The sequence below is a fragment of the Asticcacaulis sp. genome, from assembly GCF_047605585.1.
Classification (GTDB): domain Bacteria; phylum Pseudomonadota; class Alphaproteobacteria; order Caulobacterales; family Caulobacteraceae; genus Asticcacaulis.
Map to the genome: position 1 here is coordinate 856,057 of NZ_JASGFK010000001.1, position 57,671 is coordinate 913,727.

General features: G+C 61.0%; 52 protein-coding genes and 1 riboswitch (1 of these 53 running past the window's edge). Of the genes, 18 read left to right on the plus strand and 34 right to left on the minus strand.

Annotated features, from left to right (window positions below):
- Positions 1–118: 118 nt before the first annotated feature.
- Entirely contained in the window at positions 119–856 is a 738-nt protein-coding gene (locus QM647_RS04040) for a TerC family protein (RefSeq protein ID WP_414994187.1), read from the plus strand.
- A gap of 4 nt (positions 857–860) precedes the next feature.
- Here QM647_RS04040 and QM647_RS04045 read toward each other — a convergent pair whose 3' ends face one another.
- Together QM647_RS04045 and QM647_RS04050 are read right to left on the minus strand one after the other, a co-directional pair.
- The gene (locus tag QM647_RS04045) at positions 861–1,499 is read right to left on the minus strand and encodes an SdpI family protein (RefSeq protein WP_414994188.1); all 639 of its coding nucleotides are present in this window, start codon (positions 1,497–1,499) and stop codon (positions 861–863) included.
- Positions 1,486–1,794, minus strand: a complete 309-nt coding sequence (locus QM647_RS04050) for an autorepressor SdpR family transcription factor (protein WP_414994189.1) — start codon at positions 1,792–1,794, stop codon at positions 1,486–1,488. Before QM647_RS04050 ends, QM647_RS04045 begins: the two co-directional genes overlap by 14 nt.
- Before the next feature lie 126 nt (positions 1,795–1,920).
- Between QM647_RS04050 and QM647_RS04055 the strand changes: the two genes are divergently transcribed.
- Positions 1,921–2,526: a hypothetical protein gene (locus QM647_RS04055; RefSeq protein ID WP_414994190.1), complete on the plus strand. Its 606-nt coding sequence runs from the start codon at positions 1,921–1,923 to the stop codon at positions 2,524–2,526.
- Positions 2,527–2,577: 51 nt separating this feature from the next.
- On the opposite strand, the gene QM647_RS04060 is transcribed toward QM647_RS04055, so the two are convergent.
- Positions 2,578–3,150, minus strand: a complete 573-nt coding sequence (locus QM647_RS04060) for an ActR/PrrA/RegA family redox response regulator transcription factor (RefSeq protein WP_414994191.1) — start codon at positions 3,148–3,150, stop codon at positions 2,578–2,580.
- Positions 3,151–3,162: 12 nt separating this feature from the next.
- The gene (locus tag QM647_RS04065) at positions 3,163–4,602 is read right to left on the minus strand and encodes an ActS/PrrB/RegB family redox-sensitive histidine kinase (RefSeq protein ID WP_414994192.1); all 1,440 of its coding nucleotides are present in this window, start codon (positions 4,600–4,602) and stop codon (positions 3,163–3,165) included.
- Here QM647_RS04065 and QM647_RS04070 point away from each other — a divergent pair.
- The 3 genes from QM647_RS04070 to QM647_RS04080 all read left to right on the plus strand — a co-directional run bounded on the left by QM647_RS04070 (position 4,577) and on the right by QM647_RS04080 (position 7,340).
- Entirely contained in the window at positions 4,577–5,206 is a 630-nt protein-coding gene (locus QM647_RS04070) for an SCO family protein (protein ID WP_414994193.1), read from the plus strand. The genes QM647_RS04065 and QM647_RS04070 overlap by 26 nt on opposite strands.
- A gap of 150 nt (positions 5,207–5,356) precedes the next feature.
- A complete protein-coding gene (locus tag QM647_RS04075; protein ID WP_414994563.1) occupies positions 5,357–6,607 on the plus strand; it encodes a polyhydroxyalkanoate depolymerase in 1,251 nt (416 codons plus the stop codon).
- Positions 6,591–7,340 (plus strand): M48 family metallopeptidase, encoded by a 750-nt coding sequence (locus QM647_RS04080; protein ID WP_414994194.1) that lies wholly within the window; start codon positions 6,591–6,593, stop codon positions 7,338–7,340. The genes QM647_RS04075 and QM647_RS04080 overlap by 17 nt, the downstream gene beginning before the upstream one ends.
- A 57-nt stretch (positions 7,341–7,397) precedes the next feature.
- On the opposite strand, the gene QM647_RS04085 is transcribed toward QM647_RS04080, so the two are convergent.
- Positions 7,398–9,485, minus strand: a complete 2,088-nt coding sequence (locus tag QM647_RS04085; protein ID WP_414994195.1) for a transglycosylase domain-containing protein — start codon at positions 9,483–9,485, stop codon at positions 7,398–7,400.
- Positions 9,486–9,666: 181 nt separating this feature from the next.
- On the minus strand, positions 9,667–10,992 hold the full coding sequence (locus tag QM647_RS04090) for a voltage-gated chloride channel family protein (RefSeq protein WP_414994196.1): 1,326 nt from the start codon (positions 10,990–10,992) through the stop codon (positions 9,667–9,669).
- Between the two features lie 23 nt (positions 10,993–11,015).
- Positions 11,016–11,094, minus strand: a riboswitch (Fluoride riboswitch).
- Between the two features lie 97 nt (positions 11,095–11,191).
- Between QM647_RS04090 and QM647_RS04095 the strand changes: the two genes are divergently transcribed.
- Positions 11,192–12,754, plus strand: a complete 1,563-nt coding sequence (locus tag QM647_RS04095; RefSeq protein WP_414994197.1) for a RecQ family ATP-dependent DNA helicase — start codon at positions 11,192–11,194, stop codon at positions 12,752–12,754.
- Here QM647_RS04095 and QM647_RS04100 read toward each other — a convergent pair whose 3' ends face one another.
- The 14 genes from QM647_RS04100 to QM647_RS04165 form a co-directional block, all read right to left on the minus strand.
- A complete protein-coding gene (locus QM647_RS04100; RefSeq protein ID WP_414994198.1) occupies positions 12,755–13,585 on the minus strand; it encodes a hypothetical protein in 831 nt (276 codons plus the stop codon). It lies immediately after the preceding gene.
- Positions 13,582–14,124: a PadR family transcriptional regulator gene (locus QM647_RS04105; protein WP_414994199.1), complete on the minus strand. Its 543-nt coding sequence runs from the start codon at positions 14,122–14,124 to the stop codon at positions 13,582–13,584. The genes QM647_RS04100 and QM647_RS04105 overlap by 4 nt, the downstream gene beginning before the upstream one ends.
- 58 nt (positions 14,125–14,182) lie before the next feature.
- Positions 14,183–14,608, minus strand: coding sequence for a diacylglycerol kinase family protein (locus QM647_RS04110; RefSeq protein WP_414994200.1), 426 nt, complete (start codon positions 14,606–14,608; stop codon positions 14,183–14,185).
- The gene (locus QM647_RS04115; RefSeq protein WP_414994201.1) at positions 14,605–14,904 is read right to left on the minus strand and encodes a type II toxin-antitoxin system RelE/ParE family toxin; all 300 of its coding nucleotides are present in this window, start codon (positions 14,902–14,904) and stop codon (positions 14,605–14,607) included. Before QM647_RS04115 ends, QM647_RS04110 begins: the two co-directional genes overlap by 4 nt.
- Positions 14,901–15,167, minus strand: a complete 267-nt coding sequence (locus tag QM647_RS04120; RefSeq protein WP_414994202.1) for a type II toxin-antitoxin system ParD family antitoxin — start codon at positions 15,165–15,167, stop codon at positions 14,901–14,903. Before QM647_RS04120 ends, QM647_RS04115 begins: the two co-directional genes overlap by 4 nt.
- A gap of 89 nt (positions 15,168–15,256) precedes the next feature.
- Positions 15,257–17,695, minus strand: a complete 2,439-nt coding sequence (gene gyrB / locus QM647_RS04125) for a DNA topoisomerase (ATP-hydrolyzing) subunit B (protein ID WP_414994203.1) — start codon at positions 17,693–17,695, stop codon at positions 15,257–15,259.
- Between the two features lie 13 nt (positions 17,696–17,708).
- The gene (locus QM647_RS04130; protein ID WP_414994204.1) at positions 17,709–18,914 is read right to left on the minus strand and encodes a DNA replication/repair protein RecF; all 1,206 of its coding nucleotides are present in this window, start codon (positions 18,912–18,914) and stop codon (positions 17,709–17,711) included.
- Positions 18,915–18,923: 9 nt separating this feature from the next.
- A complete protein-coding gene (gene dnaN / locus QM647_RS04135) occupies positions 18,924–20,045 on the minus strand; it encodes a DNA polymerase III subunit beta (RefSeq protein WP_414994205.1) in 1,122 nt (373 codons plus the stop codon).
- A gap of 233 nt (positions 20,046–20,278) precedes the next feature.
- Positions 20,279–21,694, minus strand: coding sequence for a chromosomal replication initiator protein DnaA (dnaA, locus tag QM647_RS04140; protein WP_414994206.1), 1,416 nt, complete (start codon positions 21,692–21,694; stop codon positions 20,279–20,281).
- An 865-nt stretch (positions 21,695–22,559) separates the two neighbouring features.
- Complete coding sequence (gene rpsT, locus QM647_RS04145) at positions 22,560–22,829, minus strand: 30S ribosomal protein S20 (protein WP_414994207.1); 270 nt, start codon at positions 22,827–22,829, stop codon at positions 22,560–22,562.
- A gap of 165 nt (positions 22,830–22,994) precedes the next feature.
- Positions 22,995–23,876 carry a bifunctional DNA-formamidopyrimidine glycosylase/DNA-(apurinic or apyrimidinic site) lyase gene (mutM, locus tag QM647_RS04150; RefSeq protein ID WP_414994208.1) on the minus strand — a complete coding sequence of 294 codons (882 nt, stop codon included), beginning with the start codon at positions 23,874–23,876 and terminating at the stop codon, positions 22,995–22,997.
- A gap of 176 nt (positions 23,877–24,052) precedes the next feature.
- Positions 24,053–24,961 (minus strand): aldo/keto reductase, encoded by a 909-nt coding sequence (locus tag QM647_RS04155; RefSeq protein WP_414994209.1) that lies wholly within the window; start codon positions 24,959–24,961, stop codon positions 24,053–24,055.
- 234 nt (positions 24,962–25,195) lie between these two features.
- Positions 25,196–25,816, minus strand: a complete 621-nt coding sequence (locus tag QM647_RS04160) for a carbonic anhydrase (protein ID WP_414994210.1) — start codon at positions 25,814–25,816, stop codon at positions 25,196–25,198.
- 94 nt (positions 25,817–25,910) lie between these two features.
- The gene (locus QM647_RS04165) at positions 25,911–26,144 is read right to left on the minus strand and encodes a hypothetical protein (RefSeq protein WP_414994211.1); all 234 of its coding nucleotides are present in this window, start codon (positions 26,142–26,144) and stop codon (positions 25,911–25,913) included.
- Between the two features lie 160 nt (positions 26,145–26,304).
- Here QM647_RS04165 and QM647_RS04170 point away from each other — a divergent pair, with 160 nt between their 5' ends.
- On the plus strand, positions 26,305–27,951 hold the full coding sequence (locus tag QM647_RS04170) for an MFS transporter (protein WP_414994212.1): 1,647 nt from the start codon (positions 26,305–26,307) through the stop codon (positions 27,949–27,951).
- A gap of 47 nt (positions 27,952–27,998) precedes the next feature.
- On the opposite strand, the gene QM647_RS04175 is transcribed toward QM647_RS04170, so the two are convergent.
- From QM647_RS04175 to QM647_RS04185, 3 genes are all read right to left on the minus strand, one after another.
- A complete protein-coding gene (locus tag QM647_RS04175) occupies positions 27,999–29,546 on the minus strand; it encodes a CocE/NonD family hydrolase (RefSeq protein ID WP_414994213.1) in 1,548 nt (515 codons plus the stop codon).
- Between the two features lie 167 nt (positions 29,547–29,713).
- Positions 29,714–31,810 (minus strand): penicillin-binding protein 1C, encoded by a 2,097-nt coding sequence (gene pbpC, locus QM647_RS04180; protein ID WP_414994214.1) that lies wholly within the window; start codon positions 31,808–31,810, stop codon positions 29,714–29,716.
- A gap of 162 nt (positions 31,811–31,972) precedes the next feature.
- Entirely contained in the window at positions 31,973–36,961 is a 4,989-nt protein-coding gene (locus QM647_RS04185) for an alpha-2-macroglobulin family protein (RefSeq protein WP_414994215.1), read from the minus strand.
- Positions 36,962–37,167: 206 nt separating this feature from the next.
- Between QM647_RS04185 and QM647_RS04190 the strand changes: the two genes are divergently transcribed.
- The 3 genes from QM647_RS04190 (at position 37,168) to ubiB (ending at position 40,123) form a co-directional block, all read left to right on the plus strand.
- On the plus strand, positions 37,168–37,671 hold the full coding sequence (locus QM647_RS04190; protein ID WP_414994216.1) for a response regulator: 504 nt from the start codon (positions 37,168–37,170) through the stop codon (positions 37,669–37,671).
- A gap of 149 nt (positions 37,672–37,820) precedes the next feature.
- The gene (locus tag QM647_RS04195) at positions 37,821–38,609 is read left to right on the plus strand and encodes a class I SAM-dependent methyltransferase (RefSeq protein ID WP_414994217.1); all 789 of its coding nucleotides are present in this window, start codon (positions 37,821–37,823) and stop codon (positions 38,607–38,609) included.
- A gap of 2 nt (positions 38,610–38,611) precedes the next feature.
- On the plus strand, positions 38,612–40,123 hold the full coding sequence (ubiB, locus tag QM647_RS04200) for a 2-polyprenylphenol 6-hydroxylase (protein ID WP_414994218.1): 1,512 nt from the start codon (positions 38,612–38,614) through the stop codon (positions 40,121–40,123).
- Here the strand turns inward: ubiB and QM647_RS04205 are convergent, their stop codons facing one another.
- Positions 40,124–40,732, minus strand: coding sequence for a hypothetical protein (locus QM647_RS04205; RefSeq protein ID WP_414994219.1), 609 nt, complete (start codon positions 40,730–40,732; stop codon positions 40,124–40,126).
- A 70-nt stretch (positions 40,733–40,802) separates the two neighbouring features.
- On the opposite strand from QM647_RS04205, the gene coaBC reads away from it, so the two are divergent.
- The 5 genes from coaBC (at position 40,803) to QM647_RS04230 (ending at position 45,625) form a co-directional block, all read left to right on the plus strand.
- Entirely contained in the window at positions 40,803–42,008 is a 1,206-nt protein-coding gene (coaBC, locus tag QM647_RS04210; RefSeq protein ID WP_414994220.1) for a bifunctional phosphopantothenoylcysteine decarboxylase/phosphopantothenate--cysteine ligase CoaBC, read from the plus strand.
- A 97-nt stretch (positions 42,009–42,105) separates the two neighbouring features.
- Positions 42,106–43,995 (plus strand): acyltransferase family protein, encoded by a 1,890-nt coding sequence (locus QM647_RS04215; RefSeq protein ID WP_414994221.1) that lies wholly within the window; start codon positions 42,106–42,108, stop codon positions 43,993–43,995.
- A 106-nt stretch (positions 43,996–44,101) separates the two neighbouring features.
- A complete protein-coding gene (dut, locus tag QM647_RS04220) occupies positions 44,102–44,584 on the plus strand; it encodes a dUTP diphosphatase (protein ID WP_414994222.1) in 483 nt (160 codons plus the stop codon).
- A 220-nt stretch (positions 44,585–44,804) separates the two neighbouring features.
- The gene (locus QM647_RS04225; RefSeq protein ID WP_414994223.1) at positions 44,805–45,161 is read left to right on the plus strand and encodes a hypothetical protein; all 357 of its coding nucleotides are present in this window, start codon (positions 44,805–44,807) and stop codon (positions 45,159–45,161) included.
- A 125-nt stretch (positions 45,162–45,286) separates the two neighbouring features.
- Positions 45,287–45,625: a hypothetical protein gene (locus QM647_RS04230; RefSeq protein ID WP_414994224.1), complete on the plus strand. Its 339-nt coding sequence runs from the start codon at positions 45,287–45,289 to the stop codon at positions 45,623–45,625.
- A 115-nt stretch (positions 45,626–45,740) separates the two neighbouring features.
- Here QM647_RS04230 and dapB read toward each other — a convergent pair whose 3' ends face one another.
- The 6 genes from dapB to QM647_RS04260 all read right to left on the minus strand — a co-directional run bounded on the left by dapB (position 45,741) and on the right by QM647_RS04260 (position 51,623).
- Positions 45,741–46,490, minus strand: coding sequence for a 4-hydroxy-tetrahydrodipicolinate reductase (gene dapB, locus QM647_RS04235; RefSeq protein ID WP_414994225.1), 750 nt, complete (start codon positions 46,488–46,490; stop codon positions 45,741–45,743).
- Positions 46,491–46,587: 97 nt separating this feature from the next.
- The gene (locus QM647_RS04240; RefSeq protein WP_414994226.1) at positions 46,588–47,208 is read right to left on the minus strand and encodes a class I SAM-dependent methyltransferase; all 621 of its coding nucleotides are present in this window, start codon (positions 47,206–47,208) and stop codon (positions 46,588–46,590) included.
- A gap of 173 nt (positions 47,209–47,381) precedes the next feature.
- Positions 47,382–48,566 (minus strand): molecular chaperone DnaJ, encoded by a 1,185-nt coding sequence (gene dnaJ, locus QM647_RS04245; protein ID WP_414994227.1) that lies wholly within the window; start codon positions 48,564–48,566, stop codon positions 47,382–47,384.
- Positions 48,567–48,768: 202 nt separating this feature from the next.
- The gene (gene dnaK / locus QM647_RS04250) at positions 48,769–50,673 is read right to left on the minus strand and encodes a molecular chaperone DnaK (RefSeq protein WP_414994228.1); all 1,905 of its coding nucleotides are present in this window, start codon (positions 50,671–50,673) and stop codon (positions 48,769–48,771) included.
- Positions 50,674–50,995: 322 nt separating this feature from the next.
- Positions 50,996–51,205: a hypothetical protein gene (locus tag QM647_RS04255; protein ID WP_414994229.1), complete on the minus strand. Its 210-nt coding sequence runs from the start codon at positions 51,203–51,205 to the stop codon at positions 50,996–50,998.
- 79 nt (positions 51,206–51,284) lie between these two features.
- A complete protein-coding gene (locus QM647_RS04260; RefSeq protein WP_414994230.1) occupies positions 51,285–51,623 on the minus strand; it encodes a DUF2147 domain-containing protein in 339 nt (112 codons plus the stop codon).
- Positions 51,624–51,904: 281 nt separating this feature from the next.
- Here QM647_RS04260 and QM647_RS04265 point away from each other — a divergent pair, with 281 nt between their 5' ends.
- Positions 51,905–53,209: an OmpP1/FadL family transporter gene (locus QM647_RS04265; RefSeq protein WP_414994231.1), complete on the plus strand. Its 1,305-nt coding sequence runs from the start codon at positions 51,905–51,907 to the stop codon at positions 53,207–53,209.
- Positions 53,210–53,264: 55 nt separating this feature from the next.
- On the opposite strand, the gene QM647_RS04270 is transcribed toward QM647_RS04265, so the two are convergent.
- From QM647_RS04270 to hrcA, 4 genes are all read right to left on the minus strand, one after another.
- The gene (locus QM647_RS04270) at positions 53,265–53,600 is read right to left on the minus strand and encodes a hypothetical protein (RefSeq protein ID WP_414994232.1); all 336 of its coding nucleotides are present in this window, start codon (positions 53,598–53,600) and stop codon (positions 53,265–53,267) included.
- A gap of 72 nt (positions 53,601–53,672) precedes the next feature.
- Positions 53,673–55,064: a M28 family metallopeptidase gene (locus tag QM647_RS04275; RefSeq protein WP_414994233.1), complete on the minus strand. Its 1,392-nt coding sequence runs from the start codon at positions 55,062–55,064 to the stop codon at positions 53,673–53,675.
- A 259-nt stretch (positions 55,065–55,323) separates the two neighbouring features.
- Complete coding sequence (grpE, locus tag QM647_RS04280) at positions 55,324–55,947, minus strand: nucleotide exchange factor GrpE (protein ID WP_414994234.1); 624 nt, start codon at positions 55,945–55,947, stop codon at positions 55,324–55,326.
- A 51-nt stretch (positions 55,948–55,998) separates the two neighbouring features.
- Positions 55,999–57,072, minus strand: a complete 1,074-nt coding sequence (gene hrcA, locus QM647_RS04285; RefSeq protein ID WP_414994564.1) for a heat-inducible transcriptional repressor HrcA — start codon at positions 57,070–57,072, stop codon at positions 55,999–56,001.
- A 125-nt stretch (positions 57,073–57,197) separates the two neighbouring features.
- On the opposite strand from hrcA, the gene QM647_RS04290 reads away from it, so the two are divergent.
- A complete protein-coding gene (locus tag QM647_RS04290; RefSeq protein ID WP_414994235.1) occupies positions 57,198–57,560 on the plus strand; it encodes a hypothetical protein in 363 nt (120 codons plus the stop codon).
- 96 nt (positions 57,561–57,656) lie between these two features.
- Positions 57,657–57,671, plus strand: the 5' portion of a protein-coding gene (gene rph / locus QM647_RS04295; RefSeq protein WP_414994565.1) for a ribonuclease PH. Its footprint extends 702 nt past the window's final position; 15 of the gene's 717 nt are visible here — the first part of the coding sequence; the start codon lies at positions 57,657–57,659; its stop codon lies beyond the right edge, outside the window.

Sequence of the window (57,671 nt, forward strand, 5' to 3'; positions counted from 1 at the left end):
TATGAGATCAAAGTTACGCGACGCACCGATTTGTAAGGGCCTGCGCCTTGAGATTCGGACTAATTCTTTTATTTATAATAGATAATAACACTGCCATCCGAACAAGAGACAAGACATCATGGCCGACCTGACCGCCCTCGCGACCGATCCTGCCGCCTGGGCAGCCCTTCTGACCCTCGTCGTCATGGAAGTGGTGCTGGGCATCGACAACCTGATCTTCATCTCCATCCTGACCAACAAGCTGCCCGAATCCATGCGCGCCCGGGCCCGCGCCGTCGGCCTGTCCGGCGCGCTGCTGATGCGGATCGCCCTGCTCTTCACACTGTCGCATCTGGCCGGCATGAAGGACCCGGTGATCTGGCTGTTCGGCCACGGCTTTTCGTGGCGCGATATCATCCTGCTCGGTGGCGGCCTGTTCCTGGTCTACAAGGCCACCAGCGAGATCAATCACTCGACCGAACACAAGGCTGAAGACGGTGACAAAAAGCCGCAGGGCAAGTCGCTCGGATTCGCGGCGGCCATCGCCCAGATCCTGATGCTCGATCTTGTCTTCTCTATCGATTCGATCCTGACCGCCGTCGGTATGACCGACCACCTGCCGATCATGATCATCGCCGTTCTCATCGCCGTCCTGCTGATGTTCGTGGCCTCCGGCCCGATCTCGGCCTTTATCAACCGTCACCCGTCCATCGTCATGCTGGCCCTGGGCTTCCTGCTGATGATCGGCACCGTCCTGATCGCCGAAGGCTTCGGCGTCCATGTTGAGAAGGGCTATATCTACGCCGCCATGGCCTTTGCCGGCTTTATCGAGGCGCTACAGATGTTCGCGCGCGGCCGGGCGAAAAAGACCCATTGACGGTTCAGCGGATGCCTTTCGCCACCAGGTATGAATAGGCGTAGCTGACAAAGCAGACGGTCAGTATGGCCGCAATCAGGATCGGCGACCGCCAGTCAACCGGTGCGAACAGCGCGCCCGCCACGGTTATCGCGCCGCCCAGCATAAACAAGGGACCGGCGAAACGATGGGTCTTGTCCCACACACGTTCGTCCGAAAGAGTCCACGGCGTGCGAATGCCCATCAGCCAGTTCTTACGCATCTTGGGCATGTAATTGCCGAGAATGACGAACAGCAGCCCGACACCGGAGAAGATAATCCGGATGCGGTCCATGACCAGACCCGCCGCGGAGAGGACCATCATGATCTGCAGGGCGGTCATCAAGGCAAACAGACTCATCGCGACAATGCCATACACCGCTTCGGAGCGTTTGACGGCAGGGGCGAGCGGCGGCAGGATCCACAGCATCAATACCATCGCCACCAGGCTGATGCCGGGGAATATCATCAGGGCCACGTCCCGTGACTGATAGCCATCCGCCTGACCATTCGCTCCGAAATGAACGGCCAGGGGCGTATTCACCAGATTGAAGTGCCCCCAAATGGCGAAGCCCGCCATGATCAGCAGCAAGGCAAGACCCAGTAATTTTTCAGTTTTCAGCATTGGAAATTCCTCCCTTGATATCCGCCGGCGCCGCCAGCCCGATCCGGAACGCATTCATCAGCGCGAAAATGGCCTCTTCGAGCACGGAGGTGTTCAGCCGATAGATCAGGGTCGTGCCCTGGCGCGTCACATCGACTAGTTCCGCGGCCTTCAGTACATTGAGGTGGCCAGAGAGGGTCGGCTTGGAAACCTGCACCCGATCGGCGATCTGGCCGGCGCTCATTTCCGATTGCCGCAGCATCTCCAGAATATGCCGGCGGGTTGGATCGGCCAGGGCTTTATAAACTTCGGACATAGCAAAACCTATTTTGTTATTTTGGCAAATACCAAATAAAAGCAAAACAGGCAAGCCGTACACGAAAAATTTGCCACAAAGGGGTATTAGGGTCTATCTTGCCTCCGGATCAAATCGTGAACACCCATGTCGCTTATCGCCTACCCCATCGCCGCCAGCGCCCATGACGCCCTCAGCCGCCTGAGGGCGGGCGAAACCTTGCGGGCCGTGCGCGAAAAAGAGGCGGAACTGGCGGCCAAGGCGCGCGTCGCCTTCGTTACCGAGACCGTGGGACCGGTTTATGAGACCCGCGAAGATGCCCTTGAAGCCTATGCCGGGCTGATTGAAGACGACCGCAAGGGCCGCCTCTTCATGCCGGACGCCACTGACCGGTTTTGCGTATTGGTCTGCCGTATCCGCGATCCGAAACGCGGCAAAAAGCCGATGCAGCCCGTCTTTGCCGAAGGAGAACGCTGGCCGAAACAGCGTGAGGCATCGGCGTCGGTCTGGCAACTTTCTTTAAGCTACTGGAAAATCATGACCGTGGCGCAGGCGAAGGCCGCCGGCATCCCGCCGATCGGCCAGGCCCGCCACCTGCGCAAGCGCGCCAATGGCCGCGATTTGACGCCGGAAGAGATCATGGCCCTGTCGCAAAGCCCGCTCACGGCGGCACGCCCGCAAAAGGCGCTCGATTTCGGCCTGTTCGATTTCCCCCTGCCGGAAAACCCGGCCATCATCATCGCGGATGAGTAGGTTTAAGGTTTAACCACGGGAAAACGCGCTGTGCCCATCCGTGGTTAAAACCTACTTGGGCGCCCGCTTGGCCAGGATGCGCTGCAAGGTGCGCCGGTGCATGTTCAGGCGGCGAGCGGTTTCCGAGACATTCTGGCCGCACAGGGCATAGACCCGCTGGATATGTTCCCAGCGCACCCGATCGGCCGACATCGGGTTTTCCGGCGGCGGCGGGGCGTGATCCTCGACCGCCAGCAGGGCCTTGACCACATCGTCGGCATCGGCCGGTTTCGACAGATAATCTATGGCGCCCGACTTCACCGCCGCCACCGCCGTGGCGATATTGCCGTAGCCGGTCAGCATGATGGCTCGCGCCTCTGGCCGCTTGCGGTGCAAAGCCTCGACGGCCTGCAGACCATTGCCATCCTCCAGCCGCATGTCCATCACCGCGAAGGCCGGCGGATTGGCGTCGATGATCTCCATCGCCTGGTGCACGCCCTCGGCCACCACCACCGTAAAGCCGCGCGCCTCCAGGGCCCGCGCCAGACGGGTACGGAACGGCGCATCGTCATCCATCAGCAGCAGGGTCTTGTCAGCCAGCGCGGCAATCGCGGTTTTCAGAACTTCGTGGGGATCGGCGTCCATAACGGTATACCTTTAAATATCCGGTGACAGGATATCGATTTGGTTGCGCTGCCACAAGGCCCGCACATAGGCACCGCCGATCTCGCGGTTGCCGAAAGTGACATTGGCGCCGGTATGTTCGAGCAGGGTCTTGGCGATAAAAAAGCCCAGCCCCATGCCGGAATGGCTTTGTTCGCCAAGCGTTTTGCCCGCCTTGACGCCCTCTTCGGCATCGTAGCGCGAGGAGATATAGGGCTCACCCAGCCGCGACAATATGTCCGGTGCAAATCCGGGTCCGTCGTCCGAAATCGTCAGCGCCACATAGCCGCGCGTCACTTCCGCGGCGATGCGCACCTCCGAGCGGGCGAAATCGACGGCGTTTTCGATAAAGGCCGAGAAAGCGTGCAGCCATTCCGGCCGCCGGTGGATCAGGATGCGATTATCGGCATCGTCGATGCCGCGCGCTTCGATCTCGATATGAATGGCCACCCGCGCGCTCTGATAGGGCTCGGCGGCGCTGGAGAGAAAGACCTTCAGCGGCACCTGATCATAAACGGCATCGCGCGTTTCGGGACGGGCGGAGAGCGCCTTGAGGATATCGCGGCAGCGCTGGCTCTGCGACACCAGCAATTCGGCATCCTCATAAAGCGGGTTGTCCGGCTTCAGGCCGTGCAGCATTTCGCGCGCCACCACCTGAATGGTGCCGAGCGGCGTGCCGAGTTCGTGCGCCGCCGCCGCCGCCAGGCCGCCCAGCGCCGACAGCCGGGTTTCCTTTTCCAGCACGGCCTGGGTGGCGGCCAGGGCCTGGGCCATGCGCGTCGCTTCCAGTGCCGCCTGCCAGGCATAGCCGGCGGTAAAGGCAATCCCGACGAGGATGGCCGCCAGAAAACCCAGTCGGTACATCTGCGGCAGAACAAACACTTCCCCGGCTTTCCACGGCAGATCGAGCGACCAGAAGGCCAGGGCGATAGCGGCCGCCATGGACACCACGACCACGATCAGCCCGTGACGGGTCGGCAGGTTGGCGGCTGCCACGGTCGGTGGCGCGATCAGCAGCAGGCAGAACGGATTATTCAGCCCGCCGGTCACCCCCAACAGCAGGCCCAGTTGCACGGCGTCGAAGCTCAGCTGAAGCGCGGCTTCCCAGCCTGCCACGCGCTGATGGCGACGACCGAGGCTAAGAATGATATTGAGCCAGGCGCTGCCCATGATGATCCCCAAGGCCAGCCACAGGCGGATCTGGTAAGTGAAACCATAGGCGATCAGCAGGATCATGGCGCTCTGGCCCAGGATCGCCAGCCAGCGCAGCATGATCAGGGTGCGCAGGCGCAAATGATCCTGTTCGCCGCCACTGATCGGCGCTGCGACATCGGGGCCGTTTAAAAAGGCGGAGATATGGTTTAGGGTCTTGCTGACAAACATTCCGGCGTGAAAGTCCTGCTGCCTTATGACGAAATTCCGACTGGCGATCATCGCCGCCGCCTTTGCCCTGCTGATCGGCCTGGCCGGCTATAACTGGTACAACAGCCTGAAAGGCGGTGCAAATGGCGCAAGGTCGCAGTATGCGTCGCAGGTCGATCCGTCGGTAACCATCGGCGGCCCCTTCGCGTTGACTGATCAGGACGGCAGAAAAGTCGACCAGTCGATCCTCAACGGCAAATGGACAGCGGTTTTCTTCGGCTATACCTATTGCCCGGATGTTTGCCCGCTGACCCTGCAATCCCTGGCGCGCACGAAGGCCGCATTGGGAAAGGATGCTGACAAACTCCAGATCGTCTTCATCACCGTCGATCCGGAACGCGATTCACCGGCCAATATGAAGGCCTACCTGGCCAGCGGCGGATTTCCACCTGGCGTGATCGGCCTGACCGGTACGCCGGATGAGGTCAAGGCCGTCGAAAAAGCCTATCGCGTGACGGCGATCAAGAGCGGCGACGGCGATAATTACACCTATAATCACACAGCCGTGATCTTTTTGATGAACCCGAAGGGCCAGTTCGACTCCCCGCTGATGAGCGACATCACCCCTCAGCAAAGCGCCGACCAGATCAAAGACTCAATGAAGGCAAATACTTAAACTTTTACATGCACCGCGACAAATCTTAAGGGTGCAGGGTCCGTGACCCTGCCCTGGTAAACTTATGTTTTCGGGCGTCGTAATGAATTGGCAGGACATGTTTGCTATTGTAAGTTACCGCTAACGGTAACCAGAGTACACATGACCTCCATGCTTTATTCGTTGCACGAGTACGCCTACTATTCCGCTGCCCCGCTGCGGGCCATGGCGCAGATGACGCGCGACTTCTGGGGATCGAAGCTCAATCCGGCCTCGGACACCGCCATTGGCCGCACGCTCTATGCCTCGGCGGAACTGTTTTCAAACGTCACCAAGCGTTACGGCAAGCCCGAGTGGGGCATCAATACCGTAAAGATCAATGACGTCGACGTGCGCGTTCAGATCATCGAGGACTGGTCCAGCCCCTGGTGCCGCCTGCTGCGCTTCCAGCGCGATACCACCGACCTGCGCCGCGCCCATATCCGCAAGCCGGCGCCGGCCGTGCTGATCGTGGCGCCGCTCTCCGGCCACTACGCCACCCTGCTGCGCGGCACGGTGCAGGAATTCCTGCTCGATCACGATGTCTATATCACCGACTGGGTCAATGCCCGCCAGGTGCCGGTACTGGAAGGCCGCTTCGATTTCTATTCCTTCATGGATCACATCCGCCAGATGCTGACCGCTATCGGCAGTCGCGCCCATGTGGTCGCCGTCTGCCAGCCGGGCCCGCCGGTGCTGGCCACGGCCTGCCTGATGGCCGAGGACAATGACCCCTGCCGTCCGGCCTCGATGACCTTCATGGGCTCGCCGATCGATGCCCGCTTCAACCCGACCGTGACCAACGATCTGGCGCAGGAAAAGCCCTTCACCTGGTTCAAGTCGAACATGATCCACACGGTGCCGCCGCCCTATCCGGGTCTCGGCCGCCGCGTCTATCCCGGCTTCGTACAGCTCTACAGCTTCATGAGCATGAACGAGGAACGCCACGCCGACGCGCACTGGGACTATTTCCATTCGCTGGTCGAGAACGACGGTGACGCCGAACACAAGCACCTGGAATTCTACGATGAATATCTGTCGGTGCTCGACCTGACTGAAGAGTTTTATCTCCAGACCATCGACCTGGTGTTCCAGAAGTTCGCCCTGCCCAAGGGGGAACTGACCTATAAGGGGCGCCCGGTCCTGACCTCGGCCATCACCGATATCGCCCTGATGACGGTGGAAGGCGAGAAGGACGATATTTCCGGCGTTGGCCAGACCCAGGCGGCGCACGCCATGTGCCCCAATATCCCGGAAGACAAGAAGGAACTGTACGTTCAGAAAGGCGCCGGCCACTACGGCGTCTTCAATGGCCGCCGTTTCCGTGACGAGATCTATCCGCGCATCCGGGACTTTATCGCCGCCAATGATAGCCTCGCTTAAGGCGCTCCAGCGTCCGGCGAACGCCTACGCCGCCGGCGACGTGCTCGACTGCGGCGAATATAAATTACGCCTGAAGGTCAATGCCCGCGCCCGGCGCATCAGCCTGCGCATAGACGCCCGGACCGGCGAGGCCGTGGTCACGGCGCCGCGTCCGCGCAGCCTGCCCGATGCCGTCGATTTCGCCCGCAGCCGCCACGACTGGATTCTCCAGCATCGCCGCGATCAGGGCGCGCCTCAGCCCTTTGCGCCCGGCATGACCATCCATATCAAGGGCCACGCCGTCACCCTGGCGGAAAAGGCCGGCGTCATTACCGCGCGTCCCCTCCAGTCCGAAGACGGATCGTGGCAACTGGTCACCAGCGGCGATGAAAAACTGTTCGCCCGCCGCATCGAACGCTATCTGCGTCAGCAAGCTTTAAAGGCGCTCCAAACCGAAACCGACCGTTACGCGGCGATGCTGAACGTTTCCGGCGTGAAGATTTCGCTGTTCGACGCCCGCGGCCGCTGGGGTTCCTGCACGCCGTCGCGCAAGACGATCCGCTATAGCTGGCGCGTCATACTGGCGCCGCCGAAGGTGCTGGAATATCTCGTAGCCCACGAATGCGCCCACCTACGCCATCCTGATCATTCGGACCGCTTCTGGAACGAGGTGACGGCGATGTTCGGCGATTACAAGCCCGCGCGCAAATGGCTCAAGACCGAAGGCAATACGCTGTTTAAATACAGCAGTTAAACAAGAAGCCCCGGCGCAAGACCGGGGCTTCAGGACTTCTGGTTGAGGCCCGTGGCCTCACTGGTTCTTTTTCTGCGCTTCCGAGAAGAGATCGTCCAGCGAACTGTCCTTCTTCTTTTCCTCCGGATTGGGGATCGGCTGCATGGTGACGATCGGTGGCTGTTCCTGCGCCTGACCGTTATCATTGGCCGCCTGCGAGGCCGCCACGGCGTCGGCCTGTGTGCCCAACAGGTCGCGCAGAGCATCCTCAGCCACAGGCGTCAGTTCGCCTGAAGCGGGTGGGCCTTCCGGAATGGGGCTGGCCTGGATGCGCTTCAAGGCAGAGGACATGTACATCTTCCAGATACCCGAAGGCGTGCCGGCGCCGGTCACCTTGCCCTTCATCGGCGTGTTGTCGTCGCGGCCGACCCAGACCACGGTGACGAAACCACCGGTGAAGCCATCGAACCAGGCATCGCGATAATCGCTGGTGGTGCCGGTCTTGCCCGCGAGGTCATAACCCGGAACCGCGGCGCCTGTACCGGAACCATGCGCCATGACACCGCGCATCATCAGAGTCATGTTGCTGAGGGCCGGATTATTGACGACGCGCACGCGGCCGCCGTCCTCGCCCGGATCGCGATACTGGTACATCACCTTGCCCGAAGCCGTACGGATACGGATGACGCCGTGCACCGTGGCGCGATAGCCACCGTTAGAGAAGGGAATATAGGCCTGAGCCATTTCCAGCGGCGTGGCCTCGGAGGTGCCGAGCGCCATGGCCGGATCGGTATTGATCTTCGCCGTCAGCCCCATGCGGTGCGCCGTGGCGGCGACATTATCGCGGCCGACATCATTGGCCAGTCGCGCCGCCACCGTGTTGATGGATTGCGCCAGCGCCGTTTGCAGGTCGATCAGGCCGAGATACTTCTTGGTATAGTTTTCCGGCGACCAGTTGCCGATGCTGTAGGGCTCATCCACCACCGGCGTGGTTGGCTGATAGCCCTTTTCCATGGCCGTCAGGTAGACGAATGGCTTGAACGACGAGCCTGTCTGGCGATGGGCGTCAGTGGCCCGGTTGAACTGCGAGTCGGCATAGGAAACCCCGCCGATCATGGCCCGGATACGGCCTTCGCCATCGACCGAAACGACCGCGGCCTGTTGCGGCCCCTTCTTGGCATCACGCGCCATGATGGTCTGGACCGCGCGTTCGGCATCGGTCTGGATCGGCAGGTCGAGCGTGGTTTCGACGATCAGATCCTCGGTATTCTTGGGATCGATCAGCGAGCGGATATCCTTGTCCAGCCAGTCGACGAAATATTGCGCATGGGCCGAGGCCAGGGTCTTGGAAACGCTGATCGGCTTGGCAATGGCTTCATCACGCTGTTCGGCGGTGATGACCTTGGACTGCACCATCTCATTGAGCACGACCATGGCGCGGCGGCCGGCGCGTTCCTGGTCGGACAGCGGCGAATAGGAGTTCGGCGCCTTCATCAGGCCGGCCAGCATGGCGGATTCGCCGATGGTCAGCTCCTTGGCGTCCTTGTTGAAATAGCGCTGCGAAGCGGCCTCGATGCCATAGGCGCCCGCACCGAAATAGACGCGGTTGAGATACATCTCGAGTATCTGCTTCTTGGTGTACTTGTGCTCCAGCCACACCGCGATCATCAGCTCCTGCACCTTGCGCTTCATGTTCTGGTTGGCGCTGAGGAACAGGTTGCGGGCCAACTGCTGGGTGATGGTCGAACCACCGGCCAGATTGGCGCCCTTGCGCTTGGTCAGGTTGCTCAGGAGCGCGCGGCTGATCCCCAGCGGATCGAAGCCCGGATGGGTAAAGAAACGGCGGTCCTCGATGGCCACGAAGGCCAGGGGCACATAGTCAGGCAGTTCCTCGATCTTGACCGGCGCCGAGGCCTGGCTACCGCCGCGCACGGCGATCAGCGCGCCGGAGCGGTCGAGATAGGTGATGGAGGGCTGTTTGTCCGGATGATCGAGCGACGAAATATCCGGCAGGTCGATCGCCATGAAACCGATGAAGGCCACACCGAAGATGGCCACCCAGATGACCGCGATGGTCAGCCAGTAAAACAATGTCTGCAGGGGCGAGCGGCGCCCTGATCTTTTCCCCGTCCCCGCATCTTCGCCGGGGCCCCTTGCGTTAGCCATTCAATCCTCACTCATGAACCGGTTCCGCATCGCCCGCTGCGGTCTCAAAGCGTCTTATAGCAAATTCAGGGAGACTGTCGCGTGAAGATTGGTTAACCCGCGCATCCCCCGACGCCGCAAGGCTCTATAACACACACAGTTGGGCCAAACTAAGGTGCGAAGCGCCCTGGTGCTAAGTTTGTCAGCGCTCTTCCTTCGCCTTCTGGCGAGCGGCCCGCAGGCTGCGATCCGCAAGAAGCGTTCCGGCAACCTTCGGGACCGCAATGCGTTGTGACAGATAGATGCCGGAATGGCCGCTGCACAGATAGGCGACAAAGCAGCCGGCGGCGATATAGACGCCATGGCTTGCGCCAAAAAGCTCGATCCCCATCAGGGTGCAGGCGAGCGGTGTATTGGCGGCGCCGGCGAAGACCGCCACGAAGCCCACGGCCGCCAACAGATCGACCGGCACGCCCAGCACAGCGCTCAGCGCATTGCCGAGCGCTGCGCCGATAAAGAACAGCGGCGTCACCTCCCCGCCCTTGAAGCCGCAGCTCAAGGTGACGATGGTGAACAGCATCTTCAGCGCCCAGCTCCACGAGTGGATATCCGGCCCGAACAGACCCGGCAGGGTGATATCGCCGGGATGGGGCGACCAGACCCCCAGGCCGAGATAATCGCGCGTGCCGCAGATATAGACGAGGGCGATCACCGCCAGACCGCCGATAAAGGGACGCAGGGGCGCATAGGGCACGCGTGCCTTGATCCAGGCGCCCAAGGTATGGTTGGCTTCTGAAAAAGCCAGTGCCGTCAGACCGAAAGCAATCCCGGCCACGATCACCTTGCCCAGCAGCAGGGGATCGACCAGCTGAACGCCCGCCGCCACATGATAAACCGTATGATGAATGCCCCAGGCCTGACAGACCCAATCGGCCAGCACCGCTGCGCCCAGGCAGGGCACCAGGGCCAGATACTGCATTCGTCCGATCGCCAGCACCTCCATGGCGAAGACCGCCCCGGCAATGGGCGTGCCGAAGACCGCACCGAAACCGGCGGCGATCCCCGCCATCAGGATAATGCGTATCTCGTCATCGCCGAGTTTCCAGAGGCGACCGAAGGCACTGGCCAGGCTGCCGCCCATCTGCACCGCCGTGCCCTCGCGCCCGGCCGAACCGCCGAAGAGATGGGTCAACACGGTCGAGGCCAGGATCAGCGGCGCCATGCGGAAGGGCACCCCGCCGCCGGGCTCATGAATCTGGTCGACGATCAGATTATTGCCGCCTTCCGCCGGCCCTCCCTTCCACAGATAGACAAGGCCGATGGCGAAACCAGCCACCGGCAGCAGGTAGAGCAACCAGGGATACTGGAAGCGCAGGGCGGTGGCGGCATCGAGCGCCCACAGGAACAGAGCGCAGGCCGAACCGACCGCCGCTGCCATGGGCGCCAGTATGGCCAGCCAGCGCAACACGATCAGGCCATGGCGCAGGCGTTCTGTCAAAAAGGCGGAGAGGGTTTGGAAAACGCGCATGAGTCTACTCCTTGCAAAATGGCAACCGAGTAGGAATCATCAGCTCATCGGGGGAGCGGTTCGGCTCAACAGGCCAGGCAGAAATCCATTACCTTGAAACCGTCTTAGCCAGGCCATGCCTTGCCGGTCAAGCGCAATTATACCTCGCCGCGCCTCTTTGTCCTTGGTCCCCGGCACGAAACACCCTATCGCTTAAGCCATGCCCGCCTCCGCCGACACCCTGAACCGCCCCGCCAGTGATATGGCCCGCGCCGAGGATATCCTGCGCACCGTATTCGGCTATGAGGCCTTTCGCGGCAAACAGGCCGAGGTCATCGCCTCGATCCTTTCCGGCCATGACACCCTGGCCGTGCTGCCGACCGGTGGCGGCAAGAGCCTGTGTTACCAGATTCCCGCCCTGCTCAGGGGCCGCATCGGCGTCGTCATCTCGCCGCTGATCGCCCTGATGAGCGACCAGGTCATGGCGCTGAAGGCGCGCGGCGTTCGCGCCGAACGGCTCGATTCCAGCCAGTCGCTCGATGAGCGCAGCCGCCTGTGGGACGATGCCCGCGACGGCAATCTCGACCTCCTCTACCTGTCGCCGGAAGCCCTGTCGCCCTTCGTGCTCGACCGTCTGGTCAAGCTGCGCCCCTCGATCATGGCCATCGACGAAGCCCACTGCATCAGTCAGTGGGGCCATGATTTCCGCCCGGAATACCGCGCGCTCGGCCAGTTAAAGGCTCTGTTGCCCGATGTGCCGACCCTGGCCCTGACCGCTACGGCCGATGCCCATACGCGCGGTGATATCAAGGCCGCCCTGCATATCGACGACGCCATAGAGGTCGTCGCCGGCTTCGATCGCCCCAATCTTTCGCTGCGCTTTGTCCGCCGCAAGGGCGCCGTGCTGAAATCGATCGTCGATATCCTGCGCCGCCAGAAGGGTTCCGCCGGCATCATCTACTGCGGCTCGCGCGATGGCACCGAAAAGCTGGCGCAAAACCTGACCAAGGAAGGTTTTTCAGCCACCGCCTACCATGCGGGCCTTTCAGCGCAGGTGCGAGAAGACCGGCTGAAGGCCTTCATGGCCGGCAAGTCGAAGATCATGGTGGCCACCATCGCTTTCGGCATGGGCATCAACAAGACCGACGTGCGCTTCGTCATCCATGCCGATCCACCCTCTTCCACCGAGGCCTACTGGCAGGAAGTCGGCCGCGCCGGACGCGACGGCCTGCCCGCCGCCGGCATCTGTTTCCATAATCCCGGCGACCTTGGCTGGGCCTTGCGACGTTTGGGCCTGCGTGAGAATGAGGGCGCTGCAGACCAGAGCGTGCAGAAGGAAAAGGCGCGGACCTTCTTCCAGATGGTGCTCGGTCATGACTGCCGCAAACAAGCGGTCCGGCAGTATTTTGGCGAAGACCCCGGCGAGGCCTGCCGCTCGTGCGACAACTGCCTGAACCGAAACCGGACCGTCGATGTCACCGAACCCGCCCAGATGCTGATGTCGGCCCTTTACCGGCTGAACGGGCCACGCGGCCGCAAGAAGCTGATCGAGCATGTGCTGGGCAAGGCGGAAAAGCCCGACTATACCACGCGCCTGCAGACCTTCGGCATTGCCCGCGATTATGATGCCGGTCTGCTGACCCATGTGCTGGACCAGTGCGAGGCGCTCGGCATCATCGAGGAAGAGCTGTACGATAACAAGATGCCGATTGTCGGCCTGAAGGATGCCGGCAAGCTCAAGCAGCTTTTCAAGGGCGACATTCGAATAGAGGCGAAGCTCTGATCAGCGCAGTTTTCTTCCGCTGAGCAAAATCAGACTGGCCAGTATCCCAAACAGGAAGTTCGACACGCCCACTTCAATCAGATGCACATGCCGGACCGCCCAGGGCATCAATGGATTGGGATAAAGCAGCGGCAAGGCCATAAGCAGGGAGAAGGCCGCGCCCGTCAGAAGCGCCCGGCGCCATACGCCCCCGGTCAGGCTGGTCACGCTCAGCCAAGCCAGCAGCGCCCAGATCAGCCCACGCCCGACCTGCAATAGGGCCAGCTGCCCCTGATCTATATGGAAGCCTTGTGCGTAATAGGCACGGACATCGGCGCTTTGCCAGGCGATCAGCGCGCCGGCGCCGAAGTAGAAAACGACATAGAGCGAAATAATCACGGGTATCTTCCAGGCCAGTCCGCTCAATGGTTCCGCCGGTTGCGCCTCTCCACGCCATAGCCAGGCGCAAACCACAGCGACTATCGCCGACTTGACCAGATTGCCGATCGCCATCTGCGTCAGAAGGCTGTTCGACATATGCAGGTAGCTGTTGAAATAAAGCGCCTCGATCTCGGAAAGCCCGCTTTCCAGTACATACAGAAGTATGAACACGGTCAGCGCACGTCCTTGGAAGGTCCAGCGCATCCTTGCCGTCATGGCCGACAGGATCAAGGCATACAGGGCTGAGGACAGGACCATCGCCGTCATCAGATCGAAGGGGCCATCCGGTTTAAACGCCTGTACAACGCCCGGCGTTACCATCTGCCCCACAAGGCCGCCCGCTATCTGCCCGATGATCAGGGCCAGCCATACGCCGGCGAACTTCGCTACAAGAATGGCCGTCTTCTTCATAACATCTCCCCTTTTATAAGCGCTTTTCGGGCCTCGGACGCCCAATGCGCCGAGGCCTCTATTGTCTTGAAACTATGCAGGACCGCCAGGCGCGCCTGTAAGGGCATGTCCGCGCCATCGCCCGCCAGAAACCGTTTGAGACCGGAAACCTGCGCCATGGCGGCGCTTTCAAAGGAGGTCAGGAAATCGAGCGTAACCTGCCGCTCCGGATAGTCATGCAGGAAGGCGAAGCGCAGCAGGGCATCACCGGTGGAGCGTGACAGTTCCTCCACGGTCACGAGCATACGCAGCCAGACATCGAAAACCTGTTCACCGGCGGGCGTGATGGTCAGGATTTTCCGGCGGGCACCCATGGCTTCGGACATGATCAACCCTTGCCTCTCCAGGCTTTTCAGCGCCGGATAGATGCTGCCGGGACTGCTGGAATAGCTGCCCATCGGCGTCGTTTCGAACACCATGCGCAAGGCATAGCCACTACGCGGTTCGGCGCGGATCAGGCCCAGAAGAGCATAGCCCAATGTGGTGACGGCAGTCGACATTAATACGATCCGTACTATTTTCGGTGACAATAGTACGGATCGTATCAACGGGCAAGATTTACAGGGATACCGGTCCGTGCAGGCGGTCGAGCATCAGTTCGACATAGGGCCACAGCGTCAGGAAACCGATCACTGCCGCCCCGAAGGCGCAGACCAGAACAGCCCCGGCAGCGATATCCTTGGCGCGCTTCACCTCTTCCGAATAGCCGGGCGAGACGACATCGCAGACATATTCGACTGCCGTATTGAAGGCCTCCGCCACCCAGACCATGACCATGGCCACGATCAGCCAGCGCCAGTCTTCCAGGCGAACCTGAAGAAACGAGGCCACCAGGATCACCACGACCGTCGCCGCCAGATGCAGCCAGGCATTATGCTGGGTTCTCAGCATGAAATTCAGGCCGCGCAAGGCATAGCCGACGCTTTTCAGGCGGGAAGACAGACTAAAGCCTTTTGATTGCGGCGCTTCGTCGGCCATGCTCATAACCCCTCTCCGCCAAACACGGTCTTCAGATTTCGGGCGCCGTGAAGAATGCGCACAATACGCAGTCGATCCGGATAGATAATATAGAAAATGACATAGCGACCAAAAGGAACCGAACGCATGTTCGGCCCCAGTTCCGGTCTGGCTGCGCCACTTTCAGGCATATCGCCGAGCGACAGACAGCGCTGACGGATGTCTTCCGTGAAACTGAACGCCCGCTTCGGACTATCCAGCGCTATATAATCAGAGATTTCATTGAGGTCTTTACTGAATGCCGACGAGAAAACGACTCTCACCGCGCATTTTCCTTGTCGATCATATCCTGATATTTTTGCTGCAAAGGCGCAAACACCTCATCTGCGGTCAAATCCGGCCCTTCCAGACCTTCCCTGAGCGCCGCGCGCAGGCTGTCTAGATCCGCCTTGAGCCGTGACTCCCGCTCCTCGATCACGCGCAGGCCGTCGCGCAGGATTTCGCTCTTGGAATTGTAACGACCCGACCGGATCAAATCGTCCATCAGGGCTTCAAAATGCGCCCCCAGGGCATAGCTGCTCGGCATAGGATGGCTCCATAAGAAAACGACCCATGATAATAATTATCATGGGTCGTTCTTTTCTTCAATCTTAAGGGAGCAGGCACGCGCTCCCGCTAGGCGTCCACTTCCGCATCCAGAGCGTTGTCCTGGATGAACTCGCGGCGCGGCTCAACCAGATCGCCCATCAGCTTCGAGAACATCTCATCGGCCTCGTCGGCGTGATTGACCTTGACCTGCAGCAGGGTGCGGGCGTCCTTATCAAGCGTGGTTTCCCACAGCTGCTCGGCATTCATCTCGCCCAGGCCCTTATAGCGCTGGATGGTCATGCCCTTGCGCCCGGCATCGAGCACCGCCGACACCAGATCGAGCGGGCCGCGGATATCGGTCGACTTGTCCTTGCGGGTATAGATCGAGACCGCCTTATAGATATCGCCCAGCCCCTCGGCGCGTTCGCCCAGACGGCGCGCGTCCTGGCTGTGCATCAGGGCCTCATCAAGCACGATCTTTTCGGTGACACCCCGGCGGACGCGCTCAAACACATAACCACCGAGTTCGCCGGCTTCGACCTTCCACGGGCCATCGCCATCCTGATTGAGGCGGGTCAGGGCCTTGGCCACGCGGTCAAGATCCGGATGACCACTGAACAGGCCGCCCAGCGCCGCCTGTTCCAGCGCAAAGGCCGGCGCACGCGACGCGAGGCGATCGACCGATCCCTTGAAGGTCTTGGCGGCACGGATCTGCGCTTCCAGATCATTGCCGATGATGCGCTCGCCGGTCGGCAGGCTCAGCACGGCATCGTTGACGCCTTCCTCGATCAGGAAGGTATCCAGTTCGCTATCGTCCTTGACGTAGCGCGAGGACTTGCCCTTGGCCACCTTGTAGAGCGGCGGCTGGGCGATATAGAGATAGCCGCGTTCGATAATTTCCGGCATCTGGCGATAGAAGAAGGTCAGCAGCAGGGTACGGATGTGCGCGCCGTCGACGTCAGCATCGGTCATGATGATGATCTTGTGGTAGCGCAGCTTCTCGATATTGAAATCGTCACGGCCAATACCGGCGCCCAGCGCCACGATCAGCGTGCCGATCTGTTCGGAAGAAAGCATCTTGTCGAAACGGGCGCGCTCGACATTCAGCACCTTGCCGCGCAGGGGCAGGATGGCCTGGTTTTCGCGATTGCGAGCCTGCTTGGCGGAGCCGCCGGCGGAATCACCCTCGACGATGAAGATTTCGGACTTGGCCGGATCGCGTTCCTGACAGTCGGCCAGCTTACCGGGCAGGCTGGAGATATCGAGCGCTGATTTGCGGCGGGTCAGGTCGCGCGCCTTGCGGGCGGCTTCACGGGCCGAGGCGGCTTCGACAATCTTGGAAACGATCGCCTTGGCTTCCGCGGGATTTTCCTCGAACCATTGCGACAGCTTGTCATAGACCAGGCCTTCGACGGCCGGACGCACTTCGGAGGAGACCAGCTTGTCCTTGGTCTGCGACGAGAACTTCGGATCGGGCACCTTGACCGACAGCACGCAGGTCAGGCCTTCGCGGGCGTCTTCGCCGGTGACCGAAACCTTTTCCTTCTTGGCCGCGCCGGAAGATTCCATGTACTGCGTCATGACGCGTGTCAGGGCGCCGCGGAAGGCCGCCAGGTGGGTGCCGCCGTCACGTTGCGGAATGTTGTTGGTGAAGCACAGCATCGTCTCGTGATAGCTGTCGTTCCATTGCAGGGCGAGATCCAGCTCCACCTTGTCACGCACGCCGCGCACATCGACCGGCGCCTTGAGGATCGAAGTCTTGGACTTGTCGAGGTGCTTGACGAATTCGACGATACCGCCGTCGTAGTGCAGGGTGACTTCGTAAGGCTCGGCTTCGCGCATGTCGGCGAAACGGATCGAGACGCCGGAATTGAGGAAGGCCAGTTCGCGCAGGCGGTGTTCCAGCGTCTTGCGATCGAAATCGATGAAGGCGAAGGTGGTGATGGAGGGGAAGAAGGTTACTTCCGAACCGGTATAGTCCTCACCATTTTCGCGCTTGGGCGCATCGCCGATCACTTCCAGCGACTTGACGGTGTCGCCGCGCTCGAAGCGCACCGAATGCTTCTTGCCCTGGCGATAGATGACCAGATCGAGCCAGTCGGACAGGGCGTTGACCACCGAGACACCGACGCCGTGCAGGCCGCCGGAAACCTTGTAGGAATTCTGGTCGAACTTGCCGCCGGCGTGCAGCTCGGTCATGATCACTTCGGCGGCGGAAACGCCTTCGCCTTCGTGAATATCGACCGGAATGCCGCGGCCATCGTCGGTGACCGTGCAGGAGCCGTCCGGATTAAGAATGACCTGAACCTTGGTGGCGTGACCGGCCAGCACTTCATCGATGGCGTTATCGACCACTTCGTAGACCATGTGGTGCAGGCCGGAGCCGTCATCGGTATCGCCGATATACATGCCGGGGCGTTTGCGCACGGCATCGAGCCCTTTCAGAACCTTGATCGAATCAGCGCCGTATTCGGACTGCCCGTTAGCATCGAGGCCTTCGGGGTTCTGATCGGGGGTATCGGACATGAAGAGCCTTTATTTAATCAACAAAATCAACGAATTGCCCGGCCTCCACGCGCACACCCAAGGCGCGATTTTTCAGGCCGTCGAACAGGCCCAAATCAGTGCCCGTAAAGACCGTTTGTAGCCCCAAAGCATGGGTCTCGTCAAACAATGCGTGGCGTCGCAGGGGGTCGAGATGGGCCGCCACCTCATCCAGCAAAAGGACAGGTTTGGAAAGGGATTCACCCTGTGAGCTCAAGCGCCGCATGGCTCCTCGCGAAGGCTCGGACGGGCGGTTGCCCTTGCCGAATGGCATACCGCCATTCGGAGATGCCAGACGCGCTCCCTGCCCCAGGATGATGTTGAGCAAAAGCGCCTTCTGCTCGCCGGTCGAACAATCGGCGGCCGGCCGGTTTTTCTCGCGGTGAACGACCGTCAGATCCATGCGATGGGGCCCGAAAAGCGACCGGCCGGCAGCGCCATCGCGCCCGCGGGCGCGTCTGTACCCATCGATCAGATCGGCCTCGGCAATCTCGCCGGTAAAATCGAGATCAGCTTTCGGGAAGGCGCCCTGGTGGCTCTCAATTTCGGCCTGCAAAGCTTCCAGAGCCGACCGCCGCGCCGCCATCATCCGCGCGCCCGTCTCGGCCAGTTTATGTTCCAGCAGGGCCAGCCAGGCCTCATCCGGCGCGCGGTCGGCGGCATAGGCCTCTGTCAGCAGCTTCAGACGTTCCCGCAGGGCCTTTTCATAAGCACTGACCGTCTGCGCATGGCCATGATCGGCGGCATAGACCAGACGATCGAAGAAACGCAGCCGTTCGGACCGCGCCTCGATAAACAGGCGGTCCTGCGCCGGGGTCAGCCAGATCTGGCGCAGATGCTCCAGCAGGCGCGACGCCGGCACCGTTTCGCCATCGAGGCGTACAATACGCTTGTTGGGATCGCGCGGATCGGACCCCGTACCCAGATGAACCTCGTCTTCGCCTTCATGGAATTTCGCCGCCACGGCCCAGGGGCGCCCCCTGTCTTCGGCGGGCAGACGTCGGCCCAGATCGCTGAAAGCCGCGCCCCGCAACCCCTTGCCGGGGTTGAGCACGCTGATCGCCTCCAGCAGATTGGTCTTGCCGGCGCCATTGGGCCCATAGAGATAGACGCTCCGGCCACCCACGGCAAAGTCCAGCCGCTCATAGGACCGAAAATCGGTCAATGAGAGGTGCTGAAGCGCATGTTTATCGGGAGTCACGGGCTCCGCTTAGACCCGCAGCGGCATCAGAACGTATTGCACGCCGTTATCGACCGGGTCGAGCACCAGGGTCGGCGAGGAGGCGTCCGAGAAGCGCAGCTCCACGGTATCGCCGCCGATCTGTCCCATAACATCCATGATGTAGCGGGCGTTGAACCCGATATCGAGCGTCTCGTTATCGTAATCGATCTCGGCCTCTTCAACCGCCTGGCCGGCTTCGATATTTCGGACCGAAAGCGTCAGGCGGCCGGTTTCGATGGTCATCTTCACCGAGCGCGACTTTTCCGCCGAGATGGTCGACACGCGATCGACGGCCTTGGAGAGGATGCCGGCAGAGACCGTCATCACCTTGTCATTGCCCTTGGGGATGACGCGGCCATAATCCGGGAATGAGCCGTCGATGATCTTGGAGGTCAGGGACGCATTACCGAACTGGAAGCGGATCTTGGCCGGCGAAACGGTCAGTTCCACATAGCCGCTGCCGTCATCCAGCAGGCGGCGGGCCTGGTCGATGGTCTTGCGCGGCACGATGACGCCCGGACCGCCGGCGGAGCCTTCAGGCGCCGGCATTTCAGCGAGAGCCAGGCGGTGGCCATCGGTGGCCACGGCGCGCAGATAGTTGGAACCGTCTTCGGTCAGGGTGTGGAGGAACAGACCGTTCAGATAATAGCGGGTTTCCTCGGTCGAGACGGCGAAACGGGTCTTGTCGATCAGGCGCTTCAGGTCGTCGCGCAGGATCTGGTAGGTAACGCCGTCATGGTCAGTCGACATGATCGGGAAGTCGCCGGCCGGCAGGACCGGCAGGGCGAAGCGCGAACGGCCGGCGGAAACCGACAGACGGGGATCGTCGCCGGCAGCGAACTTCAGTTCGACATCGGCGCCATCCGGCAGCTTGCGAACGATTTCATAGAGGGTATGGGCCGGAGCTGTGATCTGGCCGGGGACCGAAACGACGGCATCCGCGGCATCGACGATTTCCATATCGAGGTCGGTGGCCGAGAAGGACACCTGACCGCGTTCGGCGGACAGCAGGACGTTGGACAGGATGGGGATGGTGTTGCGGCGTTCGACAACATTCTGGACGTGGCCCAGGGCCTTCAGCAGCGCGCCACGTTCGATGGTAAATTGCATCTCTTATCCTACCAGCTCTGTTGTCCGGCTCTCAGGATACGGGCCGGGAGGCGGACATTAGAACAAAATTTACGAAATTCAAACGGTTTGTCCGTGGAAATCCCGAACAAACTTAAGGGGTGTGGGGCCAAGAGCGTCCTTGCGACCCCACATCTTTATTCTTCAACTGTCCTCGCCTGAAGGTGGGGCAGTTGAAGAATATAAAAGGCATGGGGCCACAGGCCCCAAACCCCTTAAACGTTGCGGAGTTTACGCGTCAGCGCCTCGACATCACGCGCGATCTGGTCATCGGCCTGCAGCAGCTCCTCGACCTTCTTCACGGCGTGCAGAACGGTCGTGTGGTCGCGACCGCCAAAGCGGCGACCGATATCCGGATAGGAACGTGTCGTGTGCTGCTTGCACAGCCACATGGCCACCTGACGCGGACGCGCCACGGAACGCGTGCGGCGCTCGGACAGAAGATCGGCCTGCTTCAGGCCAAAGTGATCGGAGACCAGCTTCTGGATCTCATCGACGGTCACGCGGCGCTCAACGGCCACCTTCAAATTCGGCTGCAACAGCGCCATAGCTTCTTCCAAAGTCAAACTCCCAAGACGCGGCCCAGCGGACGCCACCAGGGTATTGACCGCGCCTTCAAGCTCGCGGATCGACCCCGGCACACGCTCGGCCAGAAAATGTAACACATCGGAACGCGGGTTCTGAGCCGAACCCAGACGTTGCGACAACTGTTCGAGCTTGCGCTCGATAATGCCCATGCGCAGAGACTGATCGGCCACGTCCAGCGCGCAGACCAGCCCGGAGGACAGGTGCGAGCGCAGGCGCGCTTCGATCTCGCTCAGCTGCGAGGGCGGACGATCGGCCGTGAAAACGACACGGCGATTGTTTTCGATCAGCGAGGTGAGCGTATGGAACAGCTCTTCCTGGCTGGAGGTCTTGCCACCGATGAAATGCACGTCATCGACCAGCAGCAGATCGGCGCTGCGCACCTCGTCCTTGAAGGCGGCCGTCGACTTGTCCATCAGCGCCTTGACGAAGGTGGAGGTGAATTTTTCCGCCGTCAGATAGACGATCTTGGCGTCCGGACGGCGCTGTTGCGCCTCCCAGCCGATGGCGTTCAGGAGGTGCGTCTTGCCGTAGCCATAAGGCCCGTGGAAGAACACCGGATTGAAATGGCCATCCGCCCAGCTCGCCACCTGACGCGACATCTGGAAAGCGAATTCATTGCCGCGGCCCGCCACGAACGACTCGAAGGTCAGGCGCTCCTGCAGGCCGGTAATCCGGTTCTGCGAGACGGCCTCAATAACCACAGGCGCCACGGCGACCGGCGCCGGGCTCTCGGCCACAACCGCCTCAACCCCGCCCTGGCCGCGCGCTTCATCCTCGTATTCGACGCGCGACTTGATTTCGAGCACACGCGAATCCGGATCGTGCTGCGTCCACAGCTCCTGCGCCCGGCGGGCGGCATTGCGCGAGATCCAGTCCCGCGCATAGGCCGTCGGCGTCACCAGCACGGGATCGCCATAAGGCCCCGGGCGCACGTTCGACGGCGCCACGTAAGAGTTGAAAGGACCCTCCCCCAGTTCCTTCCGGAGGACTGCCGCTACTTTTGACCATACCGTTTCAGGTAAAATCGGCGACCAGCTTGTCATGCTTGGCATTCTTTTATCGCCCCGATCATTTGCCTTCACCCACACCACTTTACGCATACTCGCCATTGCTGGCACCAGCCCTGTCCGGCGCGCGGCAGTTCCGCACACCGTTCCCAACGATCACTCACCCTCACCACAGGGCGTATAATCGCCGCGAAACCTGCCCGCACAGATGACAAGATGCCACGCGCGCACAGCCTTCATTTTTCCCCCTTTACGAGAAGAGGTTGGCGACATCTTTAGCCACAATCCTCCAACCGCCAGCACCATAAAAAACCGCGGCGCGGGCGTAGAAGAAAGTCAAATTCAGGTGATCCGGACCTGTTGTCCCATCCGCCTGAAAAAGTCGGCTAATCCGTCTTGTCAAGGCTTTCGGCCACATCGGCCCAAAAGCCGCTACGCCCGATTCTACAAGCCTTTGAGCTCAGCAACACCCAGCGGTAACCCGATGGTGAATAGCCTGGCCCGAGTATCCGGCCGCTGGCCGGAGTGACCGCTCAATTCCTCCGTATCAGGAAGAGTTCAGCGGAGAAGGGACAAATTAACGTCCTGCGCCGCCGGGTCAATGAACTAATTTATCAACAGCAGCGGATATTTCTGTTGACTCTGATAAACCGTTCGCCCGTAACGAGAAATTAAACATAGTCCCTGGCAATTATTTTTGCCGGTAGCCGGTTGTCAAACGAGACGCTCGAAAAACCGGATTACAGGCGACAAAAATCCCTCGCCCGCCGCAGCGTTCGTGGGTGCAAAGCCTTTTATTTTCAGGAATTCAGGAAGAATGGACGCCAAGCGCGCCGCATCTTCCCTTCAGGCACAAAAAAAGCGACGACACCAAAACGGTGCGCCGCTTCTTCCGGTATAATTAGGCGGTGGCCAGCTTCTTCAGCTGGGCGGCCAGACGCGACACCTTGCGCGAACCGGTGTTCTTGTGAACCACGCCCTTGGAGACGGCGCGCATCAGTTCGGATTGCGCGACCACGAAAGCGGCCTTGGCGGCTTCGGCGTTGCCGCCGGTCAGCGCTTCTTCAAACTTGCGCACGAACGTACGAACGCGCGAACGACGCGCCTTGTTGACTTCGGTACGGGCAGCGATCTTGCGGATCGCCTTGCGGGCGCCAGGATTATTGGCCATTCATCACCTTACAGGACGAGATTATAGTCAAAAGCCTCCGCCCGGACGGCGAAGACATGAATTTCAAGGGGGCGGGATATAACCGAAGACCTTCGCCGGGTCAATGCACGCAAGTGCGCTTTTATGGCTTAGGAGATAAAAATTATTCACACCCGTGGTTAAGACTTATTTCTGGCAGACCGGACAGTAGAAACTCGACCGTCCCTGATGGACTTTGCGCTCGATCAAGCCGCCGTCATGGCGCGGGCAAGGCTGCCCCTTGCGGTCATAAACGCAGAAACGATGCTGGAAATAACCCAGTTCGCCCGAAGCCGCCGCGAAATCGCTGATCGAAGAGCCACCGGAAGCCACGGCTTCCTCCAATACGGTTCGTATAGCCTCGACCAGCGCCTCGGCTTCCTTCGGCCTGAGCGCGGAAGCCTTGTGGTCGGGTGAAAGCCGGGCCCGCCACAGCGCCTCGCAGACATAGATATTACCAAGGCCCGCGATCCCGCCCCGCTTTTCATGCCCCTGCGCCATCAGGAGCGCCTTCAGGTTGACATTGCGCCCCTCGGCCATCTTCAAAAGCACGCCGGCATTCAGTTCGTCGGAGAGCGGCTCGACGCCCAGCCCCTTGAACCATTTGCTTTGGTAAAGTTCATCGGGCTTCAGCAACAGCATGAAGCCGAACCGGCGTGGGTCGTAATAGTCGATACGGCTGACCTTGCCATCGGGCAAGGTGGCCAGGCACTGGAAATGCAGGTGCTTCTCATCGGGCGCTACGGCGTGATAATAGTTCGCCAGGTCTTCGGGACTGTCGTTGACCTGAAATCGGCCTGTCATGCCCAGATGCGTGACCCAGACGTCCTGCGTATCGAGATAGAACAGCAGGTATTTCGCTCGCCGCTCCAGCCGCAGCACCACCGCCCCTTCCAGCCGTTCGGCAAAGCGCTCCGGAAACGGATAGCGCAGGTTCGACCGGTGCAGCCGCACGGCGCTCAGCTTCGCCCCCGCCAGGTGCGGTTCCAGCCCGCGCCGGACGGTTTCAACTTCGGGCAGTTCGGGCATGGCGATGGTTCCGTGCGGTTTAAGAGCAGGGGACACAGTCCCCTGCACCCCGATACTCGACAATGAATAAGGATATCAACATGAAAAAATCCGGGCCCAAGGGTCCGGATTTTTTCATGTTCAGGTCTTTAACTACTGTATAGTTCCGGGGTCCAGGGGTCCGCGACCCCTGGCCTTCACGCCACCTGCACAAGCCGCCGGGTTGCCTGCTCGCCCAGATCAGCGAACCATTGCGAAGGATCGAGCGCCACCTCGTCGGTGAGCGCCATGGCGTCCCAGTTGAGCTTGGGCGCCTTGCGTTCCGATGCGGCCACGATGGCGCGCAGTTCGGCCGCCGAGGCGACACCGACGATCACGGTCGAGACACCTTCGAGATTGAGCGCGAAGCTTAAGGCTGCGTGCAGCGGATCGGCACCGCTTTCGGCCATCATGCGGCGGACGCGCGAGAGGTGTGGCCCGACCGGGATCAGGTTCGCCGGCAGGTTTTCCCGCGGCAGAAACAGCAGCCCCTGCAGGAAGACCGAGCGTATCTGCACCTCAATGCCGAGGTCGGCCAGATTGCTGATTGTGCCGTTCTTCACCAGGCGCTGATCGAGGATCGAGACCGGCACCTGCATGAGATCGGGCTTGAAGCGCTTCGCCAGCAGCAGGGGCTGGTCGGCCGCGGTGGCGCTGATGCCGATCCGGCTGATCAGGCCTTCGCTTTTGAGTTTTTCGAGGCGCGCCCACAAGGCATCGCCATCCGGCCCCATCAGGTCTTCGGCGCGATCGACCAGGGCGGCATGGGCACGCGCCAGGCCCATGTGATCGACCGAGCGACGCAGGCGCGATTCCAGCCATTCCAGACCGTTTTCAAGGCGAAGGGTACGGATTTGCGGCTTGAAGGGCGAGGGAAAGGGACAGTTGCGGCCGACAATGCGTTCGACATCGCCATCATGGTGCGACACGTCGAGGTTCAGGATCTTGCAATCGGCAGCCAGGTGCAGAATCTGGCGCACTTCATCCTCGCCCACGCGCCCACGCGTGTTCGAAATGCCGTAATCACCGCCAAACTGCGCTGAACCGAGACCGAGAGTGGCCGCCATTGTGTTCCCGAACTTAACCAGAATCCTTAACCACGTAAGGACAAGGTCGAATGTGGAGGGGAAATGTTAAAGAAGGTCTTTACAGGAAATAAGAAACCCATGTGGCGCATAGGCTTTTTTTATAAAAAACATGGTTAATCGGGAATTAATTTTTCTGTTTACGCCCCTGAATCAGACTTTTACAACAATAACACCGCTATGGGAATCGATCCGGAAATTAATTTTTCAATCTCATTAAATATCGAAAACGCGCTGGCGATCGTCGAAATTGGCGACGCTCACACCCTGGTCGGTCACCAGTCCGTTGGCGATCGAATAGACCCAGCCATGGATGGTCAGGGGCTGGCCCGAGCGCCAGGCGTTCTGCACGATCGGCGTCAGGGCGACATTGCGCACCTGGGCGATGACGTTCAGTTCGCACAGACGGTCGAAGTGCTCGGTATCGTCGTGGATTTCAGCCAGTTCGTGCTGGTGGCTGTGTGCCACTTCGCGGATCGGCGACAGCCAGTGATCGATCAGGCTGTCACCCTGGGATTCGATGGCCGCGCGCACGCCGCCGCAGCCATAATGACCTACCACCATGACATGCTTCACCTTCAGCACCTGGACGGCATATTGCAACACGCTGAGATAGTTGGCGTCCTGCGACGGGGCGAGATTGGCGACATTTCGGTGGACGAACAGCTCACCCGGATCGAGATTGACGATTTCATTGGCCGGCACGCGCGAATCCGAGCAGCCGATCCAGAAATATTCCGGCGATTGCTGGGCGACGAGACGCTTGAAGAATTCGGGATCGATTTCGGTCTTCTTGTGCGCCCAGTGGCGGTTGTTTTCAATCAGTTGATCCAGCATGACCCGTATCCCTCACAGAAGACTTGCGGCCTTATAAGGCGATAAACGTCGAGATCAAGTCCTTTTGTCGCAAGGGTCCGGGAATACAACCAGGCTATGTGGCGGCGTGACCGCTCGCGTGAATCTTAAGCCAGTCGATGCCCTGGTCGATGGTCAGGCCTGCTTTTTCAAACGAGCCATAGCGGAAAACAAGGATCAGCAGCACCACGCCGAGCAGGCCGAGCAGGCCCTCGACAATGCTGAGCACCAGCGGCCCCCACTGAACGCGCCTGACCCTGGCATAGGAGGTCAGGCCCTCGGCGGCACGCACGGGTTCGGAAAACTTCATCATGCACCCCCACAGAACAGTTTCGCAAATTGCACCTTAACCATAAATTGCAAAATGCGCCAGAGTCCATGGCGAATGCGACTGAATAGCCTTGTCTTGTGAGGTATTTCGGTCAATACCCTTAGTAATGCCCGAACATACGGGCTTTGCAGGGGCCCAAATGACGACGGAAAACAAAAAGGACTTGCGTACCATAGTGATCGCCTCGGCGGCGGGCACGACCTTTGAATGGTATGACTTCTTCATTTTCGGCTCCCTGACCGCCATCATCGCGCAGAACTTCTATGCCGGGCTGAACGATACCCTGGCCACCATCGCCGCCCTGGCCACCTTCGCTGTCGGTTTCATCGCCCGGCCGCTGGGCGCGCTGGTCTTCGGCCATATCGGCGACAAGAAGGGCCGCAAGGGCACCTTCCTCTACACCATCCTCGTCATGGGTCTGGCCACCATCGCCATCGGCCTGCTGCCGACCTACAAACAGGTGGGGATACTGGCGCCCATCCTTTTGATCGTCTTACGCATCGTTCAGGGTTTCGCGCTCGGCGGCGAATATGGCGGCGCGGCCATCTATGTCGCCGAACACGCGCCCGCCAACAAGCGCGGCGCCTATACCGGCTGGATACAGACCTCGGCGGGTTTCGGCCTGATCGCTGCCCTGCTGGTCATCCTCGTCACCCGCAAGACCACCGGCGAACCTGTCTTCGCCGACTGGGGCTGGCGCATTCCCTTCATCGTTTCCTCCGGCCTGCTGGCGGTTTCGGTCTATATCCGCGCCAGGACCGCCGAAAGCCCGGCCTTCAAGGCCCTGCACGAAAAGGGTCAGCTGGCCAAGTCGCCTTTGAGCGAAATCTTCACGCGCTGGCCGAACCTGAGGGGCATGCTGATCGCCCTCTTCGGCTTCATGACGGCCCAGGGCGTGGTCTGGTACACCACCTTCTTCTACACCCAGGTGTTCCTGACCTCGATCGTCAAGCTCGCTCCCGCCGATATGAACACCTTGGTCATGGGCATGACGCTCGTTTCCGCCTGCCTTTACGTTGCCTTCGCCGGGCTTTCCGACCGCATCGGCCGCAAGCCGGTCATGGTCTTCGGCATGGTGCTGGCCTGCGTGGCCTTCTTCCCCGGCTATCAGGCGCTGATGAAGCTCGGCAATCCCGATCTCGAAGCCGCCCAGCGGACAAATCCGGTCTATGTGGTGGCCGACCCGGCGCAATGCAGCTTCCAGTTCGATCTGTTCAGCACGGCGCAGTTCACCACACCCTGCGACCTCGCCAAAAGCGTGGTGACCGGGGTCGGCACACCCTATGTCAACAAGACGGATCGCGCGGCGGGCCAGACCGCCAGCATCCACATCGGGACGCAAGCCATCGACGTACCCTCGGGCGCGGGCCTCGACAAGGCCGGCATCAAGGCGTTGAAGGCCAAGGCGACCGGCGAAGTAAAGGCCGCGCTCAAGGCCGCCGGCTATCCTGAAAAGGCCGATCCGAAGAAGGCCAACCTGTGGGCCATGTTCGCCATCATGTGCGTCTTCGCCGTGGCCTGCACCGCGCTCTATGGCCCAATGGCTTCGGCCCTGGTGGAGATGTTCCCGACCCGCGTGCGCTACACCGCCATGAGCCTGCCCTATAATATCGGCACGGGCTGGTTCGGCGGCCTGCAGCCGGTCCTGTCATTCGCCATGGTGGCGGCCTCGGGCAATATCTATTTCGGCCTGTGGTATCCGGTAGCGACCGGCCTTTTGGCGGCGGCAGTCTCACTGCTGTTCCTCAAGGAAACCCGCGGCCGCGACCTGCACAAGATCGAGTAAAGAAAGGGCCGGCGTAACGCCTCCGCCGGCCACCGCACCAACAATACCTATGCGCCCAGAGACTTGAGATGATCCGTGGCATTGGTATTCTGCGGATTCAGAACAAGGGACTGACGGTAGGCGGCAATCGCCAGAGCCGCATCACCATGATCGGCATAGGCCTCGCCCAGACTGTCGAACGCGTTCCAGTCGTCGGGATGCAGATCCGTATTCAGCTTCAGGATGGCGATGGCCTCCGGCAGGTCATTCCGCGCCAGCAGATCGTAGCCCCAAGATACCAGCTCCGCCGGCGTCAGCGCGAAGTCCGGATCACGCGTCCTGAACGCCTGATAGACCACCGGCGCCTGATCGAACCCCTGGCGGCCGAGTTCGGCGGCGAAGGTCACGCGCGTGGGCGGCAGGGCTTCGGCGTGGGTGACGCGCGAGGTAACCAGATCGACCGACGCCCCCGCCTCTGCCGGCGGCAGATCGAGGAAGGCGTGGCTTTTACCGTCATCCTTCAGATAGGCGTCGAGAAAGCGCAATGTATAGGTTTCCATCCAGACAGTGGCGCTCGATAGCTTGCCCATATCCTGGCCAGCGATACCCGGCCCTATCCCGAAGCGCAGGGCCGTTTCGGAGAAGTTCTGATGCATCATCGGCGCCAGGGTTACCCGGTAGATATCGGCATATTTCATATGGTTGATCGGGCTGTCAGGTCGGTCGAACGACACCCCCTTCATTCCGGCAGGCACGGTCCCCGACGCCACGTACAGCATCGGCGCCGTAGCACGCGCCTCGGTGGCATAGGTTGCCTGCCCGAACAGCGGGGACGGATTGGTGACCGAGCCATCCAGCACGACCAGCGCGCCGATGCGGCTGTCTTTCGCGGCGGCCAGAACATTGGCCAGCCCCCCCCAGCTATAGCCGATGACCGCCAGGCGGTTCGTATCCGCCTGCGGCAGGCTGCCGGCATAGCCGATGGCAAAACCGATATCGGCGGCCTGGGCTTCTGCGCCTTCCAGACTTATCGTCATCAGGCGCGAGGCCTGGCCGATGCTGTCGACACCGATCACGATATAGCCCTGGCTAGCGAGATATTCGCACAGATCGGCGTTTTCAAGCGGCGTGGCATTGAAACTGGCGGCATAGATGATGACCGGAAACCGTCCGGTCTCGGCCGCGGCCTCACGGTGGGCAGTCAGGGGCGTGGCCAGTTTCGCCATGAATTGCTGCGGCGTCATCACACCGGATACCGCCTCGGCCATATTGCCGAGCTGCGCCCTAACCAGCGCCACACGATCAGCCGGCGTCGACGGAAAACTATCGGCTGTGGCCGCCAGTTTTTCGTAATCGCCCAGGGTCATGACGGGGGCAGATGTCTTGTCGGCCGGATACCACACCCAGGTCTGGACCGGCCGCGCCCGTTCGCCCATGAAGGGCTTACCGGTGACCGGATCAATGGCGCCGCGATAGCTACGCGCCCGGTCGTACTGCTCGACCAGCTTGAAACCGACCGCATGCGGCCCGGGGGTATTCATATGGGTAAAGGTTGTCTCGGCGGCCATCGCCGATGGCGCGCTCAGGATCCCGACAATCAGACACAGTAGACGCATGCACTTTTCCTTCGGCAAGGGCGGCCGAAGCCAGCCCGGTTAAACGGTGAACAAGAGGTTCATATTTTCAGAATATCTTACATAACACTTTACTATGTTATGCAAGGTATACATTTTTAACCGTGCGTTTCAATATATTTTTTACCGGAAGGTTATGGGCAGGACTCTTAGTTCTCTTCGCCCGCGCGGATCGCTTTGACCCGGACATGGCTCTTGTCCTCGTGCCCCTGCGCATCGATCACCGACAGCTCGAAGAAGCCCTCGGTCGGCGGCGACCAGCTCCACTCGCCGTTTTCGTCCAGCTTCAATGGCTGACCATCGACATACCACTGCACCGGCCGGATACCGCGCGCCGACAGCTTCAGCGGCCGCGCCACATCCAGCTTCACCGCGTCACTTTTGACCTCGACATAGACCGTGGCATTATTGGGCGGAAAGAGGATCGATGCCTTGCCGGTGTCGCCGCTCATCATCTTCAGGCCCTTCGGCGCATTGCCCGGCGCGATCGATTGCGGCACCTGGCTCGGTGCCTGCAACTGGTCGAAGACATCGAACAACAGCGGCGCCGAGGCCTCGCGGCCAGTCTGATCCGCCCGCGCCCCGCCATCCGGACGGCCGGTCCACACCAGCACGGCATAACCGCCGGCCACACCCACCGCCAGCGCGTCGCGATAGCCGTAAGATGTCCCGGTCTTGAAGGCCGGACGGTTGGCATTCTTCATCAGCGGTCCCGGCAGGCGGCCTTCTGGGGGCGGCGTTTCGCGCAGGATCGAAATAACCCGGTCCGCCGCTTCCGGCCGCATCAGCCGCTGGCCACCACTCGTCTTTTCGTCGGCCAAGGTATAGGCCAGAGGCCGCGCCAGACCATGATCGCCCAGCGCCGCATAGAGCAGAGCCAGGTCGCTGATGCGGATGCCCTCGCCGCCCAGAGCCAGGGCGAGGCCCGAGTCCTTCAGGCCGGATTTCGGCACGATCAGCGGTACATTCACCGCCTCCAACCGCCCCTGAAAAGCCTCTGGCCCGATGCGATTAAGCACCGCCACGGCCGGCACGTTCAGCGAATTGATCAGAGCCTCCTTGGCCGAGACCTCGCCATGGAACACCCGATCGAAATCCTCCGGCTGGTAATCGCCAAAACGCGTCGGCGCATCCATCAGGCGGGTATCCGGCGCCACCACACCGTCTTCGAACGCAAAGCCGTATATAAAGGGTTTGAGCGCCGAGCCGGGCGAGCGGATCGCACGGGTCATGTCCATCCAACCGCCGGGCCGATCCAGTCCGCCGCCGCCGACACTGGCGCGCACCCCGCGCGTTTTGATATCGACCACGATAATGGCGACCGACGAATTAGGCCCCTGATCCTTGGCCGTAGCCGCCGCCATGGCTTCGAGGCGCGTTTGCAGATTGGCGTCGATCGTCGTCACCACCGTCGCCTGCAAGCCCTTGACGCCACGCGCCAACCGTCCGGCCGTATGCCAGGCGAGCGTCGGGAAGGCGAATCTTGACGTCACCATCGGCTCGTTCATCGCCTCGCCGGCCTGGGAAGCGCCGATGATATTGGCCTCGGTCATGCGTTTAAGGATCAGGTTGCGCGCCTTCAGGGCATTGGCCGGCTTGCGATCGGGCCGGCGCGCTTCCGGCGCCTGCGGCAGGGAGATCAGCAGCGCCTGTTCGCCCAGGGTCAGGCTTTCCGGTTCATGGCCGAAATAGGACAACGAGGCCGCACGCACGCCTTCGAGATTGCCGCCATAGGGCGCGAGCGTCAGGTAGAGCGCCAGAATCTCGCGCTTCGAATAGCGCATTTCCAGCTGCACAGCGCGCAAGGCCTCGATCAGCTTGTTGCCATAGTCGCGTGGGTGCGGGCTGAGCAATCGCGCCGTCTGCATGGTGATGGTCGAACCGCCGGAGACAATATTGCCGGCATGGATATTGGAGAGCAATGCCCGCACGATGGAGGTCGCATCGACGCCGGGGTGAAAATAGAAGCGCTCGTCCTCGACGCGCAGCAGGCGGCAAATGAAAGACGGATCGGTGCGGTCGAGATCGGCGCGGATACGCCAGCGGCCATTATCGACCGGCAAGGCCCGCAACCAGGCGCCGTTGCGGTCCAGCGCCACGGCGGAGGCGGTCTGGGCGCGCGACATATCCGGCGGGAAGATCAGGTTCGCCGCGGCGATAACGACCTGAAACCCCATCACGCCGATCAGGGTCTTGACCAGCGGCCGGATCAGGGAGTCGGGATTGAGAGGCTTCAAGCTAAACAAGATGATACATACTCCCGCCTGCCCCATTTATGGGGAAGGTGGCACGGCGCGTTAGCGACGTGACGGAAGGGGCAATTCCACATAAGGAAGCCCCGCCCACCGCTGCGCGGTCCCCCCTCCCCATAAATGGGGAGGGCGAAGATTTGTCGTACTCTACACCTGTCACCTTGCGCTGATCACCGTGCGGCTACCCTGCGTGCGGGCGAAGGTGTCGGGACGGTAGAAGTCCTTGGCCTCGGCCCCCGGCAGGTAGAAGTCGCCCTGCGTCACCGCCCGCGCGATATAGGCCATGCTGAAGCTGTCGGACGAAGACACATCGAGCGCCGCGATAAAGCGGTCGTCACGCGCCTCCGAGACCTTCAGATCGGTCAGCTTGCCGATAAAGCGGAACGGCCCGTTCTCAGCATCCTCATTGGTGAGGGTGGACTCGATCTCGAAGCCCGCCGGCAGCGGATCATCGACCACGATCGGCCGCAGTTCGGTACGGTCGGAGCGGCCGGAGATCACCACCAGCACCTTCTGGCCTTGCGTGATATGCGACGGATCGAGGCGCGAGCCATCGAGGTTGTAGAAGGTCTTGACCAGGTTCAGGCCATGACTTTCCGCGCCCGGCGCCGAGACCGGCGTACCGATCACCGTCACCGTCCGCCACACCGGCCCCGCGCCGCCGTTCTTCACGCTGGCACCGGCGATCTGGCCGACACCGAAGCGCTGGACATTCATCCCCGCCGGCAGGGTATTGACCCCTTGCGCCTGTATCTTCAGCGGACCGGAGGCTTTCAGCATGTAGGACGCCGCCTTGAGCACATAGGCGCTTTCGATGGTGTTCATCTGAGCCGGCGACTTCATGGCGTTTTCCAGACGCCCGGTCAGCGAACGGGCGATATCATCCTCACCTGACTCATAGGCGAGCGCAATGACCCCGGCCAGATCGCGCAGCGGCGTCTGATACCAGTCGTTCGGATCGGAATAGCCCAGGGACTGGATCGCCTCATTGAAGGCCAGGCGGGCCCGTGCGCGATCCCCCATCATGGCCAGACCGGCAGCTATCTGAGCACGGGAAAGCGGCGACTTCTCCGCCTTGAACTGGACATCGTGATACCAGCGCAGGCGCGCCAGATCGCCGGACTTGCCCTTGGCCAGCACATAAAGCGCATAGGCCGAGGCACGTGAGCGCATCTGCTTGGTCAGTTGCTCGCCGGAAACACCGAACCAGTTCCAGTAGGACGGCACGCTCAGGCGATAATTGACATTGGCATAGCCATCCGGCCGCGACATGGCGCGCATGGCGTTCAGCGACTTGTCGATGGCTTCCTGCGGCACATAGGCGCCGCGGGCACGGGCTTCCAGCAGGAAGTCGGTGGCATAGGCGCCGATGAAGCCATCCGCCTCGCCATCGCCCGGACGCCACAGCCCAAAGGCCCCGTCTTCCGACTGACGATCAAGGATCTTATCGACGGCGATCTTCAAGGCATTCACGCCGGGCTTCGCGGCCGTCTTGCCGACCAGCGATTCCGAGACGAACAACCACGGCATGGCGGCCGAGGTCACCTGTTCGGTGCAGCCGTAAGGATACTTGGCCAAGTTCGCCGCCAGCGGCGCCGGATCGATATTGCGGAAGGGCGAGTACGACACTTCTACCGTGGCCGAACCGGGTTGCAGGCCAGCGAGCAGGGCGGCATCCGGCGTCCAGGTTTCATTGACCTTCTGCGAGGCGGTGGCGACACGGGTCTGCGGCCCCCAGCCATTGCGGGTTTGCAGGTTGAAGCTGTCATTGAAGCTGTAGCCCTGACCATTCAGCCCGATCTGCACCGTCGAAATGCCGGTGGTGTTCGGCGCCTTCATGGCGATGGTCTCGATGGCCTGTTGGCCATGATTGAGGTTGAATGCCTTCTGGAAGGCCAGGACCAATCCCTTGATACCCTTGACGATGGCCGTATAGAGCCCCGGCTTGCCGTCGGTATTATCGAGCTGCAGGGTAGCATAGGCGGTATCGCCCGGCGCCAGGAAGCGCGGCAGGGCCAGATCGGCCACCACCGGTTCGCGGATGATCATGCGGCCATCCACCGAGCCCACAGCATCGTCGGTCCAGGCCACGGCCATGACACGCAGCTCGCCGTTGAACTTCTGGATCGGCAGGCGGACATAGGCCTTGCCGTCCATCGTGGTCTGCACCACGCCGGACCACAGCGAAATGGTGCGTATCGGCGTCGTGGTCAGGCCTTCGCCGCCGAGCTGGTCGCCGCCGAAGGTGGGCGCGGCGGCCCCGAGGTTCGGATCGAGCAGACGGCCATAATCGTCGTTATAATCAACGCCCAGCGCGCGTTTGCCAAAGTACCATCCGGTCGGATCGGGCGATTTGAACTTGGTCAGGTTGAGAATGCCCTGATCGACCACGGCCACGCTGACCTTGGCGCGATCACCCAGCTTCACGCCGGAGACCTGGATCGGCACATCGATGAAGTTGTTGCCGTTTTTATCGGTCTGCGGACGCTGCGGCTGGTCGGATGCCAGGATCTTGACGCCGAGCTTGCGCGATTTCGGATCGAGCGGCACATAGATCAGGCCGATGGCGCGGCGCGGCTTCGAGGCATTGACCGGATCACGCGGCTGCATGACGCTGGCCATGATATAGGCCCCGCCACCCCATTCCGCCGTCGATTTCAGACGCACCGTCGTGCCGCCTTCGCCGATGGAAACGGTCTTCATCTCGATCACATGATCGGTGGCGACCGCGATCTGCGCCTCGCCCTTGTAGGGGCCTTTCAGCGTGACTTCGACCGTATCGCCCTGGTTATAGTTTTTGCTGCCGGCGGTGATGCGCACAAAATCCGGCGCATCGGTGCCTTTTTGCGTCGAGCCCCAGCCGGAGGAGAAGCGTGTCACCGTCTTGGCCTGTCCCGGCACCTCGACTTCCAGCCGGTAATCGCCCCAGTCGAGATTGCGCTCGAAGGTGGCGCCGGTATTGGCGTTCAGATCATAGGCCTTGGAAGATACCACCACATCGCGGTGAGTCGAGCGCCAGTTCCACTTGCCGTCGGAAATATACCAGTCGTAGTCCCAGACCTCGGAGATCAGCTTGACCGTCACGCCCTTGACGGCGCGCTTGTCGCCCTGCGGCGTCAGGCCCACAATATTGAAGGCCATGCGCGGCGCATCACGCCACGAACCGTCCTTTTGATCGACCTTCACGCCGAGATAGAGCGGCGCGGTCTTGATGCGCAGGGTCTGGCTTTCGCGCACCGGACGCCCGCCCGGCTCGAAGACCGAAGCGGTCAGCAGCACGGTCAGCGGCGCGGTGGTGTCGCCCGCCAAAGACGCATCGAACGGGAACAGCGCATTGCCCTGACCGTCCGTCGTGGTGGCCGGCAGGTCGACATATTTCTCTTCGTAGGGCGCGGTCTCGTCACCAAAGCGATAGTCGGCGAATTTCGGGAACGGATTGCCGTCAGCACGAATGCGCGCCTCACCCGTCACCTGCAAACCGGAGGCGATGGCGCCGTAGAGATAGCGCGCCGCCACCGTTACCGGACGGGATTCCGTGGCGCTCATCAGCGGCTTGTTCGCATCGGCCTTGATATCGACGGCCAGGCGCTGCGGCGCGAAATCTTCCACCGCAAAGCTGGTATTGCCCGCCGGTTCATCCATGCCTTCCAGCTCGACCCGCGCCGACCACTGGCCGCGCGGCGCCGTCTTCGGCAGGGTGACATTGGCCCCGGCATAGCCCATCGGCGTCTTGTCGAAGACCAGGCGATAGGCCTCCACCCCGCTCGGGCGCGTGATGATGATGGCGCCCTTGCGGTCCTTGATGGCGCGGCCCTGCGGATCGCGGATCATGGCGACGACGTGTACCGCCTCGCCCGGCCGATAGATGCCGCGATCGCTATACATATAGGAATCGACGCCCATGGTCGCCGTGCGGCCATCGCCGGCCTCGCCATCCTCACTGCGACCGCCCACACCATGCGAGGTCAGGTCCATCGGCGAGCGGTCGAGATCGGTGGCGGTGAAATCGTCACCCACACCATAGGCCATGATCATTTTCGGCGTCAGGGCGTCCTTGCCCTTGAGCAGCGCGCCGGCAAAGGTGGCGCGGCCATCGACGCCGGATTTCACTTCGCCAAGCGTATCGCCATTGGTGGCCACCAGATCAACCCTGACCCCGGCCAGCGGCTTGGCGGTCTTCAGCGAGCGCACCACGACATCGAGACCGTTCTGGCCCTTGTAGGTGGTCAGGCCCATATCGGTATAGAGAATCCAGCGGCGCGCCTGCGCCGGCTCGTCATTGTCGTTCTTGTCGCGGCCACCGGAGGCATCACGCACCTTGACGACATAGGCGCCCGCCTTCAGCGTTTTCAGCACCGCGCCCAGCGGGAAGACGGTCGTGACGCGTTCGCCATTGCCAGACTTCACAGCTACCTTGCCGGTCCATATCTTGACGCCGATATCGTCGGCGGCATCGTCGCCATAGGCATAGTCGTATTCGCCCTCGGCCACCGGATCGGGGGCGGAGACCGACTTGCGCACCAGATTGCGGTCCGAAACCTGCCAGACCTCGAAGGCCAGGGTCGAGACATTGACCGTCTCCACCGCCACGCCATCGGCATCCTCGCGCGGCAGGATCACCCCATTGCCGGCGAAACCGACATAGGGCGGCTTTTCGCCAAAGGTGAAGTCGAGATCGGCATTGGCCTTGAGCTGATCGCTGCCCTTGGCCGGCAACCCCTTCAGCAGGGTGACGCGACGGTCGGTAAAGCCGAAGCCGGAGACACACAGGGTATCGTCCTTGACCGAAATCGCCGGCGATGACGGCAGGGCGGGCGAGACAACGACATAGTCGCCATAGGGCTTGGCCGGATCGAGTGGCTTCGAGAACTGGATACAGGCCTTGGGCGCATTGCCGGAGGTATCGAGGTTTTGCTTCCAAACGGCGAAGCCATCGGGCTTGCGGTCACCAGCGCGCGGGGCATTCTTGTCACGGATCTTGCCGAACAGGCCGGTGGCGGGCTGACTGACCTCAGCCGTGGCGTCGGCCGCCTTCTGCCGGGCGTTGCTACTTATGGCATGATCGGTCAGGAAACCGATGCCGAACCCGGCGATAAGAACGGCCGCAGCGCCCGCAATCAGGGTCCGGTTATGCCAGTCGATCATGATGAATTCCCCGCCTCGGCGGCGCTTGATGCGCGCGATTTATCCGCAGAAGCGAATCAAGAGCAGAACGACATAAAGATCAATCTTTAGTTTGTGAATTTCGCAAATAAGGATAGTGATTCTCGCCAAAGGGCTGACCGGACGATACGCAACCCATGAGGCATATGCGTCGCAAAATGGTTGGCTGATGCCCCGGAGATCGCGCCTTGAGTCAGTTTGCACGCGTAATGGTGCTGGTGGTCGATGATAACCACTATATGCGGGTCATCGTCAGCACCATGCTGCGATCCATGGGCATCACCCTGATCCGTGAGGCCTCGGATGGCGCCGAAGCCCTGGAAATCGTGCGCGACTGGCGACCGGATGTCATCGTGCTCGACCTGGTGATGGAAACCATCGACGGCATCGAATTCACCAAGCTGGTCCGCCGCGGCACCGACAGCCCCAATCCTTATGTGCCCATCATCATGATGACCGGTCATACCGACCGCCGCCGTGTGCTCGAAGCACGCGATGCCGGGGTCAACGAGTTCGTCGCCAAGCCCCTGACCGCCCGCGCCCTGATCGACCGGCTGAAAAGCGTGATCAATAACGAACGCGGCTGGGTGAAATCGGCCACCTATGTCGGCCCTGACCGTCGCCGCCGCACCTTGCCCGATTACAAGGGCCCCTTCCGCCGCGTCGCCGACAAGGCCGACGGCAAGCTCTGAAGGGCCCCAGGCCCTTCACCCGTATGGCCCTTCACCCGTATGTTTGACAGTGTTTAATCGAACAAGGCGGCGATTTGCCGCTGCCGCAATGCACACTTAACTACTTTTCCTCTTCGCAAATTTACCGGTTTCGGGCTACAAGGCCCCTTATGACCGATACAGTTACCTCCCCCTTTGGTTTCAAGGATGTCGACGCCCGCGAAAAGGTGGCGATGGTCCATGATGTTTTCAAAAACGTCGCCTCGAACTACGACCTGATGAACGACGTCATGTCGGGCGGGGTCCACCATCTGTGGAAGGATGCCGCCTGCGCCCGCCTTAACCCGCAACCGGGTGAGGTCATCATCGATTGCGCCGGCGGCACCGGCGATATCGCCCGCCGCCTCGCCAAACTGGCCCGCGCCGCCAAGGCCCGCCGCGAAGCGCGCGGCTATGCGGCGAAGGACGCCGAGATCCGCATCATCGATTATAACGAAGCCATGATCATGGCTGGCCGCGAGAAGTCGCAGCGCCTGCATCTCGATGAGCCGGAAATCTCGTGGTCGGTCGGTGACGCCATGAACCTGGCGATCGAGGACAACAGCATCGACGCCTACATCATCTCCTTCGGCATCCGCAATGTCGCCGATGTGCAGGTGGCTTTGAACGAAGCGAAACGCGTGCTCAAGCCGGGCGGCCGCTTCTTCTGCCTCGAATTCTCGCACCCGACCTCGTCGGTGATCTCGAAAATCTACGAGACCTATTCCTTCAAAATCATCCCCTTCATGGGCGAACTGGTGGCCAAGGACCGCGACAGCTACCAGTATCTGGTTGAAAGCATCCAGCGCTTTCCCGATCAGGAGACCTTCAGGGGCATGATGGAAACCGCCGGCTTCCGCAGCGCGCGGTATACCAACTATTCCGGCGGGGTCTGCGCCCTGCACGAGGGCTGGGCGTAGTCTTGGCTACCTTAAGTTCATGGACGCGCATGTTCCGCACGGGATTTATCCTGCTGCGCTACGACGCCCTGTTACCAAAGGAGACGGCGCACCTTCTGCCGCCCGTGCCGCGTTTCGGCATGAGCCTCCTGCGCGGCCTCTTCGCCAAGAAGACGAACTTACGTCCCGGTGAACGCTACGCCATCGCCTTCCAGCAGCTGGGCCCGGCTTTTATCAAACTCGGTCAGGTGCTTTCCACACGTGGCGATATCTTCGGCAAGGAATTCATCAACGACCTGTCGCATCTGAAGGACAACCTGCCGCCCTTCCCGCGCGAAGTCGCCCTGGCCAGTGTCGAAGAGTCGCTCGGCAAGCCGGTCGACGCCATTTTTTCAGAATTCGGCGCGGTGCTGGGCTCGGCCTCCATCGCCCAGGCGCATGAAGCCGTGCTGCTCGATGGCCGCAAGGTGGCCGTCAAGATTCTGCGCCCGGATATTGAAGAGGTGGTCGCCGCCGATATCGCCATGATGACCTTGTCGGCGAAAATCATTGCGACCTTTTTCGCCTCGGCGCGACGGCTGGAACCGGTGGCCTTTGTCGGCGCCGTAGCGCAGTCGCTGCTGCTCGAACTCGACCTGCGGCTGGAGGCCTCAGCCTGCGACGAGATCGGCAAGACGATCAATGAAGAACCGTGGATGAAGGCGCCCAAGGTCGTCTGGCATCAGGTCTCGCGCCGCGTGCTGGTCACCGAATGGGCGTCAGGCACCCCGCTCAGCCGTCCGGAAGCCCTGAGCCTGCCGGGTTTGCAGCACAAGGAACTGGCCGACAACCTGATCCGCGCCTTCCTCAGCCAGGCGCTCGATCACGGCGCCTTCCATGCCGATCTGCACGAAGGCAATCTGTTCGTGCAGGCGCCAGCCCAGCTGACCGCCATCGATTTCGGCATTATCGGCCGCCTGCGCCCCAAGGAGCGCCGCTATCTGGCGGAAATGCTGTGGGGCTTCCTGCGCCGCGATTACAAGCGCGTGGCCGAGGTCCATTTCGAGGCTGGTTATGTGCCGCGCCACCACAATGTCGATTCCTTTGCGCAAGCCCTGCGCGCCGTCGGTGAACCCGTACTGGGCCAGAAGGCGACCGAGGTCTCCATGGGTCGCCTGCTGACCCAGCTGTTCGACATCACCGCCCAGTTCGATATGCACCTGCGCCCCGAACTGGTGTTGCTGCAAAAGACCATGGTGTCGGTCGAAGGCGTCGCCCGCCGCATCTATCCAGAACACGACCTGTGGGAAGCCGCCCGCCCGGTGGTGCAGGCGTGGATTTCGCGCGAACTGTCCCCCATCGCCCAGGCGCGCCAGATCGCCGAACGCCTGATCAGTCGCCTGCGCAGTGAGGAAGAAGAAGGCGCCGAAACCCGCCAGACCGTCGAACTGGCTGCCCTGCAACTGGTGGCGCAACAGGGCCGCACCTTCGGCCTGATCGCGCTGGTCGTCTCGGTGATCTCCCTCGGCGTGCTGATCTGGATGGCCGTGCGCTGATCAGCTATCGCTGTCCCGCCTTGGCGTCCGGCGCTCGCTCTCAATGATTTTCTGCTGCCGCCAGTAGGCCGCGCCAGTATCCGGCCGGAACATCGTGCGCGGCGCACCGGCCTTGGTCATCACCGCGAACACATTGCCTTTCGGATCGTAGAACAGCGTATCGCCATTGCTGCGTTTCAGGGTTTCGGTACCGGCCGGCGGATTATGAATAAAGCCATGCACCATGGCCATATAATCGGGATAGGACTTCGCCGAAAATTCCGGACCATGCTTCTGGAAATGATAGTGCGCGTTTTCATCGGCCGAATATTTGCGGTTCTTCGACCACAGCGGCCAGTCGCCATAGCTGGTTTCGCTAATCTGTGCCCGTTGCGCGGCGATCGGCAAGGGCGCGCCAGATACCGGCGCGGCCTCCACCAGGGGCATTGACGCTTCTTCGACCGGATCAGCAGATGTCTGCGCGCTTTTTTGCGACCAGACCGGTGCTTTCGCGGGCTGAACCTGTTCCGCCGGCGCTTTTCCCGCGCCATCGGGCAGCACGGCGGACGGCCCGGCATCGCAGGCGGCAACGCCCAGCAAAAGCAAAGCCGATAACCAGATTGCCCGCATAGCCTTGCCCCCTTGCACCCTCAACCCCACCTATGGCACAACCCGCCGGCAAGTTAAAGGATACCTCGTCATGACGGATCAGCCTGTTTCAAAGCGTATTTTGCTGATCATCGGCGGCGGCATTGCGGCCTACAAGTCGCTGGAACTGATCCGCCTGATCAAGAAGGCCGGCCTGAATGTCCGCGTGGTGCTCACCAAGGCCGCGCACGAATTTGTCACGCCTTTGACCGCCGCCGCGCTGTCGGGCGATAAGGTCTATACCGATCTGTTCGATCTCACCGACGAGACCGAGATGGGCCATATCATGCTGTCGCGTCAGGCGGATCTGGTTGTCGTCGCGCCCGCTACCGCCGATATGATGGCGAAACAGGCGCAAGGCCTGGCCAACGACCTGGCCTCAACCCTGCTGCTCGCCACCGACAAGCGCGTCCTGCTGGCCCCGGCCATGAATGTGCGCATGTGGCACCATCCCTCCACCCAACGCAATCTGGAGACCCTGAAGGCCGACGGTGTCCTCTTCACCGGCCCCGACGAAGGCGACATGGCCTGCGGCGAATTCGGCCTCGGTCGCATGAGCGAGCCGGAAGCCATACTGGCCGCCATCCAGTTTCACCTCACCGGCGGGGTCGATGGTCCGCTCGCCGGCAAGAAGATCGTCATCACCGCCGGCCCGACTTTTGAGCCGCTCGATCCGGTGCGCGGCCTGACCAACCGTTCCTCGGGCAAGCAGGGCTATGCCGTTGCCGAAAAGCTGGCGCGCGAAGGCGCCGATGTTACTCTGATTTCCGGCCCTGTGTCTCTGCCGACGCCGGTCGGCGTCACTCGCATCGATGTCGAGACGGCACAGCAGATGTTCGATGCCGTCCATGCCCAATTGCCGTGCGATGTGTTCGTTGGCGTCGCCGCGGTCGCCGACTGGCGGGCGAAGGATATCGCCAGCGAGAAGCAGAAGAAGACGATGGATAACGAGCTATCGGTCACCTTCGTCAAGAACCCGGACATCCTTGAATCCGTTTCCAAGCATCTTGAGATGCGCCCGCGCCTGGTCATCGGCTTTGCCGCCGAGACCCAGAAGCTGGAAGACTATGCCCACGCCAAGCTGGCCTCAAAGGGCTGCGATGCCATTGTCGCCAATAATGTTTCCGAAGGCGTCTTCGGCTCATCGCATAACAGCGCCACCCTGGTCGATCTCGATGGCTTTACACCGATACCGGGTCAGACCAAGGCCGATGTCGCCGCCTTTCTCAGCGCCTATATCCAGAAACGTATTGCCTGAAATTAAGATCACGGTTTCGTAATCGTGCTTTATCGGCTATCGATTACGGCGACGCCGTGACCGCACCTTTTCAGCTTTTCAATCTTTGGCAGGACGCATGACTATAACGACGCATGGCAAACGCGCCGATATTCAGGGCATGCGCGCTATCGCTGTCCTGGCCGTGCTCGCCTTCCATGCCAGCCACGCCCTCCTGCCCGGCGGTTTTGCCGGGGTCGATGTCTTCTTCGTTCTTTCCGGTTACCTGATCACCCAGGTTCTATTACGGCCGATGGAGGAAAAGCGCTTCTCCATCCGCGACTTCTATCGCCGCCGCATCCGCCGGCTTTATCCGGCCCTGTTCACGGTCCTGGCCTTTACACTGGTCATGGGGCTGGCCTTTTTCCCGCCGACCCTGCTGAAAGAACTGGTCAAGTCGCAGTTCTTCACCACCCTGTTCCTGTCCAATCTCGCCTTCGCGCGCGAGACCGGCTATTTCGATCTCCAGGCCGAGCTGAAACCCCTGCTGCACACGTGGTCGCTCGGCGTCGAGGAACAGTTTTATCTGCTGTTTCCGCCGATCCTCTATGTCCTGCATCGCTGGGCAAAGCGCCTCCTGTGGCCGGTGCTTGGCTTGCTGGCGCTGTGGTCGCTGTGGTTTTCGCAGACACGGCTGGCCGCCCATCCCGAGGTCGCCTTCTATTTCCCGACGTCGCGCGCCTTCGAACTGCTGATCGGCGCCCTGTGTGTCGGGATCGACCGCCATGTCTCCCTGCCGGTACTGGCCCAGCGCATTCTGGGTATCATTGGACTCGTGGCGATCGCCCTGGGCTTCGTTCTGATCAACGCGGACTCGCCCTTCCCCGGTCTGCTGGCCCTGCTGCCCTGCCTGGGCGCCGCCGCCCTTCTGGTATCGCCGCAGGGCTGGGCCAATCGCTGGCTGGCCGTCAGGCCGCTGGTGCGCGTCGGCGATATCTCCTATTCGCTCTATCTCTGGCACTGGCCGTTGCTGGTCTTCGCCCGCTTCGTCTTCCCGGATGCGTCCTGGGCCATTGTCGGGGCGCTCGTCCTGTCGGTCGGGATGGCCTGGCTGTCGTGGCGCTATATCGAGACGCCATTCCTGAAGGAACAACCGCAGACGCGCCCGATCCCCATTTGGGCCTTTGGCGGCAGCCTCATGGCGGCCTCTATCGCCGTCTGCCTGTGCGTCTATTATGCCGACGGCCTGCCCCAGCGCTTCTCACCCACCGAACGCACTTATCTGGCGGCGACCGACGACTACAACCACGACCGCAACAGGTGCCACATGCGTTCGGATCGGCCCCTGGCCTATGCCGATCTGTGCGTCTATGGCGCGAAAGACGTACCCGCCAGCTATGCCGTCTGGGGCGACAGCCACGGTGCCGAACTGGCCAAGGCCCTTGGCGAACGCCTGAGCGCGCAGGGCGCCAGCCTGAAATCGATCACCATGTCGGGTTGCCGGGCGAGCCTGCCAGGTTCGAAGCCGGTCTGCCGCCAGCACAACATCGATACCATGGCGGCCGTCAAGGCCGATGCCAATATGCGCACCGTCATTCTGGTCGGCAATCTGCATGACGACGACACGATTACACGCGACACGATCAAAGGCATGGAACAGAGCGCGCTTGAACTGCAACAGGCCGGCAAGCAGGTGGTCATTATCTTCCCGATTCCGACCTTTGAATTTGATCCGCCCTCGGATCTGGCTCTGAAGGCCCGGTCTGGTCACGCGCCGGAAACGGTCGGCACGTCACGGGCGCTTTATGAGAGCCGCCGCAAATACATCCTCGATGAGTTTGAACGCTTCACCCAGGCGAACAATATCATCGCGGTCCGACCGGCCACAATCTTCTGCGACACCATCTGCCATGTCTACCGCCCCGGCAAGGGCGTGCTCTATTTCAATGCCGGGCATCTCAGCCTGACCGGCGCCGGCCTGCTGGCCGATGAAATTCAGCGCACCCTGGAAATGCAGTCCAGCGATTGATCCACAGCACTTCAAAACCTGTGCATGGTTTTGTTAACCTTTGTGGCCGGCATTTACCCCGCGATACGCACTCTTTAGGATGGCCTCATCCAAAGAGAGCCCCTCCATGAACGCCCATACCAAGCCCGAAGCCTCACCTGAAGTCACCGCACACGTCGTGCAATTGCCACATGCGGTGGGCCTGGCCTTGCCGGCCTATGAAACCGAAGGCTCCGCGGGTCTCGACCTGCGCGCTGCCATTGCCGAAGGCGAGGAACTGGTACTGAAACCGCTGGCACGGGCCCTGGTGCCGACCGGCCTGAAGATGTCTGTGCCGCTGGGCTATGAGGTGCAGGTGCGCCCGCGCTCCGGCCTGGCGCTGAAATTCGGCATCACCTGCCTGAACTCACCCGGTACGATCGACAGCGATTATCGCGGTGAGGTTGGCGTCATCCTGGTTAATCTCGGCTCGGAAGACTTCGTGATCCGGCGCGGCGACCGCATCGCCCAGATGATCGTGGCGCAACATGCCCGTATCGTCTGGGAAACACCGGAAAACCTGGAGACCACGACGCGCGGTGAAGGCGGCTTCGGCTCTACAGGCAGATAAATCCCGTGGCGAGCGAGTCACACTCGCCAAAATAGATACATTCGTGACCTTCTGATCACACATTTCCACTTTGAGGGAAATGCGAAACAGCGCACCCTCTCTTCATACGTACAAGACCAGCGCCTGATGAACCAGGCGTGAACCACAGCCTCAAAAGAGGTTCAGACTGCAAGCCTTAAGCCGGTTTTCCTGAACGCCACGCTTTTGAAAGTACAGACGTATGAGTGAGTTTACGCAATTCCTGTGGGCTATGTGGGATTCCCTGCAGGCCGCGCTCGTGAGCCTCAATCCGGTGCCGGTTGTGGTCTTCAGCCTGTTCCTCGGCCTGATACGGTCCCGGCGGCTTCCCGCCTGGCTGGCCACCGTGCTGGCGGTCATTCCGGCGATGATCGTGACCGCCCTCTTGCCGATGGCCATGGGCTACCAGGCCATCTGGCCGGACCTGACCCAGCTGGAGATTCAGTTCCAGATCGCCATATTGCTCGCACTGAGCTACGTCCTGATCCGTGCCGTAAGCCTGATAAAGGTCAGTCTCATGACGATGGCCGTGAAACCCGGCAGCCAGAAACCGGTCTGAATGGCCGCTTTCCGCGCCGAAACACATCGTTTTTTGATTTTTGGTTAACCATGGTATCGTGCTGTATCGCCTGTTCCGGCGGAGCGTACCCTTATGCCATTCTGTGACATTAAAAAGGATACCCTATGAACGATATCTGGTCTTTCTTCCTCGGTCTGAGCGATGGCTTCCGTGCCGCCCTGGCGGACGTTAATCCCCTGCCGATCCTGATCGTGGCCATCGTGATTGGCTTGCTGCAAAAGAAGCCCGAGAAATACGCCATGAAGGCCGCCGGCGCCCTGGCGCTGGTGCTGGCCTTCAATATCTTCCTGCCTCTGGTGCGCGGCGGTCAGCCCGCATGGGCCGATATCAGCCGGATCAGCTCGATCGCGCAATATTTCCTGATGTACGTCTTCGCCTATGGCATGATCGGTGTGCTCGGCAGCGTGAAATCGCTGATGAACGTTCAGGTCAAAAAAGCCTAGAGCACTTTCCGAAAAGTGTGACGCACTTTTGGCTACGCCGAACTACGTTTCGGATTAAAAAGTGCGGTAAAGCAAAGAATTTAGAGCGCCGATCTGATGTAATCAGATCGGCGCTCTAGAACCCAAGTACATCCTGCATATCGTAAAGGCCGGGCGTCTGGTTGCGTCCCCACAGCCCGGCCTGGATGGCGCCGCGGGCGAACAGGGTGCGGTCACGCGCCGAATGCGAGAAGGTAATCAGTTCGTCTTCAGAGGCGAACAGAACGCTGTGTTCACCGACAATGCCGCCGCCGCGAATGACCGAGAAGCCGATATCGCCGGCGCGGCGCGCACCTGTGATACCGTCACGCGCAGCCACCTTCACTTCTGCCAGATCGACACCGCGCCCCTCAGCGGCGGCCGCGCCCAGCATCAGAGCAGTGCCGGAAGGGGCATCGACCTTGCGCTTATGATGGGCTTCGGTGACCTCGATATCCCAGTCCTTGGCATTCAGGCGGGCGCTGGCCTGCTTAAGAAGGCCGATCATCATGTTGACGCCCAGCGAATAGTTGCCGGATTTGAGCAGGACCACCTGCTCCGTAAACGGCTTAAGCGCAGTCTCCTGTTCAGGCGTGAAGCCGGTAGCACCGATCACCTGAACCATGGGTGTACCGCGCCGCGTGCCTTCCGACGCGCAGGCTTCGGCCAAATGCAGGGTCGCTTCCGGTGTCGAGAAGTCGATAACGATATCCGAGCCACTCAGATCGAAGGCATCACCCTTGTCAAAACGGGCCGAAATGGTGTGTCCGGCCGCTTCCAGCACGCGGGCGATGGCCTGGCCCATACGGCCTTTGGCGCCATTGATGGCGAAACGTGTGGTGGACATGATCAGAACCTTCTGCATTTTCGGCGTCGCTTAAGCCGAATATGCAGAAGGTCATGTCAGGTCCAGCGAAATATGCGCTCCATGCATAATTACGGGGTCAAGGGGTCTGTGACCCCTTGAACTTAAAGACCCTCGCCTCCAGCAGCTGCGCCTGCCCAAAATCCGGCACTTCATACGCCGCCACCGGCTCCAGCCGCTCAATCGGCAGGGACTTGCGGCCCATATCGCCGACCAGAACCTCGATGCCTTTTGCGACACAGGCCGTGAAAAGTGCCGACATCTTTTCTGCCAATACCGCGTCATAAAAGACGTCGCCGCCTAGGATCAGGTCTGCATCGGGCGGTGCGGTGAGTTCACCCTGCACGGTGGTAAGGGTTACGCCATTGGCTTCCGCATTGAGACGCGCAGCCATCACCGCATTCGGATCGATATCAATGGCCGTCACTGATCTTGCGCCGGCTTTCATGGCGGCAATCCCGACCACACCTGAACCGGCGCCCAGATCGATCACCCCTTTACCACAAACGCTTTCGGGATGATCGAGAATATAACGCGCCAGGACCGTCCCGCCGGCCCAGTGATAAGCCCAGTAAGGCGGGGTATCGCCCAGACGAGACAGTCGACTGCCGGCATGGGCGCGATAGAGGTTGATTTCCGGCAGGCCCGGCGCCGGTTCGAGGCGGAGATTTTGCAGGATAAATTCGCGGGCGTCGGGCATGGGGATTTTGTGACCGACGCGCAGACAGAAAGCAAGAACCCCCACCACCCCGCCCTACGGCGCGGTCCCCCTCCCCAACAAGTTGGGGAGGTATAAAAAAGAAATCTCGCCGGAGACATTCCAGCGAGATTTCCGAACTCTAAAAACTTACGGGTTAAGGGTGCTTCGCACCCTTATTGGGCAGCAGCGCCGGTGATATCGTCCCAGAAACGGCGGGCCTTGTGCATGAAGCCCTGGCTTTGCGCATAGGTCTGTTCTTCGGAAATCTGGGCGAATTCCTTCATCAGTTCCTTCTGGCGGGCGGTCAGGTGCTTCGGCGTCTCGATGAAAAGTTCGACGATCAGATCGCCCTTCTTCTTCGAATTGAGCACCGGCATACCGCGCTCCTTGAGCTTGACCTTATGGCCGGTCTGCGCGCCTTCCGGGATATCGATCTGCAACTTGCACTGACCATCGCAGCCTTCGCCGCCCATCAGGCACGGCACATCGAGTTCACCACCGAGAATGGCCGTGGTCATCGGCACGGGGATCGAGCAGTGCAGGTCGGCGCCATCGCGCTCGAAGATATCGTGCTCGGCCACAGTCAGGAAGATATAGAGGTCGCCCTTCGGTCCGCCCTTGGCGCCCGCCTGGCCCTCGCCCTTCAGCAGGATGCGCGCGCCATCATCGACGCCGGCCGGGATGCGGACCTTGAGGTCCTTGTTCTGACGCACCTGGCCATGGCCACGGCATTCCGTGCAGGGGTCCTTGATAGTCTGGCCCTGGCCGTTACAGGTCGGGCAGGTGCGCTCGACCGCAAAGAAGCCGTTGGAGGCCCGCACGCGGCCATGGCCGCCGCAGGTCTGGCAGGTTACCGGCTTGGTGCCGGCCTTGGCGCCGGAGCCATGACAGACCTCGCAGGTCATGGTCGTCGGGATGGTCAGTTCGACCTCCGCACCCTTATAGGCCTGCTCCAGGGTGATTTCATAATCGGCACGGACATCCGGGCCACGCTGGGCGCCCTGAGGCCCGCGGCGCTGTTGCTGGCCGAAGATATCGCCAAACATTTCCGAGAAGATGTCCTCGACGTTCGAGAAGCCCTGGGCGCCACCGGCAAAACCGTTGAAACCGCCACCAAAGCCGCCTTGCTGGCCGTTTACGCCGTCATGACCATAGCGATCATAGGCGGCGCGCTTTTGGCCATCCGACAGGACGCTGTAGGCTTCGTTGACTTCCTTGAAGCGTGCTTCAGCCCCGGCATCGCCCTGATTGCGATCCGGATGGTGCTCCATGGCCTTTTTGCGGAAAGCCGACTTGAGGACCACCTCATCGACCGTGCGCTCGACGCCCAGCACTTCGTAATAACAACGCTTGCTCATACTCATCGCCCCGATTTCAGCCAAGCCGCCAGCGCATCGCGCAGGCAAGAGGCCTCATCTGTCCATTTTGTTTGGGAAAGGTGCCATCCTGATCGGAAAGCTTGAAGGAAAGGCGGCAAGGAGTCAAACCTCGCCGCCTCATCCGTGCGGGATGCGGCCGGGATACCCGTAAAAAGGTCAGCCGTCGCATCCATATGAGGTCTTAGCCTCGCTTTTGATCGTCGCCGTCGACTTCCTCGAAGTCGGCATCGACCACGCCATCGTCTTCTGCCGGGCCAGCGCCGGCATCGCCTTCGCCGCCCTGTTGCGCGGCGTACATGGCTTCACCGAGCTTCATCGAAGCGGTCATCAGGGCCTGATGCTTGGCCTTGATATCATCGACGTCTTCACCTTCCAGAGCCGTCTTGAGGTCGGCAATAGCGGTTTCGACAGCCGTCTTGTCCTCGGCGGAGACCTTATCGCCAAAGTCCTTTACCGCCTTTTCGGTCGAGTGGATCAGGGCATCGGCCTGGTTACGGGCTTCGATCAGCGCCTTGCGCTTTTCATCCTCGGCCTTGTTGGCTTCGGCGTTCTTGATCATTTCCTCGATATCGGCATCCGACAGACCGCCATTGGCCTGAATGCGGATCGAGTGCTCCTTGTTGGTCGCCTTGTCCTTGGCGTGGACATTGACGATACCGTTAGCATCGATATCGAAGGTGACCTCGATCTGCGGCACGCCACGCGGCGCCGGCGGAATGCCGACCAGGTCGAACTGACCCAGCAGCTTGTTGTCCGAAGCCATCGGGCGTTCGCCCTGGAAGCAGCGGATCGTCACGGCCGACTGATTGTCATCGGCGGTCGAGAAGGTCTGCGACTTCTTGGTCGGGATCGTGGTGTTGCGTTCGATCAGCGGGGTGAACACGCCACCCAGGGTTTCGATGCCCAGGGTCAGCGGGGTCACGTCCAGCAGCAGCACGTCCTTGACGTCGCCTTGCAGAACGCCGGCCTGGATGGCAGCGCCGAGCGCCACGACTTCATCCGGGTTGACGCCCTTGTGCGGTTCGCGGCCGAAGATGTTCTTCACGGCTTCGACGACCTTCGGCATGCGGGTCATGCCGCCGACGAGGACGACTTCATCGATATCCGAAGCCTTCAGGCCGGCATCCTTCAGCGCCTGCTGGCAGGGGCCAACGGTCTTCTGGATCAGGTCTTCAACCAGGCTTTCCAGCTTGGCGCGGGTCAGCTTGAGATTCAGGTGCAACGGGCCAGACGCGTTCATCGAGATGAACGGCAGGTTCAGATCGTATTGCGCGACGGTCGACAGTTCCTTCTTGGCTTTTTCCGCTTCTTCCTTGAGGCGTTGCAGGGCCAGCTTGTCGGAACGCAGGTCGACGCCGTTTTCCTTCTTGAACTCGTCGGCCAGGTAATCGACGACGCGCATATCGAAGTCTTCACCGCCGAGGAAGGTGTCGCCGTTGGTCGACTTCACTTCGAAGACGCCGTCACCGATTTCGAGGACCGAGACGTCGAACGTACCACCGCCGAGGTCGTACACGGCGATCTTCTTGCCGTCGTTCTTGTCGAGGCCGTAGGCGAGAGCGGCCGCGGTCGGCTCGTTGATGATGCGCAGCACTTCCAGACCGGCGATCTTGCCGGCGTCCTTGGTGGCCTGACGCTGGGCGTCGTTGAAGTAGGCCGGGACCGTGATGACGGCCTGGGTGACGGTTTCGCCCAGATAGGCTTCGGCGTCTTCCTTCATCTTCATCAGGATAAAGGCCGAGATCTGCTGCGGCGAATAATCCTTGCCGTGGGCCTTGACCCAGGCGTCGCCCGTCGGGCCCTTGGAGATTTCGTAAGGGACCATGCCCTTGTCCTTCTGGACCATCGGGTCGGAATAGTTGCGGCCGATCAGGCGCTTGATGGCGAAGAAGGTGTTGGACGGGTTGGTGACGGCCTGACGCTTGGCGGGCTGGCCGATCAGGCGCTCGCTGTCGTCAACAATGGCGACGACGGACGGCGTGGTGCGCACGCCTTCGGCGTTTTCGATCACCTTGGGGGTCTTGCCGTCCATGACGGCGACGCAGGAATTGGTCGTGCCGAGGTCGATACCGATAATTTTAGCCATGGATTTCAATCTGCTCCGTTGAGGCGAATGGGTTTTGGCGGCCTTATGGAAGGGAAGCACCGCACATGTCCATCCCCGTTAAGATGAATTAAGGGAATTTTTCAAGCCCCCAACTCAGTCAGAGGCCCGAAAGCTGTAGCCGATATGGGAGATTGAAACGCCCCTGCAAGGGTATGGGCCGGAATAGCCCTAAAATTTTTGCAGGATCGCAGACCCTGCGCCCGGATATGGGACAGCGCAGGCTAAAATGCGCTTGCGGTTTGAGGAAGGGACCGCTTTAAAGCTTCCCGCCTTAAAAAGATTATAGGCTTTTCCGATAAAATTACCGCTCTTTTGAGCGCACGGTCAAATGATCGACACTGAGCGTCCCCACGGACAGCTTTTCAACACGCGCTTCCAGAATACGTAAACGCCCAATCGCCAGCGCCCCTATGGCAATGGCGCCTATGGCCGTCACCCCAAGCGCCACCGCACTCACCGCCATTGCACCGACGGCACTCTTGGTATGGAATGCGCCGGTGCCTGTTTTCACATGTGTCATCCTGTCAGCCTTCCATGTTCAAACCTTGCCGGCTTATAGCATGAAAAGGACTGTGCCTGCGGATGCGTTCCTACAGGCGTGTCCAGACCTGCGACTTACAGAAGACCTTGAGCACACAACCCTGCAGCTTCAGATTGTTGCCGGTTACGGCCGCAGACCCCTCATAGGTCTTGTCGTCCTTGGGGTCGGTGATCTGGCCGTTATAGAGCCCGCCATTGCCCTTCATGTGGCCAATCATCTTGCCGGTATACTTGCCATTGATCAGGGTGATGCAGAAGCCTTCCGGGCATGGCGCGATACGCGCCGTATCTCCCGCCATCGTCTTCCAGTCGCCCTCGATCGGCTCTGCGGCGATCGCCGAACCCGCGCATAACACGAGCGCCCCCACCAGTACAATTTTACGAAACATGGCCGTCCTCCACTTTGTTTCCTGTTATCTCTTTACGCTAAGGCAAGTTTGGCAAGGGTTTTATCCCGCCGCTTAACGTTAGCGTAACCCCGCTCTGACAAGAATGTCAAATTTACTACACGCACGAAAAAGTTGACACAGGCGTCAACAATTCGCTTGACGTGAACGTAAGCGTAATGTGTAGCTTGTGGTAACAGCGTCTGAGAAACGCCGGACAGGCCCCGAACAAAGCTTTTGCGGTCTGCCACCGACAAAGTATGGATTTACAGGAGAAACGCATCATGACGACTTTCCCGATCAAGGCCCTTATCGCCGCTTCCAGCCTCGCCCTGATGGCGGGCATGACCACAGGCGCCCACGCCGCAGGTTTCTACCTGCAGGAGCAGTCCGCCAAGCAGGCCGGTAATGCCTATTCCGGCGCCGTAACCGCCAAGGGCGCCGACGCCCTGTGGTGGAACCCGGCTGCCATCGCCGGCACCACCACCAAGGACCTGACCTTCGGTCTGTCCTATATCGACCCCAAGGGCGATGTCGATGACACCGGATCGGTCATCGTCCGCCCCGGCCAGTCGGCCGCGTCGGTCGGCGGCAATGCTTCCGCCAAGGACCCGATCTCAAGCGGCACCCTGCCGAACGGCTCTTTCTCGATGCCGCTCAATGATCGCGTCGCCATCGGCGTCACCGTCACTTCGCCCTTCTCGTTCGAGACCAACTACGACTCGAACGACTGGGCGCGTTACGACGCCGACAAGACCCGCCTGACTACGGTCGATATCCAGCCGGTCGTCGCTTTCAAGATCAATGAGTGGCTCGATCTCGGCGTCGGCCTCAATGCCGAATACACCAAGGCCACGCTCAACAACGCCCTGCCGAACTATTCCGCCCTGCAGGCTGACGGTGCGCAGACCCTGGAAGGCGATGGCTGGAACTACGGTTATACCGTCGGCGCCCAGGCGCACCTGAAGAAGGTCACCCTCGGCCTGAGCTACAAGTCGGCCATCAAGCACGAACTGTCCGGCAGCCTGACCATGGAAGGCCTGCAGACCCCCTATACCGCCTATAACGGCACTACGGACGGCCTGAAGGCCGATTTCAGCACGCCGTCGCAACTCATGCTGGGCGTGACCATCCAGGCCACCGACAAGCTGGCCCTGCATGCCCAGGCCATCAATTTCGGCTGGAGCGAATTCGACTACATCACCATCAGCGGTTCGGTGAACCAGGCCATTCCGGAAGATTACCGCGACACGACGAGCGTGGCGATCGGCGGCGACTATGTCATCAATCCGAAATGGACCGTGCGCGCCGGTATCCAGTCGGACCCGACCCCGACGCGTGACGGCCACCGCGATGCCCGCGTACCTGATGCCGACCGCATCGATTACGCGCTTGGCACCAGCTACCAAGTGACGCCGCGCTTCGCCATCGACGCCGCCTTCACCTATGTCGATTTCAAGGACAGCGAGCTGAGTACCACCACCGCGGCCTTCGCTGGCACCGCCGCCCAGACCCCGATCGTTATTTCGGGTGAACTGCGCGACGCCAGCGCCACCGTATTCTCGGTTGGCGGCCATTTCACCTTCTAATCAGCCGCAAGCTGGACGGATGTTTAAAGGGAGTGCCGAAAGGCGCTCCCTTTTTTCAGCCCTTTATCCGGCCCCAGGCTTCATCGTAATCGGCCTTTTCGCCGATATCCTCGGCTTTGGCGTTGATCAGACGGGCGGTTTTACGGAAATCTGCTTCGGCTTCCTTGCGCAGGCCGGCCGCCTTGTCGCCGAAACGCTTTTCCCAGGCCGGCGAATAGGTCAGGGTAATCAGGTAGCCGGCCCGACGGTAAAGCTCGGTCAGCCGCTCCCGGTCATGGGCATGCCTGATATCGTCGCGGATTTCGCCGAATAGGCGGTCGATATCGGCCTTGTTTTCCACATGGCCGTATTTGACGTCATTATCTTTCGGTTTTTCAGCAGTCTTGACCATGGTCTGGCCTCCTGATCGTCTCCCCTCCCGGCGCAGTCTCACCATTGGGAGGTAAGAAAACAATCGGAAACCTTACTTCGCTTCTGGCTTCCCGCCCGGCTTCCATTCCGGCTTGAAGTCGCTGTTGACCAGATACTCTACCGGCACGATCAGCGACTGGATGGCCTGGGTCATGAAGGGCAGGTCGAGATGGGCGATATCGTCGGTCTTGTCATGATAGGTCGGAGTCACCGCCCAACCGGAAATCGTGTGCGCGACAATGCCTTTCAGGGCCAGCGAGTAGTTGTCCGAACGCTCAAAGAAATGCTGGTCCGGATAGGGATCGGAAGTCACCTTGGCGCCCTTGGCTTTCAGGGTTTCACCGAGATTGGAGCGCTCGAAGCCGGTCATCATCAGTTCGCCCTTGGCCATTTTCGGGTCCTGGGCCCCGATCATCTCGAATTCGAGATTGGCGACGATGCGGTCGAGCGGCACGGGCGGATGTTCACCAAAATAGGTAGACCCCAGCCCGCCGATTTCTTCCGAACCGTAAGCGACAAACAGGAGGCTGCGCTTCGGCTGTTTGCCGGCGGCCAGCGCATGGGCGACTTCCAGCACCGCTACGGTGCCAGAGGCATCGTCATTGGCCCCGTGCATGATCGTCCCGTCAGGCTGGACACCCAGATGATCGAGATGCGCCGTCACCAGGATCACGCCCGCCGAGGGATCGCTGCCTTGCAGATAACCGATGGCGTTTGTGGTGACGCTGCGCTCCAGGGTGGCGTCGCCGAGGTCAAGTGAAGCCGGCAGGGTTCCGAGCACGCCAAAACCGGCGATGACATCATTAAATGCCTTGTCCGACAGACTGGCGAGATCCGGACGCGCCCCACCCATGCCATTCTGGCCGCTGTCCAGTTGAGGTGCCGTGCCGGTCTGGCCGCCGAAGCGCTTCAGCAGGGCGCGGCTGTCATCGCTCTCGCGCACGACCAGCAGCTTGATGCCCTTGGCCCGCGCCGCACGCCACCAGCCGGCCAGGGGCGTCTTGCCCAAGTCACTCACCAGCACGATATCAGCGGCAGGCAATTTAGCCGGATCATCCGATACAGGAAAACCCAGAATACCCGATACCGGCTTGCCATTGGCATAAAGCAAAGTCAGGCCCTCTCCTTCTGCCACATTGAGAGTGCCAGCCTTCAGTGCGGCATGACCCGTCAGCTTCGGCGTCACCACACCGGCGGTCTGCAGATAGCCGTCCATGCCGGGCGCAGGCTTCAGACCATAGCTCTGGAACTGCGCCGCCACATAGGCCGCGGCGATGGCTTCGTCCGGTGAGGCGCTCTTGCGGCCGCGCAAGGCATCCGAGGCCAGAAAGGCCTCATGCGCCGCCACCCATTCCGGTTTCACCGTCCAGGCCTTTTCGGCCATCGCCGAGGTAGAGGCAAAAACCAGCAGGCTGGCGGCGAGAACGAGACGGTGTTTCAGCATGGAGGCCCCTTCAAATGAGGTCGCCAGTGTTAGTTACAGCCGCAAGGACCGTCAACCCGCCTATGGTTAAGCCCGAAGCGAGCTACCAGATATAGCCGTGAACAAACAGCCAACTGCGCGATGTAAGTGATTCGTCGCCGATTCGTTTCCGTGTCGTTCGTGAGTCTGGAAACACCTAGTTTACCTTTGCGAGGCGTGCACAAAAAAGCCCTCCGGACCGTCATCCGGAAGGCTTCATTGTTTGGTCTTGAATACAGCTCTATTCGGCCTGCGTATCGACCTTGTGCTCGCCTTCCGCGGAACCGCTGTCATAGCCGTTCTTTACTGGCGCATTCTTAGCAGCTTCCGCTGCCGACTTGGCGGCCACGGCCACCATGGCCGGGCGGATGACGCGGCCGAACAGCTCGTAACCGGCCTGCATCACCATGATGACGCCGCCGCCTTCGACCTCGGTCGAGGGCTGCTCCATTACCGCCTGATGCAGGTTGGGATCGAACTTCTCACCCTTCAGCGGATTGATCTTCCTGACGCCGTTCTTCTCGAAGGCACCGGCCAGTTCCTTTTCGGTCATGTCGATGCCAGCGACAAAGTTCTTGAAGGCCGGATCGGCGATATCCGCCGGCACGGAACCCAGCGCGCGTTGCAGTACGTCGGCGACGTTCAGCAGACTCTGGGCGAACTTCTGGATACCGAAGGCGCGAGCGTCATTGCCTTCACGTTCGGCGCGGCGCTTGATGTTCTCGACCTCGGCGGCGTAGCGCAGGGCCTGCTCCTTCAGGGCGGCGTTCTCGGCGGTCAGCTTTTCCAGCTCGGCATTGAGCAGCGCAGTCGCGTCCTGTTCCAGATCGGCGCCTTCGTTCTCGTTTTCGATTTCGTCACTCATATTTCAGTCCTCATAATCTCTTTTGGCCAGTCCTTACCCAAGCAAATGGCCTTACTCAAGCAGGCGGCCCAGAATCCGGGCGGTATAGTCCACAAGTGGGATGATGCGCGCATAATTCAACCGGGCGGGTCCGATCACGCCGATCGCCCCCATCACCTTCGCGGCACCCTTTTGCGGGGACACCATGTAGGGCGCTGCAATAACAGCCGAACCCGATAAAGAAAACAGTTTCGATTCCGATCCGATGAAAATTCTGACCCCTTGCGCCTCTGTCACATCATCGAGCAGGTCGATCAGCTCTTCCTTCTGCTCCAGATCCTCGAAAAGAGATCGCACGCGTTCGAGATCTTCTACGCTCTGGGTCGCTTCCAGCAGGTTGGCGCGGCCGCGCACGATCAGGGCGCGCTTTTCCTTGTCCCCGCCCGACCAGACGGCCAAACCCTCCTCGATCAGCCGGGCGGCGGCCTCGTCCAGCCTCTGGCGCTCGGCCTCCAGTTCGGCCTTCAGCTCGACCCGCGCCTCAGAAAGGGTGCGACCCTTGAGATGCGTATTGAGATAGTTGGAGGCCTCGGCCAGCACGGAAGGCGTCATGCCCGGCGCCAGCGGCATCAGGCGGTTTTCCACCCGGCCGTCATCGAAGACCAGAACCGTCAGGGCCTGCTCGGCAGACAGCGAGATGAACTCGACATGCTTCACCCCAGCCTCGAAAGACGGCGTCATCACTACGCCCGCCCCACCGGCCAGTCCGGACAACAGATTCGAGGCTTCGCGCAGGGCCTGATCGAAGGTCTGGCCACGGCCGGTCAGGCGCGCTTCGATATCGCGCCGCGCCTCCTCGCCAATATCGCCGATTTCGAGCAGGCCATCGACGAACAGGCGCAGGCCCTGATGGGTCGGCATCCGCCCGGAAGAGGTATGAGGCGCGGACAAGAGTCCCAGATGCGCCAGGTCCTGCATGGTGTTGCGGATCGAGGCCGGCGACAGATGCACACCTCCGCGCGACACAGTGCGCGATCCCACCGGCTCGCCGGTTTCCAGATAGGTCTCGACCACATGGCGGAAGATGTCGCGGGCGCGCTGGTCCATCTCGCTCAAGGAGGCGGTCGAACTCAACAGGCCGGTCATATGAGGGGAGTGCTTCATCGACGCTCAGTTTAGCAAAGCCTAAGCCACCCCGCCAAGCCCTATTAACCGCCACAATTATGCCATAAAATGAGCCAAACCTGCAAGCGGGAATGAGGGAGTCCACCATGCGTCCGGTTCAGTTTACCTGCATCATGATACTTTCCAGTCTTGCCGGTCTGGCCTTGGTCTCATCAGCCATGGCGACAGACTATAGCTATGCTCCGGCATCACCGGCGGCCACTCAAGCGCTGCAAACCCCGGCGAAAACACCCGTCGCCTATGCCGATCTCAGGAAACAGACCAATCTACAGGCCATCGATACCACGCCGGGCCTGATCCGTCCGGCCACGCGCATCGCCGAATGGACCTCATATGATGACGCGCATCGCGGCTTTGCCTGTGCCGACAAGAAGTGTAAGACCGTGACCCCGGTCTATAATACGCGCACGCCGTTGGAACAGGAACAGAACCGCTTCGGCTCTGAATAAGCGCTTTCTTTGATCTGCGTGACCTGTTAGGGCAGTCTCAGAATTTTCATGAGGCCCCGCATGTCGCACTTCGACGCCCTTTCCGCGCTCAAAACCATCCGTCCGTCCAAC

Bases quoted from the DNA above. Each gene is read 5' to 3' on its own strand.
- QM647_RS04040 (WP_414994187.1), top strand. From the start codon at position 119: ATGGCCGACCTGACCGCCCTCGCGACCGATCCTGCCGCCTGGGCAGCC.
- QM647_RS04045 (WP_414994188.1), bottom strand. From the start codon at position 1,499: ATGCTGAAAACTGAAAAATTACTGGGTCTTGCCTTGCTGCTGATCATG.
- QM647_RS04050 (WP_414994189.1), bottom strand. From the start codon at position 1,794: ATGTCCGAAGTTTATAAAGCCCTGGCCGATCCAACCCGCCGGCATATT.
- QM647_RS04055 (WP_414994190.1), top strand. From the start codon at position 1,921: ATGTCGCTTATCGCCTACCCCATCGCCGCCAGCGCCCATGACGCCCTC.
- QM647_RS04060 (WP_414994191.1), bottom strand. From the start codon at position 3,150: ATGGACGCCGATCCCCACGAAGTTCTGAAAACCGCGATTGCCGCGCTG.
- QM647_RS04070 (WP_414994193.1), top strand. From the start codon at position 4,577: ATGACGAAATTCCGACTGGCGATCATCGCCGCCGCCTTTGCCCTGCTG.
- QM647_RS04065 (WP_414994192.1), bottom strand. From the start codon at position 4,602: ATGATCGCCAGTCGGAATTTCGTCATAAGGCAGCAGGACTTTCACGCC.
- QM647_RS04075 (WP_414994563.1), top strand. From the start codon at position 5,357: ATGCTTTATTCGTTGCACGAGTACGCCTACTATTCCGCTGCCCCGCTG.
- QM647_RS04080 (WP_414994194.1), top strand. From the start codon at position 6,591: ATGATAGCCTCGCTTAAGGCGCTCCAGCGTCCGGCGAACGCCTACGCC.
- QM647_RS04085 (WP_414994195.1), bottom strand. From the start codon at position 9,485: ATGGCTAACGCAAGGGGCCCCGGCGAAGATGCGGGGACGGGGAAAAGA.
- QM647_RS04090 (WP_414994196.1), bottom strand. From the start codon at position 10,992: ATGCGCGTTTTCCAAACCCTCTCCGCCTTTTTGACAGAACGCCTGCGC.
- QM647_RS04095 (WP_414994197.1), top strand. From the start codon at position 11,192: ATGCCCGCCTCCGCCGACACCCTGAACCGCCCCGCCAGTGATATGGCC.
- QM647_RS04100 (WP_414994198.1), bottom strand. From the start codon at position 13,585: ATGAAGAAGACGGCCATTCTTGTAGCGAAGTTCGCCGGCGTATGGCTG.
- QM647_RS04105 (WP_414994199.1), bottom strand. From the start codon at position 14,124: ATGTCGACTGCCGTCACCACATTGGGCTATGCTCTTCTGGGCCTGATC.
- QM647_RS04110 (WP_414994200.1), bottom strand. From the start codon at position 14,608: ATGAGCATGGCCGACGAAGCGCCGCAATCAAAAGGCTTTAGTCTGTCT.
- QM647_RS04120 (WP_414994202.1), bottom strand. From the start codon at position 15,167: ATGCCGAGCAGCTATGCCCTGGGGGCGCATTTTGAAGCCCTGATGGAC.
- gyrB (WP_414994203.1), bottom strand. From the start codon at position 17,695: ATGTCCGATACCCCCGATCAGAACCCCGAAGGCCTCGATGCTAACGGG.
- dnaN (WP_414994205.1), bottom strand. From the start codon at position 20,045: ATGCAATTTACCATCGAACGTGGCGCGCTGCTGAAGGCCCTGGGCCAC.
- dnaA (WP_414994206.1), bottom strand. From the start codon at position 21,694: ATGACAAGCTGGTCGCCGATTTTACCTGAAACGGTATGGTCAAAAGTA.
- rpsT (WP_414994207.1), bottom strand. From the start codon at position 22,829: ATGGCCAATAATCCTGGCGCCCGCAAGGCGATCCGCAAGATCGCTGCC.
- mutM (WP_414994208.1), bottom strand. From the start codon at position 23,876: ATGCCCGAACTGCCCGAAGTTGAAACCGTCCGGCGCGGGCTGGAACCG.
- QM647_RS04155 (WP_414994209.1), bottom strand. From the start codon at position 24,961: ATGGCGGCCACTCTCGGTCTCGGTTCAGCGCAGTTTGGCGGTGATTAC.
- QM647_RS04160 (WP_414994210.1), bottom strand. From the start codon at position 25,816: ATGCTGGATCAACTGATTGAAAACAACCGCCACTGGGCGCACAAGAAG.
- QM647_RS04165 (WP_414994211.1), bottom strand. From the start codon at position 26,144: ATGAAGTTTTCCGAACCCGTGCGTGCCGCCGAGGGCCTGACCTCCTAT.
- QM647_RS04170 (WP_414994212.1), top strand. From the start codon at position 26,305: ATGACGACGGAAAACAAAAAGGACTTGCGTACCATAGTGATCGCCTCG.
- QM647_RS04175 (WP_414994213.1), bottom strand. From the start codon at position 29,546: ATGCGTCTACTGTGTCTGATTGTCGGGATCCTGAGCGCGCCATCGGCG.
- QM647_RS04185 (WP_414994215.1), bottom strand. From the start codon at position 36,961: ATGATCGACTGGCATAACCGGACCCTGATTGCGGGCGCTGCGGCCGTT.
- QM647_RS04195 (WP_414994217.1), top strand. From the start codon at position 37,821: ATGACCGATACAGTTACCTCCCCCTTTGGTTTCAAGGATGTCGACGCC.
- QM647_RS04205 (WP_414994219.1), bottom strand. From the start codon at position 40,732: ATGCGGGCAATCTGGTTATCGGCTTTGCTTTTGCTGGGCGTTGCCGCC.
- coaBC (WP_414994220.1), top strand. From the start codon at position 40,803: ATGACGGATCAGCCTGTTTCAAAGCGTATTTTGCTGATCATCGGCGGC.
- QM647_RS04215 (WP_414994221.1), top strand. From the start codon at position 42,106: ATGACTATAACGACGCATGGCAAACGCGCCGATATTCAGGGCATGCGC.
- dut (WP_414994222.1), top strand. From the start codon at position 44,102: ATGAACGCCCATACCAAGCCCGAAGCCTCACCTGAAGTCACCGCACAC.
- QM647_RS04225 (WP_414994223.1), top strand. From the start codon at position 44,805: ATGAGTGAGTTTACGCAATTCCTGTGGGCTATGTGGGATTCCCTGCAG.
- QM647_RS04230 (WP_414994224.1), top strand. From the start codon at position 45,287: ATGAACGATATCTGGTCTTTCTTCCTCGGTCTGAGCGATGGCTTCCGT.
- dapB (WP_414994225.1), bottom strand. From the start codon at position 46,490: ATGTCCACCACACGTTTCGCCATCAATGGCGCCAAAGGCCGTATGGGC.
- QM647_RS04240 (WP_414994226.1), bottom strand. From the start codon at position 47,208: ATGCCCGACGCCCGCGAATTTATCCTGCAAAATCTCCGCCTCGAACCG.
- dnaJ (WP_414994227.1), bottom strand. From the start codon at position 48,566: ATGAGCAAGCGTTGTTATTACGAAGTGCTGGGCGTCGAGCGCACGGTC.
- dnaK (WP_414994228.1), bottom strand. From the start codon at position 50,673: ATGGCTAAAATTATCGGTATCGACCTCGGCACGACCAATTCCTGCGTC.
- QM647_RS04260 (WP_414994230.1), bottom strand. From the start codon at position 51,623: ATGTTTCGTAAAATTGTACTGGTGGGGGCGCTCGTGTTATGCGCGGGT.
- QM647_RS04265 (WP_414994231.1), top strand. From the start codon at position 51,905: ATGACGACTTTCCCGATCAAGGCCCTTATCGCCGCTTCCAGCCTCGCC.
- QM647_RS04270 (WP_414994232.1), bottom strand. From the start codon at position 53,600: ATGGTCAAGACTGCTGAAAAACCGAAAGATAATGACGTCAAATACGGC.
- QM647_RS04275 (WP_414994233.1), bottom strand. From the start codon at position 55,064: ATGCTGAAACACCGTCTCGTTCTCGCCGCCAGCCTGCTGGTTTTTGCC.
- grpE (WP_414994234.1), bottom strand. From the start codon at position 55,947: ATGAGTGACGAAATCGAAAACGAGAACGAAGGCGCCGATCTGGAACAG.
- hrcA (WP_414994564.1), bottom strand. From the start codon at position 57,072: ATGACCGGCCTGTTGAGTTCGACCGCCTCCTTGAGCGAGATGGACCAG.
- QM647_RS04290 (WP_414994235.1), top strand. From the start codon at position 57,198: ATGCGTCCGGTTCAGTTTACCTGCATCATGATACTTTCCAGTCTTGCC.